44 protein-coding genes and 1 tRNA gene (2 of these 45 cut by a window edge) are annotated in these 57671 nt (G+C 39.3%); 20 read left to right on the top strand and 25 right to left on the bottom strand.

Translation table 11 applies throughout. The features are described 5' to 3' along the window. A protein-coding gene (gene topA / locus SanaruYs_RS17015; RefSeq protein WP_127123795.1) for a type I DNA topoisomerase crosses the window boundary here: on the bottom strand, nucleotides 1–178 show its beginning. 2354 nt of this gene lie to the left of the window's left edge; the window shows 178 of its 2532 coding nt (coding positions 1–178); its start codon is at nucleotides 176–178; its stop codon lies beyond the left edge, outside the window. Nucleotides 179–377: 199 nt separating this feature from the next. On the opposite strand from topA, the gene SanaruYs_RS17010 reads away from it, so the two are divergent. The 3 genes from SanaruYs_RS17010 (at nucleotide 378) to SanaruYs_RS17000 (ending at nucleotide 3473) form a co-directional block, all read left to right on the top strand. Next, entirely contained in the window at nucleotides 378–881 is a 504-nt protein-coding gene (locus SanaruYs_RS17010) for a SixA phosphatase family protein (RefSeq protein ID WP_160118701.1), read from the top strand. A 31-nt stretch (nucleotides 882–912) separates the two neighbouring features. After that, nucleotides 913–1968, top strand: coding sequence for an agmatinase family protein (locus SanaruYs_RS17005; RefSeq protein ID WP_127123793.1), 1056 nt, complete (start codon nucleotides 913–915; stop codon nucleotides 1966–1968). Nucleotides 1969–2078: 110 nt separating this feature from the next. Next, entirely contained in the window at nucleotides 2079–3473 is a 1395-nt protein-coding gene (locus SanaruYs_RS17000; RefSeq protein ID WP_127123792.1) for an alanine/glycine:cation symporter family protein, read from the top strand. A gap of 66 nt (nucleotides 3474–3539) precedes the next feature. On the opposite strand, the gene SanaruYs_RS16995 is transcribed toward SanaruYs_RS17000, so the two are convergent. The 6 genes from SanaruYs_RS16995 to SanaruYs_RS16970 all read right to left on the bottom strand — a co-directional run bounded on the left by SanaruYs_RS16995 (nucleotide 3540) and on the right by SanaruYs_RS16970 (nucleotide 15555). Further along, nucleotides 3540–5819 (bottom strand): glycoside hydrolase family 65 protein, encoded by a 2280-nt coding sequence (locus SanaruYs_RS16995; protein ID WP_127123791.1) that lies wholly within the window; start codon nucleotides 5817–5819, stop codon nucleotides 3540–3542. 102 nt (nucleotides 5820–5921) lie between these two features. Next, the gene (pgmB, locus tag SanaruYs_RS16990; RefSeq protein WP_127123790.1) at nucleotides 5922–6596 is read right to left on the bottom strand and encodes a beta-phosphoglucomutase; all 675 of its coding nucleotides are present in this window, start codon (nucleotides 6594–6596) and stop codon (nucleotides 5922–5924) included. A gap of 93 nt (nucleotides 6597–6689) precedes the next feature. Further along, on the bottom strand, nucleotides 6690–9527 hold the full coding sequence (locus SanaruYs_RS16985; protein WP_127123789.1) for an alpha-amylase family glycosyl hydrolase: 2838 nt from the start codon (nucleotides 9525–9527) through the stop codon (nucleotides 6690–6692). Between the two features lie 70 nt (nucleotides 9528–9597). After that, nucleotides 9598–10998, bottom strand: coding sequence for a SusE domain-containing protein (locus SanaruYs_RS16980; RefSeq protein WP_127123788.1), 1401 nt, complete (start codon nucleotides 10996–10998; stop codon nucleotides 9598–9600). 14 nt (nucleotides 10999–11012) lie between these two features. After that, on the bottom strand, nucleotides 11013–12524 hold the full coding sequence (locus SanaruYs_RS16975) for a RagB/SusD family nutrient uptake outer membrane protein (protein ID WP_246011933.1): 1512 nt from the start codon (nucleotides 12522–12524) through the stop codon (nucleotides 11013–11015). 58 nt (nucleotides 12525–12582) lie between these two features. Beyond that, a complete protein-coding gene (locus tag SanaruYs_RS16970; protein ID WP_127123786.1) occupies nucleotides 12583–15555 on the bottom strand; it encodes a SusC/RagA family TonB-linked outer membrane protein in 2973 nt (990 codons plus the stop codon). A gap of 505 nt (nucleotides 15556–16060) precedes the next feature. Here SanaruYs_RS16970 and SanaruYs_RS16965 point away from each other — a divergent pair. The 7 genes from SanaruYs_RS16965 to msrA all read left to right on the top strand — a co-directional run bounded on the left by SanaruYs_RS16965 (nucleotide 16061) and on the right by msrA (nucleotide 26639). Beyond that, nucleotides 16061–17095 carry a LacI family DNA-binding transcriptional regulator gene (locus SanaruYs_RS16965; protein WP_127123785.1) on the top strand — a complete coding sequence of 345 codons (1035 nt, stop codon included), beginning with the start codon at nucleotides 16061–16063 and terminating at the stop codon, nucleotides 17093–17095. A 277-nt stretch (nucleotides 17096–17372) separates the two neighbouring features. After that, entirely contained in the window at nucleotides 17373–19778 is a 2406-nt protein-coding gene (locus SanaruYs_RS16960; protein WP_127123784.1) for a glycoside hydrolase family 31 protein, read from the top strand. After that, nucleotides 19753–22107 (top strand): alpha-amylase family glycosyl hydrolase, encoded by a 2355-nt coding sequence (locus SanaruYs_RS16955; RefSeq protein ID WP_218022468.1) that lies wholly within the window; start codon nucleotides 19753–19755, stop codon nucleotides 22105–22107. Before SanaruYs_RS16960 ends, SanaruYs_RS16955 begins: the two co-directional genes overlap by 26 nt. Before the next feature lie 60 nt (nucleotides 22108–22167). Further along, nucleotides 22168–23634 (top strand): MFS transporter, encoded by a 1467-nt coding sequence (locus tag SanaruYs_RS16950; protein ID WP_246011932.1) that lies wholly within the window; start codon nucleotides 22168–22170, stop codon nucleotides 23632–23634. 2 nt (nucleotides 23635–23636) lie between these two features. After that, the gene (locus SanaruYs_RS16945; RefSeq protein WP_127123782.1) at nucleotides 23637–24821 is read left to right on the top strand and encodes an alpha/beta hydrolase; all 1185 of its coding nucleotides are present in this window, start codon (nucleotides 23637–23639) and stop codon (nucleotides 24819–24821) included. A 50-nt stretch (nucleotides 24822–24871) separates the two neighbouring features. Next, the gene (locus tag SanaruYs_RS16940; protein ID WP_127123781.1) at nucleotides 24872–25969 is read left to right on the top strand and encodes a hypothetical protein; all 1098 of its coding nucleotides are present in this window, start codon (nucleotides 24872–24874) and stop codon (nucleotides 25967–25969) included. A gap of 118 nt (nucleotides 25970–26087) precedes the next feature. Continuing rightward, nucleotides 26088–26639, top strand: a complete 552-nt coding sequence (gene msrA / locus SanaruYs_RS16935; protein WP_370684890.1) for a peptide-methionine (S)-S-oxide reductase MsrA — start codon at nucleotides 26088–26090, stop codon at nucleotides 26637–26639. 206 nt (nucleotides 26640–26845) lie between these two features. Here the strand turns inward: msrA and SanaruYs_RS16930 are convergent, their stop codons facing one another. Both SanaruYs_RS16930 and SanaruYs_RS16925 read right to left on the bottom strand, forming a co-directional pair. Then, on the bottom strand, nucleotides 26846–28489 hold the full coding sequence (locus tag SanaruYs_RS16930) for a GAF domain-containing protein (protein WP_127123779.1): 1644 nt from the start codon (nucleotides 28487–28489) through the stop codon (nucleotides 26846–26848). An 8-nt stretch (nucleotides 28490–28497) separates the two neighbouring features. Beyond that, a complete protein-coding gene (locus SanaruYs_RS16925) occupies nucleotides 28498–29001 on the bottom strand; it encodes a YfiR family protein (RefSeq protein WP_160118700.1) in 504 nt (167 codons plus the stop codon). A 178-nt stretch (nucleotides 29002–29179) separates the two neighbouring features. On the opposite strand from SanaruYs_RS16925, the gene msrB reads away from it, so the two are divergent. From msrB to lhgD, 3 genes are all read left to right on the top strand, one after another. Further along, nucleotides 29180–29674 (top strand): peptide-methionine (R)-S-oxide reductase MsrB, encoded by a 495-nt coding sequence (gene msrB / locus SanaruYs_RS16920; protein ID WP_127123777.1) that lies wholly within the window; start codon nucleotides 29180–29182, stop codon nucleotides 29672–29674. Nucleotides 29675–29764: 90 nt separating this feature from the next. After that, nucleotides 29765–30619: a class II glutamine amidotransferase gene (locus SanaruYs_RS16915; protein ID WP_127123776.1), complete on the top strand. Its 855-nt coding sequence runs from the start codon at nucleotides 29765–29767 to the stop codon at nucleotides 30617–30619. Between the two features lie 49 nt (nucleotides 30620–30668). Continuing rightward, on the top strand, nucleotides 30669–31865 hold the full coding sequence (gene lhgD, locus SanaruYs_RS16910; RefSeq protein WP_127123775.1) for an L-2-hydroxyglutarate dehydrogenase: 1197 nt from the start codon (nucleotides 30669–30671) through the stop codon (nucleotides 31863–31865). Nucleotides 31866–31949: 84 nt separating this feature from the next. Here lhgD and SanaruYs_RS16905 read toward each other — a convergent pair whose 3' ends face one another. The 10 genes from SanaruYs_RS16905 to SanaruYs_RS16860 form a co-directional block, all read right to left on the bottom strand. Then, the gene (locus SanaruYs_RS16905) at nucleotides 31950–32816 is read right to left on the bottom strand and encodes an alpha/beta fold hydrolase (RefSeq protein WP_127123774.1); all 867 of its coding nucleotides are present in this window, start codon (nucleotides 32814–32816) and stop codon (nucleotides 31950–31952) included. A 76-nt stretch (nucleotides 32817–32892) separates the two neighbouring features. Continuing rightward, nucleotides 32893–33483 (bottom strand): TetR/AcrR family transcriptional regulator, encoded by a 591-nt coding sequence (locus SanaruYs_RS16900; RefSeq protein WP_127123773.1) that lies wholly within the window; start codon nucleotides 33481–33483, stop codon nucleotides 32893–32895. Between the two features lie 37 nt (nucleotides 33484–33520). Beyond that, a complete protein-coding gene (locus SanaruYs_RS16895; RefSeq protein WP_127123772.1) occupies nucleotides 33521–33904 on the bottom strand; it encodes a RidA family protein in 384 nt (127 codons plus the stop codon). A 1-nt stretch (nucleotide 33905) separates the two neighbouring features. Next, nucleotides 33906–34625, bottom strand: coding sequence for a bacillithiol biosynthesis deacetylase BshB1 (gene bshB1, locus SanaruYs_RS16890; RefSeq protein ID WP_127123771.1), 720 nt, complete (start codon nucleotides 34623–34625; stop codon nucleotides 33906–33908). A 106-nt stretch (nucleotides 34626–34731) separates the two neighbouring features. After that, nucleotides 34732–35679, bottom strand: coding sequence for a thioredoxin-disulfide reductase (gene trxB / locus SanaruYs_RS16885; RefSeq protein WP_127123770.1), 948 nt, complete (start codon nucleotides 35677–35679; stop codon nucleotides 34732–34734). A gap of 119 nt (nucleotides 35680–35798) precedes the next feature. After that, entirely contained in the window at nucleotides 35799–36662 is an 864-nt protein-coding gene (locus SanaruYs_RS16880) for a sigma-70 family RNA polymerase sigma factor (RefSeq protein ID WP_127123769.1), read from the bottom strand. Nucleotides 36663–36792: 130 nt separating this feature from the next. Then, nucleotides 36793–38955 (bottom strand): polyribonucleotide nucleotidyltransferase, encoded by a 2163-nt coding sequence (pnp, locus tag SanaruYs_RS16875; RefSeq protein WP_127123768.1) that lies wholly within the window; start codon nucleotides 38953–38955, stop codon nucleotides 36793–36795. Nucleotides 38956–39056: 101 nt separating this feature from the next. Beyond that, complete coding sequence (rpsO, locus tag SanaruYs_RS16870) at nucleotides 39057–39332, bottom strand: 30S ribosomal protein S15 (RefSeq protein WP_127123767.1); 276 nt, start codon at nucleotides 39330–39332, stop codon at nucleotides 39057–39059. Between the two features lie 83 nt (nucleotides 39333–39415). Continuing rightward, nucleotides 39416–41095: an LptF/LptG family permease gene (locus SanaruYs_RS16865; RefSeq protein WP_127123766.1), complete on the bottom strand. Its 1680-nt coding sequence runs from the start codon at nucleotides 41093–41095 to the stop codon at nucleotides 39416–39418. 66 nt (nucleotides 41096–41161) lie between these two features. Continuing rightward, nucleotides 41162–41563, bottom strand: coding sequence for an START-like domain-containing protein (locus tag SanaruYs_RS16860; protein WP_127123765.1), 402 nt, complete (start codon nucleotides 41561–41563; stop codon nucleotides 41162–41164). A 133-nt stretch (nucleotides 41564–41696) separates the two neighbouring features. Between SanaruYs_RS16860 and SanaruYs_RS16855 the strand changes: the two genes are divergently transcribed. Next, nucleotides 41697–41770: transfer RNA gene (locus tag SanaruYs_RS16855), tRNA-Met, on the top strand. 132 nt (nucleotides 41771–41902) lie between these two features. Here SanaruYs_RS16855 and SanaruYs_RS16850 read toward each other — a convergent pair. Next, complete coding sequence (locus SanaruYs_RS16850) at nucleotides 41903–42964, bottom strand: serine hydrolase domain-containing protein (protein WP_127123764.1); 1062 nt, start codon at nucleotides 42962–42964, stop codon at nucleotides 41903–41905. 806 nt (nucleotides 42965–43770) lie between these two features. Here SanaruYs_RS16850 and SanaruYs_RS16845 point away from each other — a divergent pair. Together SanaruYs_RS16845 and SanaruYs_RS16840 are read left to right on the top strand one after the other, a co-directional pair. Next, entirely contained in the window at nucleotides 43771–44292 is a 522-nt protein-coding gene (locus SanaruYs_RS16845; protein WP_127123763.1) for a HEAT-like fold family protein, read from the top strand. 27 nt (nucleotides 44293–44319) lie between these two features. Next, on the top strand, nucleotides 44320–45174 hold the full coding sequence (locus SanaruYs_RS16840) for a DUF3667 domain-containing protein (RefSeq protein WP_160118699.1): 855 nt from the start codon (nucleotides 44320–44322) through the stop codon (nucleotides 45172–45174). Nucleotides 45175–45304: 130 nt separating this feature from the next. Here the strand turns inward: SanaruYs_RS16840 and SanaruYs_RS16835 are convergent, their stop codons facing one another. Then, nucleotides 45305–46597 (bottom strand): ABC1 kinase family protein, encoded by a 1293-nt coding sequence (locus tag SanaruYs_RS16835; RefSeq protein WP_246011931.1) that lies wholly within the window; start codon nucleotides 46595–46597, stop codon nucleotides 45305–45307. Between the two features lie 8 nt (nucleotides 46598–46605). Beyond that, nucleotides 46606–47283 (bottom strand): TetR/AcrR family transcriptional regulator, encoded by a 678-nt coding sequence (locus SanaruYs_RS16830; RefSeq protein ID WP_127123760.1) that lies wholly within the window; start codon nucleotides 47281–47283, stop codon nucleotides 46606–46608. A gap of 132 nt (nucleotides 47284–47415) precedes the next feature. Between SanaruYs_RS16830 and SanaruYs_RS16825 the strand changes: the two genes are divergently transcribed. Together SanaruYs_RS16825 and SanaruYs_RS16820 are read left to right on the top strand one after the other, a co-directional pair. Beyond that, nucleotides 47416–48519: a hypothetical protein gene (locus SanaruYs_RS16825; RefSeq protein WP_127123759.1), complete on the top strand. Its 1104-nt coding sequence runs from the start codon at nucleotides 47416–47418 to the stop codon at nucleotides 48517–48519. Between the two features lie 242 nt (nucleotides 48520–48761). Continuing rightward, nucleotides 48762–49061: a hypothetical protein gene (locus tag SanaruYs_RS16820; RefSeq protein WP_127123758.1), complete on the top strand. Its 300-nt coding sequence runs from the start codon at nucleotides 48762–48764 to the stop codon at nucleotides 49059–49061. Between the two features lie 9 nt (nucleotides 49062–49070). Here SanaruYs_RS16820 and SanaruYs_RS16815 read toward each other — a convergent pair whose 3' ends face one another. The 3 genes from SanaruYs_RS16815 to SanaruYs_RS16805 all read right to left on the bottom strand — a co-directional run bounded on the left by SanaruYs_RS16815 (nucleotide 49071) and on the right by SanaruYs_RS16805 (nucleotide 53703). Then, on the bottom strand, nucleotides 49071–49973 hold the full coding sequence (locus tag SanaruYs_RS16815; RefSeq protein ID WP_127123757.1) for a histone deacetylase family protein: 903 nt from the start codon (nucleotides 49971–49973) through the stop codon (nucleotides 49071–49073). A gap of 62 nt (nucleotides 49974–50035) precedes the next feature. Next, a complete protein-coding gene (locus SanaruYs_RS16810) occupies nucleotides 50036–50485 on the bottom strand; it encodes a hypothetical protein (RefSeq protein WP_127123756.1) in 450 nt (149 codons plus the stop codon). Nucleotides 50486–50598: 113 nt separating this feature from the next. Beyond that, nucleotides 50599–53703, bottom strand: coding sequence for an ATP-binding cassette domain-containing protein (locus SanaruYs_RS16805; RefSeq protein ID WP_127123755.1), 3105 nt, complete (start codon nucleotides 53701–53703; stop codon nucleotides 50599–50601). 168 nt (nucleotides 53704–53871) lie between these two features. Here SanaruYs_RS16805 and SanaruYs_RS16800 point away from each other — a divergent pair, with 168 nt between their 5' ends. After that, nucleotides 53872–54624 (top strand): LolA family protein, encoded by a 753-nt coding sequence (locus SanaruYs_RS16800; RefSeq protein ID WP_127123754.1) that lies wholly within the window; start codon nucleotides 53872–53874, stop codon nucleotides 54622–54624. A gap of 131 nt (nucleotides 54625–54755) precedes the next feature. Continuing rightward, nucleotides 54756–57671 carry the 5' portion of a WD40/YVTN/BNR-like repeat-containing protein gene (locus tag SanaruYs_RS16795; RefSeq protein ID WP_127123753.1) on the top strand. Its footprint extends 162 nt past the window's final position, so 2916 of the gene's 3078 nt are visible here — the first part of the coding sequence; its start codon is at nucleotides 54756–54758; its stop codon lies off the right edge, out of view.

Below are 57671 nucleotides of genomic sequence, written 5' to 3'. Positions count from 1 at the left end.
TATCAGGACTAATCTCATACGTTGGCTCGTAGCCATTTTCAATATCAATTGCGTCTCCACCCTTCGGCAAGTCGCGTATGTGTCCCATGCTGGAGGCTACTTTATAATCCTTTCCCAGATACCCTTCAATGGTTTTTGCTTTCGCAGGAGACTCAACAATAACTAAGTTTTTCGACATGCTTTTTTTATCAGAAGGGTCAAATATCTCTAATTTTTTAAAAAATCAAATTCAATTTTCTTGTTATTACATGTTTAGCACCCATCGGAAGGGGTAACATGTAACTAACTGTCAGCCTGTTAGCTCAATTAAAGATAATCTTCATGTGGATTTTTATAAGATGTTTAATTTTACAGATTCAAACCAAATCCTTCAATTCATGCAACGATCACTCTATATTATGCGGCACGCCCAGGCCGAAGAAATTCATGGCGGTTTGCATGATAAGGATCGTGAGTTAACTGGCAAGGGGCAGCAAGAGGCACTGATTATAGGAACTCAACTTTCTAAACAAGGATTTACCCCTGAATATATTTATACAAGTGTGGCAAATCGTACTAAACACACCGCAGCTTTAGTGTCTGATGTTTTGAAAGTTACCAGTGAACATGTAATTGAAGAAGAGGAACTTTACAATTCATCGATTCGATCTTACTTAAGCTTTATTAATAAAATTGATGCAAGTATCAGGTCGGTACTTTTGGTGGGGCACAATCCAACAGTATCTTATTTAGCTGAGTATTTAAGCAATGCGGAAATAGGTTCAATGCCCACAGGTGGTCTTTGTCTTTTACAAATCACTGTCCCCTCGTGGAAAGAAGTAAGTAAAGAGAGCGCCACTTTACTTGACTTTATTTACCCCGAACAATTTTCAAGATCTTAAACAGTACACTCAATATCGAAGTTATTATTCCATGACAAAAGAAGATATTATTGCCCAATTTGATCCAAATGCTCCCGGAGCTACAGGCAATCTATTTGGTCTCCCCTTTTCACCTGAAAATGCTGATCTAGTTATCGTACCAGTTCCCTGGGAGGTTACCGTTTCATACAAAGATGGTACAGCTAAAGGTCCGGAAGCAATTTTAGAAGCGAGTGCACAAGTTGATCTTTTTGTTAAAGACATACCGGATGCCTGGAAACTTGGTGTCGCTATGTTGCCAGTTCCACAGAATTTATATGAAGAGAATCGTAAGTTAAGAACACTCGCTGCACAGTACATACAATCACTAAGTGAAGGAGGTGAAACTGATGATAATCCCGTACTTGACAAAATAAATGAAGCTTGTGAAAACCTGAACATCTATGTAAAAAACACGACACTGAAACAAATAAAAGAAGGTAAGATGGTGGGTTTACTCGGTGGCGACCACAGCACACCATTGGGTTTTTTGCGTGCACTTAGTGAACGCTACGATCGCTTTGCTGTATTGCAAATAGATGCGCATGCCGATTTAAGAAAAGCCTATGAGGGTTTTACTTATTCTCATGCGAGCATTATGTACAATGCACTTAAACTTCCTGCTGTTGCTAAGTTAGTACAAGTTGGCATTCGTGATTATTGCGAAGAAGAGGTAATGGTTATGCAAAGAGCTGCTGGCAGAGTAGTAACTTTTTTTGACGAAGATATTAAGGCTCATCAGTTTGAAGGAAAATCATGGGATGCGATTTGTAACGTCATCATTAAAGAACTTCCCGAATTCGTTTATATCAGTTTTGATATTGATGGATTAGATCCCAAACTCTGTCCGAATACAGGAACACCTGTGGCAGGAGGTTTTCAATTTCACGAAGTGCTGCACCTGATTAAAAAACTTGTGAAGTCTGGTAAGAGAATTATTGGCTTCGACCTTAACGAAGTAGCACCGGCTGATAATAATGAATGGGATGCAAATGTTGGTGCGCGATTACTCTACACACTTTGTAATTGGATGGCCGTTTCTAATGGAAAATTAAAAACAAAGAACTGAAAAGAACCAGTCATCATTCTTTTATGGGTGTATTAAAGGCGTTTCACTTTTTTCGCTTAAAATTGTTGATTAAGGAATAAGTCCTATTTTAGCCCTTTAATTTTTTGGATATGAGTGAGTTTATCAGTGAATTAGCAACAAATGTCTGGACACCTGTTTTGTTCTTACTTATACTGGGGGGGCTCTTCTTTTTCTTTTATTCAGGATTCATTCAATACAAATATTTTACGCATGCTATTGCCATTCTTCGTGGTAAATACGATAATCCTAACGATCCTGGTCATATCAATGCCTATCAGGCACTCTCTACGGCACTTGCCTCAACTGTAGGCATGGGAAACATAGCGGGTGTGGCTGCAGCCATTTCCATTGGTGGCCCTGGTGCATTATTCTGGATGTGGGTTACAGCTTTTGTTGGTATGAGTACCAATTTTTTTACTAGCACACTCTCAGTTATGTACAGAGGTAAAGACAGTGAAGGTGTGATTCAAGGTGGCCCAATGTATGTAATAAAGGAAGCCATGGGCAAAGCCTGGCAACCATTAGCAGTACTCTTTTCACTTTGTGTTATGGTGGGTTGTTTGCCGATTTTTCAGGCCAACCAATTAACACAAGTGATTATTGATATTGGTATTACTTCAGAAAGTGCCAAAACTGCATCTTTCAATTTTTTAGGTTTTGATATTGGCATAGCCAAGTTTGTAATTGGTAGTGTACTAACCATCATTGCAGGTGTGGTTATTATTGGTGGGATACAACGCATCGGTAGTTGGGCGGGCAAAATGGTGCCTGTTATGATTGTTGTTTACTTTTTATCGGTTCTCACAATTATACTCTTGAATATTGGAAAAGTACCAGACTATTTGTGGTTGGTAATTACAGATGCTTTTGCTGCAGATAATTACCGTGGAGAACCGGCACTAGGTGGTATTGTAGGGGGGTTGATTGTTGCAGGTGTTCGCAGAGCATCATTCTCTAACGAAGCTGGTATAGGTACCGCCCCTATGGCATTAGGCGCTTCTAAAAGTAAAGAGCCTATCAGAGAAGGTCTCGTTTCAATGTTGAGTCCTATGATTGATACACTCATAGTTTGTACGCTTACAGCACTTGCTATTTTAGTAACAGATGTTTGGAAGACATCAGGCGCTAGTGGGGTATCACTTACTGCCAGTGCATTTGAAATGTCTTTGGGCACACCAGGTAAGCTGTTATTGCTGCTGAGTGCATTCTTCTTTGCTATTACTTCTCTATTCTCTTATAGTTATTATGGCAGCAAAGGCATGTCCTTTTTATTTGGTGCAAAGGCAGGACATTATTATAACTACTTTTACCTCTCTACTATTATAGTTGGTGCTGTTGCTTCTATGACTGACGTAATGAATGTTATTGATATCGCATACGCCTTGATGGCCTTCCCGACTATGCTCTCGGGATTTGTGCTTGCACCCAAAGTAATGGCCGAAGCCCGTAAGTACTTCGCAAAGCTTGATGCTAAGGAGTTTTAAAATATCGTTGGTGGTTGTTAGTTGTTGGTTGATCGTAATACCAACAACTAACAACTAACAACCAACTTAAGCGAGTTCTTTCTCCTCTCCCACTATTATCTCCAGCGGATCGCCTGAAATTACCTTAATATCAGTTGATGCTTTGCTAACGTTCACTAAAATAACCCTTCCTCTGAACTCAACTTTGAAAGAGTAAGACTTCCATTGATCCGGAATAAATGGATTGAAGTATAGTTTACCATCGCGCACACGCATACCGCCAAAACCTTTTACAACGCTCATCCACGTACCCGCCATACTGGTAATATGGCAACCATCTTCCGTATCATTGTTATAATCGTCCAGGTCGAGTCTTGAAGTGCGTAAGTACATCTCGTAAGCCTTCTCCTTATAGCCCAGCACAGAGGCTAGAATAACGTGTACACAAGGTGAGAGCGATGACTCATGAACAGTCATTGGTTCATAGAAGTCGAAGTTGCGTTTTAAGTCATCAAAAGAAAAACGATCTTCGAAGAAGTATATGCCCTGTAACACATCTGCCTGCTTAATGAAGCAAGAGCGTAATATCCTGTCCCATGACCATTTTTGATTAAGTGGTCTGTCTTCCTTTCTAAGCTTATCTACTGTTAATAATTCTTTATCAAGAAAGCCATCTTGTTGTAAATAGAGGCCACGCTTGCTATCTTCTGGCAAGTACATATTGGTTCTGATATCAGACCATTTTGCTGTTTCTTCTTTCTCATTAAAAGAAACCTTCTTCACCAGTTTTTCATACGCAGCCTTATCATCAATCTTTACAAAATCGATTGCTTGTTGTGTGTATTCTAAAGTCCAGGCAGCAATTAAGTTAGTGTACCAGTTGTTGTTAACGTTATTCTCATATTCATTCGGGCCGGTAACCCCTAACATTACATACTTCTTTTTATCAGCAGACCAGTTAACACGTTGTGCCCAAAATCTGGAGATACCAATTAAAACCTCCAGCCCATACTGTGTCAAGTATTTTTCTTCTCCTGTGTAACGTATGTAGTCGTAGATGCCATAAGCGATTGCACCATTACGGTGAATTTCCTCGAAAGTGATTTCCCACTCATTATGGCACTCCTCACCGTTCATGGTAACCATCGGATACAGCGCAGCACCATTGGTGAAGCCAAGCTTTGCAGCATTCTCAATAGCTTTCTGCAAGTGCTTGTATCTGTACACCAAAAGATTTCTTGCTACTTTCTCGTCTGTTGTGCCCAAGTAAAAAGGCAAACAATACGCTTCAGTATCCCAATAAGTACTTCCGCCATATTTCTCACCGGTGAAGCCCTTTGGACCAATGTTCAATCGCTCATCATCGCCCGTGTAGGTTTGCATTAACTGGAAAATATTAAACCTTATACCCTGTTGTGCCGCGATATCACCTTCGATGGTTATATCAGCACCCTGCCAGCGCTTTAACCAATTATTCTGATGTGCATCAAAGAGTCGGTCGAAGCCTTCCGTTTTAATAGATCGAAGTTTCTGTTCTGCTGCCGAAACCAATAAATCCTTTTTATGATTTTCGCTGGAAAGTACAACAGCATATTTCTCAATACTGAAAGTGATGTTCTCCTTTAAATCATAATTAAAAGTAATAGCAGCGTACTTATCGCGCGTTTCTGATTTAGCTACTACTGGTTTTACTTTATCATTTTCTTTTGTAAGAAAATTAATGCCGGTACAAACATGGAATTTTGTCTTTTTAGTTTCAGCTATTACGATTGCTCTGTCTATATCGGCTGATTTGTATATCTCCTCCCAAAATTTTTCATCATAGTTTGCATCCTTATTTTCAACATCCGCATCTACAGGAAGCACGACAGATAAATTACCTGAAAAGTTTAATGGTGTTATTGCATATCGAATCGCTCCTACTTCGCCATCAGCCATGCTGCAAAAACGTTTTGCGTCCACTGCTATTCGCTTTCCGCTGGGTAATGTTGCTATGAATGTTCTGGTTAACAGACCATTCTGCATATTTAGTTCGCGTTTAAAATTTTCAACTTTAGCTTTAGCTAAATCCAGCACCTCTCCTTCAATGGAAACATCAATATCAATCCAGCTTGGCGCATTAAGTACTTTAGCGAAATATTCCGGGTAACCATTTTTCCACCAACCAACTCTTGTTTTATCGGGATAATATACACCTGCTACATAACTACCTTGATGCGTATCTCCTGAATATTGCTCTTCGAAAGTGGCACGTTGCCCCATGCGTCCGTTTCCAATGCTAAAGACGCTTTCTGATATTCTATTGTTGGCCGGAGTAAATCCTTCTTCGATTATTTTCCAAGCATCATGCTTCAAATACTGTTTCATGTGAAATTTTTAATTAATTATTAAGGACACATGGAATGGTTAACTTCATCAATATGTTTTTTTGAAAACTTTGAAAAGGCCATTTCATATCTTCAACAATTCTTAGTGAATGGGGACAAGATTAATCATGTCCTCAATAGTAAAATTCTTTAAATCTGGAATAACAAGGTTTGCCTTGCCTAACTGTGCCGGAGAGCCTAAACCAATACAACGCATATTTGCTGCCAGGGCAGCTTCAACTCCAGCTTCAGCATCTTCAAAAACGATGCATTGATCAGGTGGAATATTTAATAATGATGCTCCTAAAAGAAATATTTCAGGATCCGGTTTACTTTTCTTAATCATGGTACCATCCACAATCACATCGAATAAGTGTGCAATTTTTAGTAAATCAAGAACAGCTTTTGCGTTCTTGCTGCTGGAGCCCAAAGCCACTTTAATACCGTTGGCCCTGCAGGATTCCAGCAAATTTTTTGCTCCAGGTAAAATCTCATCAGGTTTCATCTGGTTTACGTAGTCAACAAACCAGGTGTTCTTTTTGTCAGCCATAGCAACTTTCTCTACTTCACTAAATTGCAAGCCACCTAATGAAAGTATAATGTCCAAAGAATCCATTCGACTCACACCTTTCAAGCGTTCGTTTTCCTCAACGCTCAGGTCTGTACCAATCTCGTTCGCTAATTTCTTCCATGCCAAATAGTGGTATTTAGCTGTATCTACTATTACGCCATCTAAATCAAAAATGGCCGCTGATATTATGCTCTCTCTTGCGCTCATCAATTTCAAAATTCAAAAATACCTTATGCGATTGCCTTACTCTAGCGTAAACTGTAATAAAGTGTCGCAAACGATTGTTCATTCGTTGGCATTTTAGTACTTCATAATCTTATGTGTTACTTGTCTATTACCTTGTGTATATCGGAGTATGTACATTCCTGGTCTTGCATCAAACTCGATCTCGTTATCGGACAATTTTTTGAAAGCAAGTGTTTCACCTGTCAATGTTGTCATGCCTACTGATTCCATTTGCACAGCTTCCGGAAGCACTAATCTACCTGAGGTTGGGTTAGGATATACAGCATCTACATTATTTGTTTCGCCTTCAACTGAAGTAATTACATTAACATCAATAGCCACATCTGTATAGAGCTTATACTCACCAGGGCCGATTGTTACTGATAAATTAGGTTGCGTAATCTGAACAGACGCACCACCTGCAGTGTACTCGAACCATGTACCTGTGTGAGGAAAATCTACAAGACTGGCTCGTTCTATCAAATCAAAATTTGAAACAACCACTGCGTTCATCTCATTGGCAGTAGTAGGCGAACTGTTATATGGTGAATTCTTTAACACAACAAATTTAACCAATGAACTTGCCGTGGAAAATGTTGCATCTCCGTTAGTAAATACATTGTAAGTATTTCTCAGTCTAAGAAAATCAGCAGTTTTCTCGAACAGGATTCTTCTACCTTCATTCTCTTCAAAATCCCACAAAGTTGGCTTAGGTGATAAACGACAGTTACTATTGTTGCTGCCGTCTTCACAAAGATTGATCGATTTATCGTATCCAAACTCACCGAATTGCCAAATCATTTTAGGACCCGGTATTGTTAGAAATAGGGCGTTAGCCGCAGAAATTCTTTTCAGGGCTGTTGACAAATCTTTTGTACTGTAGCTATTATTAAGACTTCCAAAATTTAAATTCTTATACATCAATCGCTCTTCATCATGGCTCTCCATATATCCGACAAGATGGGCTGCCTCCCAACTTCTTTCAGCGTGGTATACACCTCGTATGTTAGAATTTTCAAGATAACCCATTGTGTTTTGATTGTATTGATCTGTCATTTTTGCCCAGAACATCATACCCTTCCCTTCTTGGTAGCGATATTGAGCCAACTCTCTTTCTTCTACGTTGTCCCCCAAATGTTCCATAATGATAAATGCATCGGGTGTATGAGACCATATTACGTCTGCCATTCGCTTTAATAAAGCAATACGTGAAGCATCATATGCAGACCAGGCACCAACATTATTAGGGTTATTTGTTTGCGTAAAGCCTTTAGAAAGGTCAAAACGGTAGCCATCTACTTTAAATTCGTTGAGCCAGTAATGGTTAACAGTATCCAGATATTTTTTAGTGTAGGCACTTTCATGATTCATATCATTAAAAACATTGAAAGGATGCTTCGCGTCAACATTGAACCATGGATTATCAGGTGTTGGCTTGAAAGTGTCAAAATTAAAATACATTGACGCGTAGGTATTTGGCACATCCTGGTGGTTCATTGCTATATCCAATATTACTGCAATTCCCTCTTGATGACATCTGTCTACAAATTCTTTCAACTTATTTTTTGTGCCATAATACTTATCAGGCGCAAACATGAAAGTTGGATTATAGCCCCAACCTAAATTTCCATTAAACTCCATAATAGGCATCAGCTCAATAGCATTAATACCTAAACGCTTCAAATAAGATAGGGTATCAATCAGGTTTTGATAATTTCTGTTTTCCTCATCAGCGAAGTCACGAATAAGTAATTCGTATACGACCAGTTTTTCCTTAGCAGGTTTTTGAAAATCAGTAACCACCCACTGATAGGGCTCTTGTGCTGTTTGCAAAACCGAGACACGATTTTCATACCAATTGCTACTAAATGCTTTTGATGGGTATTGCTTTAAATTAGGATATGTGCTTTCAGGAATAAACTGATCTTCAGGATCCAGGATTTTGTCGGCATATGGATCGGCTACTTTAATTGTCTCATCTACAAAATATTGAAAACCGTACTCCTCACCTGCTGTTAAACCAGTAAGTTTCAACCAAAAATGTTCGCCATCTTTTTTCATTTGATATGCTGCATCTATGGCCCAGTCATTGAAATCTCCTAAAACGTAAACTGAAGATTTTCCTGGAGCCCACAGACTTATCGTTGCTGTTGTCGGATCCGACTCGTAATTTATTCCATCAATTATACCAGCCGGTCTTACCTCATTTATAGTAGTAGAACGAAGCGTATAAATGAAAGATGTTGAAGTGGTTTCTGTACCATTATTGGCCTCACATACTACCTCTATAGAACCTTGCGTTTCTGATACAATATGCTCGTAAGTAAATGTATTAACACCAGCAGATGAGGTAGCTATACTTGCACCATTGATCTTATAAGCAATGGTTGAATTTTGATTTGTGTTTGCGGTAATGTCAATTGTCTCCCCGTTCTCTACAAAAAAAGATGAGGATGACGGACTGCTAAGTGTAATAGCAAAGTTTATAGAAAGATCAATGAACCGATCGCTATCCGTTTGCTTGTTATCATTCCAATCTCTTGTTTTTAATTTAAGTCCGATTTGTGTGATTTCCGATGCTGTCCTGTTAAAGAAAGTAGTAGGTGTAATTGTGATTTGGTAAATATCGGGATTGGTACCTATTCTAGTACACTTAGCTGCATCTTGTGCTGCAGTTGCGGGGTTTACATTTGTTGGAGCATTTATATCAGTACTACCTTTTTCCAGCCATGCCCATAACCATACCGGTGCGGTTTCGTTGTTCCAAGCATAACCAGCCAAACTAGTTCCTGCAACATTAACCGTAATGGTTAAAGGTTGATCCGGGCTTGGCACAGCAGGGTTTGTTGTAACTGTTTGTGCAGAAACAATTAATGCACCTATAAAAAGGAAAAAAAATAAGTAGTATTTCATATTAGTGCTTAATAAAAATTAAAAAATCAGGAGCAAAATGCTCCTGATTCTGTAATCATCTCAATAAAAGTTATTCAACAGTAATAACCTTTGTTGTAAGGTTAACACGGATGTTAACCGCACCAGTAGCACCAACATATTTCAAGTTATTGTCTCCATCACCCGGATTCAATTCAAAAAGTGGATCTACTGTTGTGAAGTAATTGTAATTATAGGATGTTGGATTCCAATCGGCCTGACCAAAAAACCTAAAAATTTCTCCGCTTATGAAAGTTGCGGTTGCTGTGTAAACGCCAGGGCTGACATAAGTCAATTCAACTTCCTTATCGTTCCACGGTCCCCAGCCGTTTAAGGCTCCACCCATCATGAACAATTTAGGAACAGGTTGATCTCCTATTACAACAGTTTTCTCATTCAAATTAACTGTAATCTTGTAAGCACCTGGTTCTCCAACAAACTTCAGGTTACTATCTCCATCAGCTGCATTCTCAAACTTACTATCAACGCTTTCAAAGAAAGGATAGTTGTAAGAGATTGGTTCCCAAGCGGCCTGAGCGAAAAAGCGGAATGCTTCGACTTGGAAATTAGTTGTTGTTTCAAAAACGCCAGGCTTGATGTAGGTCATTTTTACTTCTTTGTCACTCCAAGGGCCCCAACCATTAATAGCCGCGCCCATCATATATAATGCAGGCTCTTCAGTTGGTTCTGCAGTTACTGTTTTCGCAGTAAGATCAACACTAATTGAATAATAACCTGTAGCACCCACAAATTTAAAATTAGAATCTCCATCGCCTGCGTTTTCAAACAAAGGACTTACAGTTGTAAAGAATGGGTAATTATAAGAAACTGGGTTCCAGTCTAATTGCGCAAAAAAGCGAAAGGCTTCTCCGTTATTGGTTAATAGTGTAATCGTTTGGAATTTATTGAATTCTTCGCTCTGAAATTCAACTGCATTATCTGGCCAAGGGCCCCATCCTTTCAGACCTGCACCCATACCATAAATAGGCGGGAATGCTGTTGCATAGGGAGTAAGTTCTGCATTTGATGCACTGGATACTATTGGAGGTACATCACTGCCAATCGATGCCACAACTCTAAATGCTACTGATACTGCCTCCTGAGGCGTAAAACCCAAAGCTAATAGAGCCTCATTCATTTCACTTACCTTAACCGTAACTGATAATTCATTAGTTGACGCAAGATCAAATGGTGCTTCAAAGCTATTAGAAGCTCTATCCACTTGTAAGGTATAATTTACAGATGCTGGAAAACCAAAATCAACAGCTGTCCATGTAAATGTTTGAAAATCTTCAGCTTCATCATCTTTTGTCAAAACAAAATTTGATCCGTCTAGTGCACTAAGTGTATTTGCTGTTACTGATTCACTTAATGTAGCTAGTTCTCTATCCTCGCATCCGGAGATCCAAAAGGGTCCCAAGAGCATAAAAAACATTAAGAATTTATTTTTCATATTTCAGTTTTTAATTAATTACCACCAGGATAACCTGCATTTTGTGTTAGGTTTGGATTAAGCGCTCTATCATCAGCTGGTATCGGGAACAGACTTCTAAATGGCTCTGAAGCTATACCTTCGCTTACACCACCTTTCCAAGGCCATAAGTAAGTATCACCTGTGAATTGACCAAATCTTATTAAGTCTGTTCTTCTATGACCTTCCCAGTATAACTCTCTGGCTCTCTCATCTAAAATAAAATCAAGGGTTAATTGACCGGAGGTTATATTGCCAATTGCTGGATCACCTGATCTATTACGCAACTGATTGATATAACCAACAGCCGTGTTAATATCGCCACCAGTTCCACCTCGCAGCACAGCCTCTGCATACATTAAATAAGCATCTCCTAATCGGAACAAAGGGTAATCTGTATCAATGAAGTCTGTGCCATCATCAGGTATTTGTCCTGTTGATGTTACATTTCTGAATTTATTAACACCATAACCCTGCTTTGTATTGTTCACCGCTTCAATCTCTAATGATTGACCAACATCTTCTTTTAAGAAATGAGCGCGTGGATCTGTTGGTGCAAATTTACCCACCAATGCAGAGGTGGTTCTTAGACCTGAAAATCCACCATTACCAGCATTTCCTTTAATAATTGTCCATACTGCGCTGTACGATTGTGAGTATCTTCCATCACTATTAAAAGAAAATATTAATTCAGGACTAGTATTGTTATCTGCAAGGAAGTTATTCAAATAATTTGGTGCCAATGAGTAAGGACCAGTAATAACTTTGTTTAACTCAGTTATTGCTTGTGTATATCTTTCATTTCCGGCACCCAAATAAACTTCTGCGTTTAGATAAAGTTTTGCCAACAACATTGAACAAGCAGCTTTATCAGCTCTTCCATATTCAAACTTTGGTTCGCCCATCTCGTCTTGAATAGCCAATAACTCTGATTCAATGTATTCAAACAAGTCTGTTCTGATAATTTCTTCTGGTAAAAAAGCACCAGGTAAATTAGCTTCAGTTACAAATGGCATTTTCCCAAACAAGTTCAACCCGTAGAAGTATGATAGCGCACGAATAAATCTTGCTTCAGTATTATACAGTTGAAGATCAGGATCAGAAGAGCCAGCCGTAGCTCTGATATATTCATTAGCTAATACCACAGAGTTCATTATACGCGCGTAGGCAAATGCACCAATACCATCGGTTGGAAGCCAAGAATGATAATGAAGATTAAAAATAGTACCTCCAAAATCATTTGGATACGACCATACAGCTTCATCTGTTGTCAACTCTTCCATGTTCCACATTTGACGCAGAAAACTACTATTTCCTTCATCAGACGTGGTAATATCAGAGTTACCAGCAGGACCTTGCTGACCTGTTAAAATAAAAGATGCATATAACTTGGCCAAGCCTTGTTTGTAAGCCTCAGGGCTATTGTAAGCAGATCTTGAAGTTGTTACGTCTGGATCAATTGGTTGAAGATCAAGATCTCCAAGACAAGAAGTTAACAATATGCACACAGTTAGTACACAAAGTTGGATTATCTTATTTAGTTTCATATAAACGGTCTTCTAATGATTAAAAATCTAAATTAACACCAAGCAAGAAAACACGTGGTCTTGGATAAATGTTGTTATCGATACCGCCATCAACTTCAGGATCAATGCCATCGTACTTAGTAACTATGAATGCATTTTGCACTGTTAAACTAAATCTGGCTTTCAACTTGGATGCAAAAAGATCATTTAGTGTATAACCTAAACTCATGTTATCCATTTTAAAAAATGAAGCGTCCTGTACATAATAGTCAGACAACTGCTGCTGATTAACAAAATCTGTATCATAAATAGATCTTGGAACATTTCTGAAATGATCTAAACCATATATGTTATTATAGAAAGCTCGGCCTGACAAATTATTATTGTAAACATAATTACCTAAACTAAGTCTTCCTGAAAAGGCGAAGTCCCAGTTAACGTAACTAACTCTAGAATTAACACCTATTAAATAATCCGCTACAGGCTTTTGATATCTGTACTTATTTCTATTGTTACCAACTACTGCAGTTGGATCACCTGATCTATTAACAAATAAACCCTCTATCGGTTTACCCGCTGCATCATAAACTTGTTGAAAAGTGAAGAATGAAAAGGGTGCGTATCCTACCTGATGATTTTGAATATTTTGCGCTACACCAACGTTACCTCGCTCAAGGCCCAAGAAATCAGGGTTATCAACTAAAAGTAGTTTTGTGATTTCATTCGTAGCATAAGTGAAGTTAAGGCCGGCATTCCAGGTTAACTTACCATTTGAAATGGGGACTCCTTGAAGTGATACTTCAACCCCCTTACTTTCTATTGATCCAATATTAGTATCTAAGAAATTAGAGAAGTTAGAACCTGCAGGTACTTGGATGTTACTCAATAGATCATCTGTATTCTTTCTGTAAAGTTCCACAGAACCTGTTAGTCTGTTTTCAAACATTCCAAAATCTACACCCAGGTTGTACGTGGCCGTTGTTTCCCACTTAATATTAGCATCATACTCTTCTGGTCTAAGCGTAACATAGTTTACACCACCAAATTCATATGTAGCAAGGCTATCAGAGGCTGTGTACAATGCAAGTGCAGGATAATCATTAGCAATATCCTGTTGCCCTGTTATACCATAACTCGCTCTTACTTTTAAATCCGAAAGGAAATTTACATTAGCCAAAAACGCTTCATCTTTAATTCTCCATCCTACAGCAATGGAGGGGAATAAACCAGATCTATTATCTTTTGAAAATCTTGAAGAAAGGTCATTTCTTATAGTAGCAGTAATCAAATACTTATCATTAAGGGAATAGTTTAGCCTACCGAAGAAAGAACGCAAATAATTTTCTGATGGATCAGAAGCCTCTCTCAAATTTGTGCCATCAGCAAAGGCTGAACTTGAAAACCTTTCTCTAAGGAAAGTTTGCTCGCCAAAACCTGCAGTCACATCAAATTTTTGAATACCGATCTCCTTTGCATAATTTAAATAAACATCCAAAAGTGCTGACCTGTTTACGCCTGAATAAGTGTTATCACGACCTGTTGTAGTTGTTACACCCGAATTAGTCACTCTTAAAAATTCTGCAGTTATAGGAACTCTATTATAACCATCACTTTCTGAGTAATCTAATCCTGCATTAACATTAAGCTTCAACTCAGGCAGCATATGAAACTTGTACTCTATTTCAGCATTGGTCAAAATTCTATTTACGGTTCCAACATTATCCGTCTGCTCAAGTTGTGCAACAGGGTTAGAAGTTCCTCCTTGACCTGCGCCAAGATTTGCCCAGGAAAAATAACCATCAAAAGCACTATCAGGATCTCTAACCGGCTGAGTAGGGTCAAAAGTAACCGCACTTCCAATAGCACCTTGTTCTCCAAAATTATTTACAACGTTACTTCCTTTTACGTTTAGGTTAACTTTTAAATGATTATCCAAAAATAACGGAGTAACACTTAAGTTCAATGAATGTCTCTGTAAATCAGTATTCCTTAAAATACCTTGCTGAGTTGTATAACCATAAGAAGCTCTGAAAGGAATATTCTTAATTGAACCTGATGCGCTTAGATTATTATCAGAAGAAACAGCTGTTCTATAGATTTCCCTTTGCCAGTCTGTATTTGCTGTTCCAAGTTTGTCTAATGCAGTTTGGTTAATACCTGAAATGCCGTCAACAGCAAGTTCATTCACCAGAGTTCTGTATTCATCACCTGAAAGTACATCATAGTATTTGATTGGTGTGCTGAATGATAATGCTGTGTTGAAATTGAACACCGGCTTACCAGCTTTACCTCTTTTAGTAGTAATGATTATAACACCATTCGAAGCTCTGTTTCCATAAATAGCTGTGGCTGATGCATCTTTTAAAACTGTAAAAGTTTCAATGTCATTTGGATTGATCGATGCAAGAGGATTAGAAATACCTGAGATAACTGATCGCTCTACTGGAAAGCCATCGATTACGATCAATGGATCATTAGATGCGTTCAAAGAAGAACCACTACGAATCCTGATTGTTGCATTGCTTCCTGGAGCACCACTAGCTGTTGTTACTGAAACACCAGCTAGTTTTCCTACTAATAAATCTTGTGGAGAGGTAATCACTCCTCTATTAAAGTCTTTAGTTGAAATGTCAGTTACAGCACCAGTAATATCTTTCTTCTCCTGCTGGCCATAACCAACAACCACAATTTCAGACAACGCGAGTATATCTGTTTCCAAAACAATATCAATCGTTGTTCTTCCACCAATTTCAACTTCTTGTGAAGCATAACCCACAAAAGAAAAAATCAGAGTAGAACCAGATTTCACAGCAAGACCATAGTTACCGTTAGTATCTGAGATGGTACCATTGCTTGTACCTTTCTCAGCAATGTTTACGCCAGGCAAAGGACTACCGTCATCTGATGAGGTAACTCTCCCCGACACTCTTACTTCTTGTGCCCAGGCGCTTGTGCCGACCAAAAGCAAAAGAAGCAGAAGTAAGTTTTTTCGTGCTTCGTAGAATTTTAACATAGGTTTAGTTTTAGAAATGAACTTTTTATGAACTATTTAAGGAGTACTTAACATTTAATTCGTCCTGAAAATAGAGATGAAAAGCTACCATTTGTAAGTAAAACGCACATTTATTCACGGAATCGAAATCGGAAACGGAACCGCAATCGATTTCTGTTTTTTGCCATTTTTGCGAGTACATCAAAAAGTAGGTGTCCGTTGGTTAACTAACACCTCACCCTTTATTGGAAACACTATGTAATTAATATCAATAAACAGGGCTGTTCAACGGTGTATCTATTGGCATTGCCATCTTCACCTTAACATTAGTTACTTAGTAAAATCTACAACAATGATTTTTCTGTAGATGTCTATTATAAATTTTAATGTATTGTGGCATTTGCGTGACGTGCAAAACGTATTTACGAAACAATTTTTAGAATAGAAAAACAAAATAAATAGCAGAAAATCAGCTCGTTCAACCGTTTGTGCAACAAGTTGCGGTAAATTTTGTTTATTTGTCGTTATGAATTTCAATCAGGTTACCATTAAAGACATAGCCCGCGAGTTAGGCATCTCTCCTTCCACTGTTTCCCGCGCTTTAAAAGACCATCCAGACATTAGTCCTGAAACTAAAAGATTGGTTAATGAACTGGCCGAGAAACTCAATTACCAACCCAATGTTGTTGCGCTTAGCTTACGCTCAAGTAAAACCAATACCATTGGCGTTATCATTCCTGAAATTGTTCACTTCTTCTTCTCCACTATAATCAGCGGTATAGAAGATGTTGCCTATAGTGCCGGTTACAACATTATCATTACCCAGTCTAATGAATCACTTGCGCGTGAGAAAAGCGATTTAAAAGCACTTTTTAATAGCCGCGTAGATGGTATGCTTATGTCAATCAGCCGTGAAACTGTTGATTTTGAACATATCGAAAACATTCTTTCTAAAGGAATGCCCATCGTTTTCTTCGATCGTATTTATGATACCCCTGGCAGCAGTAAAGTAATTGTTGACGATAAAGTAGGTGCAAAAGAAGCTACGCTTCATTTAATCGAGCAGGGTTGCAAACGCATTGCTCACCTGGAAGGTCCACCAAACCTGCATATCAGTAAACAACGTTTGGAAGGTTACAGAGAAGCATTATCGGAAGCAGGATTACCATTTGATGAAAGTCTGGTAGCCCTATGCCCAAAAGGCACAACAGAAGAAGGGAAATTAGCTACTGAAAAACTATTGAGTCTTAAAACAAAACCTGATGCCATTTTCGCCAGTAACGATCCTGCAGCCATGGGTGCTATGCAGGCCATTCGTCAGGCTGGTTTAAAAATACCTAAAGACATAGCCATTGTTGGTTTCAGTAACTGGCAACTCAGTTCCCTTATGGAACCACCTTTGTCTTCTGTCGATCAGCCTGGTTATGAAATGGGACAAGAGGCAGCAAGAATATTGATTCGTCATATAGAATTGAAATCTAAGAAAAAGCCGGAGCCAGCTCCTGAAGTAAAGCTCTTGAAGACAAGATTGATCGTTCGGGAGTCTTCAGTGAAAAAGTAAAAATTGGTCAAGGTATTTCTATTCATTTCTACCCAAACAAACTTTGTTAGTTATGGGTGTAGTCTCTTTGCCTTAACCTAAATTACAGTCATCCAATCTGTAATTATAGGTGAAACCTGCCCGTCCAGAAGATATATCTGTTGAAAATCATTATACAAGGAGCACTTCCAAAACTCAATTCAAAAGAAACCGCAATCGATTTCTGTATTTTTTTAGCGCTTTTACTAAAGTCCTGCTACTAATCGCTCTATCTTAAAACTTTTTAAGATGAACATCCATGGCAATACTTCATTCTTCTTTAAGCAAAAGTCTGTCGCAAATTGACAGCTGGGCTTCCATACCTAATGGGATTAGTGGAAAAGCGGCTAATGGTAACTTCCGTGTGTTGTTCTATAACGATCACATTGCAAGAGTTACCGCCTCACAGCATGAGACTTTTGAAGAATTCTCTTATGCTGTAATTGCTAACCCAAAAAATACCGAATTCAGTACTAACGAAGATGCTACACACCTGCATATAAAAAGTAAGCACTTCAATATTTCCATTGATAAAGCACATACAAGATTCGCATTTACTACTAAACAAAACGCAGTTATCAATGAAGATGATACATTCGGCATTAGCTGGAATGGTGATCAGGTAACTACGTATAAGAAACTACAACAGGGCGAACGTTTTATAGGCCTTGGTGAAAAAACAGGACCGTTAGACAGACGAGGACAAGGATATCAAAATTGGAACACTGATAATTTTGCCTATCACTCCGGTGCAGATCCGTTGTATTGCTCAACTCCCTTTTATATTGGCATTCATAACGGACTAGTCTATGGTATTTTTCTGGATAATACTTTTAAATCGTTTGTAAACTTCGGTGCATCAAACAATCGCTTCTCAAGCTTCTCAGCTGACAAAGGCGACATGAATTACTATTTTATTCATGGTGAAAGTGTGGCCGAAGTAATCCAACACTATACACACCTTACAGGACGAATGCCATTGCCTCCACTGTGGAGTATTGGTTACCAACAATGTCGCTATAGTTATTTCCCTGATACAGAAGTCCAAAGTATTGCTGATACTTTTCATGAAAAAGATATTCCTGCCGATGTAATTGTATTCGATATACACTACATGGAAGCTTATAAAATATTTACCTGGCATAAAGAACACTTCCGTGATCCTAAAAAACTAATTGCCGATTTACAAGCTAAAGGCTTCGAAGTAGTAGTAATGTGTGATCCAGGTATTAAAGTAGAAGACGGTTACCATACTTATGAAGATGGGGTGAAGCAAAATGTATTCATCAAATATCCGGATGGTAGCAACTTTACCGCACAAGTGTGGCCCGGCTGGTGTCACTTTCCCGATTTTACTAAACCTGCTACTCGCGTCTGGTGGAAAGAACAGTTTAAAGAATACGTTTCTCTTGGTGTAAAGGGATTTTGGAATGACATGAATGAGATTGCTACCTGGGGCAATCAACTTCCTGAAAACATTGAACTAGATTTTGAAGGAAATCCTGACAGCATGCGCAGAGGTAGAAATATCTACGGCATGCAAATGGCCCGCTCTACCTATGAAGGCACTAAAGCTTTAATGAAAGGCAAAAGACCTTTCAACTTAACCAGAGCAGGTTTCTCCGGCATACAACGTTATGCAGCCGTATGGACGGGAGATAACGTAGCAACAGATGAACACATGATGCTGGGTACGCGCATGTTGAATAGCATGGGCTTGGCTGGTATTGCTTTTTGTGGATACGATGTAGGTGGTTTTGTTGGCGATGCTAATCCAAAATTATTTGCAAGATGGATTGCATTAGGTGCCTTCTCTCCTTTCTTCAGAGGACATTCCATGGTTAACAGCCGTGACTCAGAACCGTGGTCATTTGGAGAAGAGGTGGAAGAGATATCACGCAACTACATCAAGTTACGCTATCGCTTAATGCCTTATATCTATTCAGCTTTTTACGAGGCTGCACAATCCGGAATGCCAGTCAATCGCTCTTTAGCCATCTATCATCCACATGATGCTAAGATTTATCAAGGTCAATATCAGCATCAATATTTATTTGGAGCGAATCTGTTAGTAGCCCCTATTGAAAGCTATAAAGAATTAATGAAAGTTTACTTACCAGAGAGTAACTGGTTTGGTTTGTATGATGATGCGCTATATTCATCCGGAGAAACTATCGTTGAATGTCCGCCTGATAAATTACCTGTCTTCGTAAAAGCATCTGCTGTATTGGTCATGAATCAAGAAGTTGGAAACAATACAAAGCACAAACAGGAGTTGTTGGAAATACATGTGTATAAAGGTGAAAACGAAACTTCATTTACACGCTATGAAGATGATGGCGATAGTTTTGATTACGAACAAGGTAATTTTTGTACACAGCAATTTGTACACAATGGGCAAAAGCAACAACTTATCATAGAGAAAGTAAAAGGCAAAAGAAATAGCCAGTATAAAAAATACGTTGTTTATTTCCACGGATTTGGTGCCCTTGAAAATGTAAGCGTTAATGGCAATAATAAACAATTGCTTTCTAAAGACTATCGCTATCTGCAGCCTCTTCGCAGCTTCGATCCTGTAGGCACAGTAAATGAAGGTTATAAAATTAATGATCTACCCTATATTGAAATACCAGCATCTGATGAAGACATTAAAATGCAACTTTAGCCTATTACTAATTGCTTGTTTACTTATTGTTTCCTGCAAGCCTGAGCAAAAAGATTATACAGACCGACAAGTAATTTTTGGTCTCGCTAGTGTGGTTATACTATCGCAAGACACCACCAACATTAATCTTGAAGATTATGTGTTAGAACCAAATAGTATCGATTCAATCTCAGTTCCAGCCTCGCTTCAATTTAAACGTGAGGGCAATAACCTTATCTTGATTGGCTCCATACCTGAACTTATTGGTTCTGTTTCGTTATGGGTAAAAAATCAAGCCTATGAGATTCCGTTACAACAGTCTGGTTCTTTCAAGCAAAATTTTACCTACAATGGTATTGCGAATGAAGTTAAAATTAAAGGTGAGTTTAATGGATGGAATGCCAATCAAACTGTTCTTGATAAAAGGGCGGAGGTCTTCTCTGGCACTGTCTCATTAAGGCCGGGGCGTTATCAATATCTATTTGTTGTAGATGGTAAAGAAATAAGAGATCCCAATAACAAAGACTCGGTTGACAATGGCATGGGTGGATGGAATTCAGTAATCCAGTTACCAAAACCTGATCCCGCCAAACTCCCACTATTAAGTACCGAATCATTTAATGAGACAAGTATTACACTTCAACTTTTAAATCCAGCGGAAGAGGTAAAAGTTTATTGGCAAAATTTTGAAATAGACGAGATCAGTAAAAGCAACGAACACATTACTTTACAAATACCAAGCGTTGCAAAAGATATTGCACGCAGTTTTATCAGGGTTTGGTCTGCCAATGGTGAAGGTATTTCTAACGATGTGCTAATTCCATTAGAAAATGGAAAAGTAATTAGCCAGGCTACACAACTTAAGCGAAGCGATAAGGAAGCACAGGTATTGTACTTCATGATGGTGGATCGTTTTAACAATGGGAACAGCAATAACGATGAACCCCTGAAGGATAAAAGTGTACATCCTAAAGCCAATTATTTTGGTGGCGACTTACAAGGTATTACAGCAAAAATTAAAGATGGTTATTTTGCTGATCTGGGTATTAACACGCTTTGGCTCTCTCCCATTACACAAAATCCAAAAGGAGCTTATGGTAAGTACCCCACTCCACCCACTACCTTCTCTGCTTATCATGGCTATTGGCCTATTTCTCTTAAGCAAATTGACTATCGTTTTGGTAATGCTGCAGCATTTAACGAATTACTTGCTACAGCGCATGACAATAACATCAACGTGATTCTCGACTACGTAGCCCATCATATACACCAAGAGCATCCCCTGTACAAAGAGAAACCGGAATGGTTCACGTCTTTGTATTTACCTGATGGCAGCATCAATACAGAAAGATGGGATGATGAAAGACTTACGACCTGGTTTGATGTTTTCTTACCAACATTAGACCTGCGTAAACCAGAAGTAGTAGGCCCAATGACAGATACTGCCATGTATTGGTTACAAAATTATGCCCTTGATGGATTCCGTCATGATGCATCTAAACACATTGATTTATTGTTTTGGCGTGAGCTTACCAAAAAAATAAAGAAACACGCTATCGCCAACAACAATCAAAACATTTATCAGATTGGTGAAACTTATGGTAGTCGCGAATTAGTAAGCAGCTATGTTAATAGTGGTATGTTAGATGGTCAATTTGATTTTAATGTCTACGATGACGCTGTTGCCACCTTCGCCAGAGATGAAGTACCTTTTTCTCGCCTTGTCAATTCCGTACAGGAAAGTCTTGATTATTTTGGTGATCATCACCTCATGGGTAATGTTACCGGTAATCAGGATCGTGCCAGATTTATTTCTTATGCGGATGGCTCCGTTAGATTTGATGAAGACGCAAAGTTGGCTGGCTGGACAAGAGAGATTAATGTGAAAGATTCATTAGCCTATAATAAACTTCAATCCCTCATCGGTTTTATGATGACCATACCAGGGGTACCAGTTATTTATTATGGTGATGAGATTGGTGATCCGGGTGGAAACGATCCGGATAATAGAAGGATGATGCGCTTCAATAATTTATCTGCACAAGAAGAAAAAACAAAAATACTTACACAACATTTAGTGAAGTTACGTAGAAATAATCTCGCCTTAGTATATGGCGACTGGCAGGTGATTCATCAAAACGATCAACAACTACTTATTAAGCGTAAATACTTTGCTGATGAGGTATGGATTGCTTTTAATAAAAGTAATGCATCAACATCAATAGAAATTGACAACTTGCCAGCCCAGACAACAAGTGTTCTAGGTAGCGAACTTGTTACCAATGAAGAATCAGCAACCCTTACTTTAGCACCACATTCATTTGAAATAATAACCGCAAAGAATAAATAAGTTATGTCTTTATCCTCATCTTCAACCAAACCGCGTTTAAGTTTTTGGCAAATCTGGAATATGAGTTTCGGATTTTTGGGAATCCAATTTGGATTTGCCTTACAGAATGCAAACACCAGCCGCATCTTCGAAACCCTAGGTGCAGACACTTCTAACCTCGCGCTTTACTGGCTGGCAGCACCCATTACTGGTTTAATTGTTCAACCCATCATAGGCTTTTATAGCGATCGTACCTGGCATAAAAAATGGGGCCGCAGAAGGCCTTTCTTTGCTATTGGAGCAATATTAGCTTCTATCGCGCTTTGTCTAATGCCAAATTCAACTATGCTTTGGATGGCGGTTGGCGTTCTCTGGATTATGGATGCATCCATCAACATTAGCATGGAACCTTTTCGCGCTTTTGTAGGTGACATGTTGCCCCCTGAGCAGCGAACAACAGGATTTGCCATGCAGAGTTTTTTCATTGGCATTGGGGCTATTGTTGCGTCATTCTTACCCTGGATATTCACCAACTGGTTAGATATTTCCAACACTGCCTCTGAAGCAGGTGTTATTCCAGATTCTGTAAAGTATTCATTTTACCTGGGTGCCTTCATGCTTTTCCTTACGGTAATGTGGACAGTATTTAGTACTAAAGAATATCCGCCTGATGCAGAAACAGAAAATAAATTATCGAACAGAGAAAAGAGAAAAATTGATAATGAACAATTCTACCGTAAGAAATTTTTTGACATCGGTATTTTACTCTTATCAATCAGTTTAGTTTTTACAGCAATTATTTATTTCCTCACATTGGAAAAGGAGTTGTACGTATTGACTTTCGGATTTGCTGTCTTCGGTATAGTCCACATTCTTGGTGCTATTTATATTAGTCAGGGAAGATCTTATCTAGGTTTAGTAAGCATTGTTAAAGATTTTAACACTATGCCTAAAACCATGATACAGCTTGCCTATGTGCAATTCTTTTCTTGGTTTGCCCTTTTCGCGATGTGGATCTACACTACACCTGCAGTAACCAGTTATATTTTTAAATCATCAGATACTACCACAGCGGCTTACAACGATGGTGCTGATCTTGTTGGTTTACTCTTTGGTGTTTACAATGGTATTGCAGCCTTAGCTGCTTTATTATTACCTGTACTGGCCAGATATACCAGCAGACGCATAACACACCTTATTGCATTAACCTGCGGTGGTATAGGCTTAATCTCTTTTTACTTTATTTCTGATCCGCAAATGCTATGGTTCTCTATGATTGGTGTTGGTATTGCATGGGCCAGTATTTTGTCGGTTCCGTACGCCATGCTCTCTGGGTCTCTCCCATCTGAAAAAATGGGCTATTATATGGGTGTATTCAATTTCTTCATTGTAATACCACAAATTATTGCAGGTACTGTTTTGGGATTAATACTTAATCATTTCTTTAATGGCGAATCAATTTATATCTTAGTCACTGGTGGTGTTTCTATGATTATTGCAGGTTTACTATGCCTAAGGGTAGATGACCGCGATGAAGTAACTGTGTAACTATGCGCATTTCCATTTGCCTGCTTTTCTTATGTGGTCTAACTGCTCAGGCACAGCCTGAAGAGCGTATTCATTCCATACTGAAAGCACTTAAGGATCCAGCAACACAGGAAGCGAATTATAACTTTCTCACTTCACAACATAAGATTCCTTACGTAGTCGATGACTCAGCTCTATTCTTATTTCAAGGCAAAGCCAATGAGGTAAAATGGATGGGAGATTTTAATGCCTGGGGTTACACGAAATCATTTCCGAATACCGGCATAAGAATACCCAACACTGACATCTGGTTTTTGAAAGCCAGCTTTCCAAAAGACGCCAGACTTGATTACAAAATTGTTATCGATAACAATCAATGGATCCTCGATCCGGTAAATCCTAATCATCAGTGGTCAGGGGTGGGTGGCGGTAGTCCTAATTCGGAATTACGAATGCCCGATTGGAAAGCTGATGATATTACCCTTATGCGTGATGAAGTACCTCAAGGTAAAATGATCAGAGATGTTTTAGTCAACAGCAAACAACTCTCCTATCAATTGATGTACTCCGTTTATTTACCACCCAATTTTTCCAGCACTAAAAGTTATCCAGTTTTATATGTGACTGATGGTTTTGAATACCTGCATGAAAACATGGGCAATATCATTACAACACTTAATAACCTGCTCCATCAGAAAAAGATCGAGCCTATTATAGCTGTTTTCATTGATCACCGCGAACCGGCCAACAGACTTAACAACAGGAGAATGACTGAATTAGCCATGAATGAAAACTACCTTAATTTTTTCGTTGATGAATTCCTGCCAATTATTGAAGGTAATTATCCGGTGAGTAAAAAACCTGAGGAGCGTGGCATTCTGGGGACTTCAATGGGTGGATTAACTGCTGCTTACTTTTCATTTTCCCGTCCTGATGTATTTGGACTTGCCGGTATACAATCACCTGCCTTTTGGTTTAAGCCTGCCATCTATACCACCTGCGATAATCCGGAAAAGCCCCCTGTAAAAGTATTTATGACAACAGGTACTGTTAACGATGCTCAGGAAGGTGCACTGAAAATGAAAGCCATTCTGGATAAAAATACCTGTAACTACCAGTATAAGGAAGTTAGTGAAGGCCACTCCTGGGGTAACTGGCGTAACCTTTTAGATGATATTTTAATTTATTTCTATCCCGCTAAAGGTTAATTTCAGGCATTGAATTTGCAAAAGCTCACCTAACCCTATCTTTTTGCGTTATGAAATACTTTTCCCTGCTTATTTACCCGTTTTTAGCGATTCTTTCCCTCTCTTGTAGCTCTGGCAAAAAAGCCTACGAGAAAGGTGATTACTATGCGGCTGTAATCAAATCTGTAGAACGTTTACGCCAAAAGCCCGACCACACCAAATCCCAGGAGGCGCTTAAACTGTCATATCCTTTGGCTATTGACTTCCTTGAAACGCAAGCTCAAAGCACTATCGCCTCTGATGCTCCTTTTAAGTGGAAACAAGCAATAGGTTACTATTCACAGATAAATGTACTGCACGACCAGATTAAAACTTCTCCGGCAGCCTTAAGTGTTATAAAAAGCCCGGTAAGCAAGTTCAATGAAATAGCTGACCTAAAGAAAAAAGCTGCTGACGAAAGCTATGAAGCCGGAATTCAGGCTATGATGAAAAACTCCAGAGCCGGAGCCATTGAGGCCTTTTACCTCTTTCAGGAAGCTAACAATTTTGATCCCGGAATAAAAGATGTAGTGGAGTTACAGCACAAAGCTGAATATGATGCAACCCTACGCATAGTGTATGCACAGCAAGTCTATCGCAATAACTGGGTAGCTGTAGAGCCATTAATTAACAACCTTAGACTGCCCTTTACCAAGTTTTACACGACAGAACAGGCAGAAGCTGAAGAGGCTCCTATACACCATACTCTGCTCATTGAGGTTTTGGGTTATAATGAAGGAAGGCCTTCAACTACTAAAACCGAAACTAACCACACAGACAGTGTACAAGTAGAACGTACCATGGGTGGCAAAAAAGTAAAGGTTTATGAAAAAGTAACTGGCAGAAGCACCCTTTATGAAAAGAGAGTTGCTTCGCAGGGTGGAGTAAGACTAACAATAAAGGAAAAAGAGACTGCCAAACAGTTAATGAACAATGAATATACAGGAACAGGTAACTGGAGCGATACTTGGGCAAGATGCTCAGGTGATAATAGGGCCATTCCTGAACGAATTCGTAAAATATGCTCTAAATCTGAGCCAGAGCCTAACAACGAGATTATGCTAAGGCAGGCAAGAGAGGATTTACTAAAGCAAGTAGAAAGTTCACTTTCGTCTTTCTACCGACTTTAAAGCAGATTCTTTAAACTTTTAGGTCTCCTGCTTAGTTTACAGTACTATGAAAACACTCAGTTTATTCATAGTACTGATGCCACTATTGGCCATCAGTCAAACTAAACAAAATACAAGTATGACAAGTACAGATGGCAATGTAGAGATAGCAACTTTTGGCAACGGCTGCTTTTGGTGTACCGAAGCAATTTTTCAACGTGTAGAAGGAGTTGAGAAAGTTGTTTCCGGTTACACTGGTGGCGCTGTAAAAAACCCTACCTATAAAGAGGTATGCACTGGCCTTACTGGTCATGCAGAGGCCATTCAAATTACTTTTGATCCACGTAAAATCAGTTTTACGGAGTTACTGGAAATATTTTGGCAAACACACGACCCCACTACACTTAACAGACAAGGTGCTGATGTGGGTACTCAGTACAGGTCTGCAATATTCTATCACAATGAGACACAAAAGAAACTGGCTGAAGAGTATAAACAAAAGTTAAATGCAGCTGGCGCATTTGATAAGCCTATTGTAACGGAAATAACCCAGGCTGTAGTATTTTATACAGCGGAAAATTATCATCAGAACTATTATAATCTGAACGGCAAAGCACCTTATTGCTCCTATGTAATTGAACCTAAATTGGAAAAATTTGAAAAGGTCTTTAGTAAAAAATTAAAAAGATAGATTCAATTTCTTCCTGCAAACGTTAGCATATTCCGTTCATCATAAACCAAAGCGTTTGAAAGACTTTTTAAGATTTCGCTGCAACCAAACACTGGCACCTACGTTAAAATTGATTGAGTAGAGAAATTCTTCTCATAGGTTTAGGTTTAGGTAACAAAAAAGCTCCGGGACGCGGAGCTTTTTTGCATTGAGGCCATTCTTAATTTCTATCTTTTTACTTGCGACTGAAGTTCGTTCAGCTGCTTAAGCATATCCTTCTCTTTGCGTGCCATTTCTTCCTGTGTGGCTTGCAATTCTTCCATGTTCTGGCGCATCTCCTCTTCCTGCGCACGCATCTGTTCTGTCATTTCTTGCGACTCCTCAAGTAAACGTTGCGTTCTTGCATTTACTTTAACTGAAGAAATAGTAGAGGCAATGCTCTCAGCCATTTTCTTCACAAAATCTATCTCGAAATCCTGGAAAACACTGAAAGAAGCAACTTCAACAACACCAAAAACCTGATCATTTAGCTTCAATGGCGTTATTAACACACTTGAAGGATTGGCATCCCCCAAACCTGAAGTAATGCGAATATAATTCTGAGGCACCTCAGTCAGGTAAATTGAATCTCCCTCTTGCCAGGCTTGCCCTGAAAGGCCTTCACCCTTGAAAATCTTCTGATTAAGATACTTCTTTTTATCCCAGGCATAACATGCCTTCATAGACATAGTCTGCTCTCCATCAGTTTCCTCATCATCAATGATATAGATAGCGCCTTGATTACCTTTGATATATTTTACAAGATTGGCAATAATCTCTTCAGAGAGCTTCTGAACATCGTTATTATTGGTTCTAAGCAACTCACCGAACTTGGCAAGACCTTCGGTGGCCCAGTTACGTTTTTTATCATCCTCAGCTACCTTCTCCAGGTTATTACGCATGTTAATCAGGGCGTTACCTAACACATCGTGTTCACTGAGTGGGTTAAAGTCTGACTTATAATTACCATTACCAATATTCTCTGCAAAAGTTGTGGTGGCACGTAAGCCATTCACCAAATTATCCATGGCCCTGGACATCTCACCGATTTCATCATTGCTAACCTTAGCCTGCTTATCTTCTACCAACTCTCCCCTTCCGAGTTTAACCACTACATTTTTTAAGAAGTTAATTGGTACTGTAATATTTCTCATCAGGAAGAAAGCACTCACCAAACCCAGTATTACAGTCACTACGGCCAACAAAATGGTTACGTTGGTAAGGTTACCCACCGAACTGATCACTTCCTTGTCTGCCGCATCACTAATAATTGTTTGCTGGGTAGCAACTTTATTAAGCATACTAATAATGTTATTAGTACGTGGAATTACCTGGCTCTCAATGGCATCTTCAGCCAAAAGCTTGGTAAGCATATCCTCATAATTTTCAAAAGTCTGAAGGTTAGCCATAATGGTTTCCTTCTGAATGGATAGTAGCGTATCAAATTCATGGAATATGGTGTCCATCATCATACGCTGACTGTCGCTCTCCCAATTCACCATCAATTTCTGGATCTTATCCTTAAGCGCAGGGTAATCGAAATCCTGTAATTGTCTGAGCGCTTGCTTATCGTCCTGGTTAGTTTGGAGATATACCCAGTTAGTTACCAACATTTTGGATTTGGTAACCGTTAATATAAATTCATTAAGTGCGTCTTTGGAAGGGCGATAAGTATCTGCTGATTTAGTGGCCACACCACTAATTACATTACCAACCGAAAAAATGATAGCTGCATTGATCACAAACAATACAATGAGGATAATAAAGCCTCCTAGTATTTTTTGCCCAATACCAATTCTGATCCCTTTCTTTTTTGACTCTTGATTTTCCATGCTCATAGTTAAATCTGGATTGCTAAGCGCGACAATTCCGTTGACGCCTTTAAATTTTGTTTAGTCATGCTGCCCTGATTAAGTTCGAAAAACAGCTTTCCTTCTCTAATTACAAAATTGATATTAGAACCTTTAGCACCAAGTCCTTCCTCCTCAGTAATGATGAGTATAGATTGCGACCCCACTTTGTTTAGCACATCACCAAGTGCTTTAGATTTGCCTGCGGGAACGAAAAGGACATTACATTTTTTTATATCGGTTGGTGACTCAATCTTAGTCACTACAATTTTCCGGTTATCTGGTGTTCTTTTTGCATTTGCCATGGCGTTCAACTCCTTTACAATGGGCGAGTCACCGAGCACTAATATTTCAAAATCACCTTCTTTATAAGCATCAGGCCAAACAATGTATTTGGTGAAGCTAAAAATATAGACAGGGTGAAGCTTATAGTCCTGCGAAAAAGCAGTACTCGCTATCATGATTAAAGCCAAAAGAAAGATTCCACGTTTCATAGGAAAGGTAATTATACACTTTCTTTCAAAAGCTACCAAAATTAAGCCAGTATTGGGGATTTTTATCAACATTTTTTGATCTGCGGGGTTAGATGTAGGGAAAAGGGGTAAATGTTATGCAATTGACAATCTATTCCCTTGTTTTTATCGTATTTGAATCAGCAAACAACCAGATTTTATGACAACATCAAGAATATTACTCGCTTTATCTTTAATGCTTCCGGCTATGATCGCCTGCTCTCAAAAGAACAAAGAAGAAGTAAAAAAAGAACAGCAACACTATACAGTGGTTAAGACAGACCAAGAATGGAAGAAAATTCTCACCCCGGAACAATTCCATATTTTACGTGAAAAAGGAACAGAAACAGCATTCACGGGTAAATATTGGGATAATCACAAGAAGGGTATCTATACTTGTGCAGCTTGTGAACTTCCACTTTTTAGTTCGGAAACAAAGTTTGAGTCTGGAACTGGTTGGCCTAGTTTTTACCAACCTCTGGATAAACAAAAAGTATCCATAGTTATTGACAAAAGCTACGGCATGACACGTGAAGAAGTGGTTTGTAGCCGCTGTGGGGGCCACCTTGGGCATGTATTTACAGATGGACCTAAACCAACAGGATTACGCTATTGTCTTAATTCAGCATCATTAGCGTTTTCCGAAAAGAAATAAACCAGTTGGGAGGCACAACGCGATGCCTATTGTATAATTTGCTTTGATTATAAGGGTATCTGTCCTAATTTTCTTGCCTTACTTTGTTATATGTGCAGATTATTAGCCTATAAAGGCACACCCATTATTTTCGATGAGTTATTGTACAAACCTCATAACTCACTCATACAACAAAGCACTAAAGCCAGAGAGATGGAAGAGCCCCTCAATGGCGATGGATTCGGACTAGGTTGGTATGCTCCGGAAATTTCAAAAGAACCAGCTACCTTCATATCATTAAATCCTGCCTGGAGTAATAGAAACCTGCGTAGTCTCTCAGCTAAAATTAAAACGGATTGTTTGTTGGCGCACATCAGGGCTGCGAGTGTTGGTGGTGTTTCTGAAGCAAACTGTCACCCCTTTCAGTATGGCTCTCTGCTAATGGCACACAATGGTAATGTTCATAGCTTCTCAAAAATAAAACGCGAATTAAGAAATGAGTTGAATGACGAAATGTATCACTGGATAAAAGGGCAGACAGACTCGGAGCATTTGTTCGCATTTTTGATCAATCATATTCTTACGGGAAAAGGCTCATTTACTATTGAAAATCTTATTGAAAGTTATGAATTCACCTTTGCTCATGTTAAAGCACTCATGGCAAAACATGGTATTGAAGAGCCAGCTTTCCTGAATCTTGTGATAACGAATGGAGAATTTATTATTGCTTCACGATATGTAACAGATACCCAACATGAACCACGCACGCTCTACCATTCAGAAGGTGCCCGTTATATTGTTGAAGATGGTGTGTCTTACCTGGCGGCACCGGAAGATGATGATCAGGCAGTGCTGATAGTATCTGAAAAACTTACTGACGATGATCATTGGTCTATGATCCCAAAAAACCATTTTGTAATTGTCGAACCTTCTTTGAACGTGAGAATCCGCCCCATTAAGGCCTAGCGTTTGTAAGCTCGCTTGCCAAAAACTACCTTTGCTAAAATTCAGCACTGTGAAATTCGATTGTATAATTGTAGGTGGCGGCATAGTAGGCTTGGCCACAGCACTTCGCTTATCTGCAGCACCGCATCATAAGAAGGTATTGGTTATTGAAAAAGAAGTTGAAGTAGCCAAACACCAAACGGGTAATAACAGCGGTGTAATACACTCTGGGATCTATTACAAACCAGGAAGCCTTAAAGCCACCAATTGTATAACTGGTTACCACCAGCTTATAAACTTTTGTCGCAACAATGATGTGCCATTTGATTTATGCGGTAAAATCATAGTGGCGACTGAAGAAAAAGAATTGCAAGCACTTAAAAATATTGGTGAGCGTGGAGAACAGAACGGACTTACCGGTCTTAAGCATTTAAGTAAAGAAGAACTGAAAGAATACGAACCACATGTAGTGGGGATAGCTGGTATTCTGGTTCCTCAAACAGGCATTGTTGATTATGCTGTGGTTGCCAGAAAATATGCACAAGTTCTTCAGCAGCAGGGAGGAGAAATTCGTTTTGGCGAAAAGGTAATCGAGATACAAGACAACCAAGGCACGCAGGTAGTTATTACACAAAAAGGATCGTACAACGCTTCACTCGTTATTAACTGCGCAGGGTTGTATTCCGACAAAGTAGCTCGACTTACTTCTAAAAAAGTAGATGTCAAAATTATCCCATTTCGAGGGGAATATTTTAAATTAAGAAAAGAGAAGGAGTATTTAGTAAAGAACCTGATCTATCCTGTACCTGATCCTAACTTCCCTTTTCTGGGCGTACACTTCACCCGCATGATGAAAGGTGGTGTAGAAGCAGGCCCTAATGCCGTATTGGCCTTTCAACGAGAAGGCTATAAAAAGTCAGATATTAATTTGAGTGAGTTGGCTGAATCGTTAGCATGGCCCGGTTTTCAAAAAGTAATGGCTAAATACTGGCGAACAGGTTTAGGCGAAATGTATCGTTCATTTTCTAAAGCAGCCTTTACCAAAGCACTGCAAAAACTAATTCCGGAAATTGAAGAGCATGACTTAGTAGAAGGTGGAGCGGGTGTGCGTGCACAGGCCTGCGACCGCACCGGTGGTTTGGTGGATGACTTTATGATTTTAGAAGAAGCACATGCCATCAATGTTTGCAATGCGCCCTCTCCTGCCGCCACATCATCACTGGCCATTGGCGAGACGGTAGCAAATCTTGCTTTAAAAAGATTTTGATCCCCTACCTCGGTCTGTGTCCTCATAGACCGAAACAATATAAAATAAACTCCAATGCTGGTCTGTGGGGACACAGACCAGGGATTAGGGATTTGCTATTAGCGCTGATTTCCTTTGAGTTGATTCCTCCACAAAGTCAATCACTTGTCGGATAACATGCTCTGAACGAAGATTATGCCCATACCCTTTGGTAATAAGCAAAGAAGAGTTCTTCCATTGACTGTGTATTCGTTTTGAGTTTTCGACCGAAGTATCGGTATCTTCTTCATCGTGTATAAGCAAACCATTACTGGTAAGTGTTGCTGCGAACTTATGTGCTGAAAAATAAGAAGGTGCCTTTTTGATTTGTGCTTCGAAATAATCAACCACCAGCTTTACCGTTTTATTACTTAGACCTAATTCTTTTGTGTAGAAGTTAAAGAAATCCTCAGCTTCACCGGGAGGTGCTAATGCAATAAGGTTGGCTGGTGAGAGATGAGAAAGTCTGTGGAAAGTATAGATGGCCGTGAAGCTTCCTATCGAGTGTGAAACCACGGTATCAACCTTGCTGACACTATTCAAAAATAACTCTACAACCTCGCTATAAAGAGGTACCGTCATAAATTTCCCGGTGCTCAATCCATGACCCGGTGCATCCAACGAGTAAATGGTGTACCTGTCTGTATCTAACGATTCAACGTAATTCTTCCATCGGAATGTATGGCTCTGCCAACCATGCAACATCAGTACAACGTGTTCCCCTGTACCCCACTTGTACACCTGAATCGCCTCACCGCCATGGGCAAGTGTGGATCTTTCCGCTGAAAACAAAAAAGCCTTGTGCTTATTGGTAAGCTTGGCACGAAAAGGATAACAAAAAAGATTAAAACCCATACGTGCTGCTTTGCGCGGAGCAATGTTTGCAAGTGTGTTCAGTGAGAAACCAATCGATTTGCTGATAAGTTTTTTCATTTTATCAATCTGTTTTAAGGTTAACGGAAGTTCTTACTATTAAGATACCAATCGGTATCTTTTGATTCAAAAAATTTTACAAGGCTATTGCATCTAATTGCTTTTGAAGATGTTTGGTTATTCTGCAGATGTCAGTGTTGTTACCTTCAAGCTTACTCATCATAATCCCCCCTTCTAAAGCCCCAATAATTAGTGTTGCAAAGAATGCTTTATCGGTATCTGCTTTTATCTGTTTGTTATCGATACCGTTCTGTAGAATCGTGATGAGGGAAGTTCTTAATATTGTTAAAATTTTGAGTGCTTCTTTTCTTAATACCGGATGAGCATCATCAGATTCGATAGCTGCATTCAATAATGGGCAACCACCCTTTAATGGTGGATTTGTAATATAAGACTCAAAGAATTTAAAAATAGCCGTAAGCTTTTTAACAGCATGCTTTTCTGAACTTACTATGGCACGAAGCTTTAAAAAAAGCTTCTCAGACATGAAGGCAAGCGTCTCTTTCTCTAAATCGTCTTTACTGGCAAAGTGCCTGTAAATAGCCCCCTTGGTAAGTCCGGTGGCATCGGTAATGTCGCTAATAGAAGTTGCCTTATACCCGTTGGTGTTAAAGAGTATACCCGATTTTTTTAAGATGTTCTCTTTGGTGGCTTCCGGGTTGCGCATATACAAAGATACCAATCGGTATCTAATTTACAAATGCCTAAGGCCGAATAGCGGTAGCCTCGATTTCGATCAAATAATCAGGTTCTATGAGTTTGCTTACCTCAAGCATGGTAGTACAAGGCTTAATTACCCTGAAAAACTCTGCATGAGCCTTTCCAGCCTCTTCCCATTTACTGATATCGGTAACAAAGAGGCGTGTACGTACTATATCTTCCATGCTAAAGCCGGCTTCCTTCACCACCTTTTCAATTTTTTGCAAAGCAAATTTTGTCTGCGCGTACATATCGCCTTTGCCGACCACACCGTTTTCATCGGCAGCAACGGTTCCTGTTACTTCTAAAGTATTACCTACTTGTACTGCACGTGAATAGCCAACGATGTCTTCCCATTTGGCGCCACTCGAAAAATTCTTTCTTGCCATATTAATAAAGATCAGTCAGTTTGTTCACTACCGGATAACGCTGGGTTGTAAATCCTTCGGCATACTTAATACCGGCAATGTTACCCAACTCACTCGCCCTGCCTTCTAAAAAATTAATAAACTCTGGTCGCGAAATAAAAGTTTGTGGCTCTGTGCTGTCACTACTAAAGAACTGTGTTTTATATGCTTTAATAGAAGCCATTTTTGTATCCCACACCTCAGTAACGTCAATAATAAAATCAGGTTGTATGTACTGACTTTGTATGTAGTGATACACATTCTTAGGTCTCCAGGCTTTCTGTAAATTACCAGCAGCGTCTTTAGTTTCTATTTTTGCCAAACCTGCAAGGAAGCAAGCATCTGCTGCCAGGTCTGCACCTTTTCCATGGTCGGGATGACGATCACGGATGGCATTAGCCAAAATAATATCGGGTTGGTACTGACGAATTTTTTGAACGACCGCTAACTGACTTACTTTATCATTCTGAAAGAAGCCATCTGCAAGACTCAAATTTTCTCTTACCTGAATACCTAAAATAGCGGAAGCATCTTTAGCCTCTTGCTCACGGGTTTGTGCTGTACCGCGTGTTCCCAGCTCTCCTCTAGTGAGGTCGAGTATGCCAACACTTAAACCGGACTTGGTATGTTTGGCAATGGTGCCACCACAACCAAGTTCAGCATCATCAGGATGAGCAGCTATGACGAGTATGTCTAGTTTCATTTTGAATATCGTTGATCGTTGATCGTTGTTGGTTGATCGTTGGTAGTTAACAGGTACACCTAAAATTCACGAACAACGAATAACCATCAACCAACAACCTTTTTTACTAAGCGTGTACCGCTTCTTTTGCCTGTAAAAACTTCTCGGCATCCAAAGCACCCATACAACCTGTACCAGCGGCTGTAATAGCCTGACGATATATTTTATCTGCCGCATCGCCAACTGCAAATACACCTTCTACGTTTGTTTTAGTAGAACCTGGTTTAACTTTGATGTAACCAGTCTCATCCATGTCTATAAAGCCCTTAAAGATGTCTGTGTTAGGCTTGTGACCTATAGCCAGGAAGAAACCCTGAACAGAAAGGTTTTTCTTTTCACCTGTCTTGCTATTGACAATACGAGCACCTGTTACACCAGTATCATCGCCTAGAATTTCTTCTGTTTCGCTGTTCCAATGTATTTCAATATTAGGTGTATTGATTACACGTTGCTGCATAATTTTAGAAGCACGCATCTCATCTCTGCGCACAATTAAATGTACTTTAGTACAGAGCTTGGCAAGGTAAGTTGCCTCCTCTGCTGCTGAATCACCAGCACCTACTACGGCTACTTCTTTACCTCTGTAGAAATAACCATCACACACAGCACAAGCGGATACGCCTTTATTCGCATAAGTCTCCTCAGAAGGAATACCCAAATATTTAGCTGTAGCACCGGTTGAAATAATAACAGTATCCGCTACTACTTCTGTATTTTCATCGATTGTCAATTTATGCGGATAGCCCGCGAAATCAACAGCCGTAACTAAACCATAACGTACCTGTGTGCCAAAGCGCTCTGCTTGCTTTTGTAAATCCATCATCATCTGTGGGCCATTAATGCCCTCAGGATAACCAGGAAAATTTTCAACATCGTTAGTTGTAGTTAACTGACCACCAGGTTGACCACCTGTGTAAAGCACTGGCTTCAAACCTGCTCTTGCCGCATAAATAGCTGCTGTGTAACCCGCAGGGCCTGAACCAATAATGAGTACTTGAATGTGTTCGCGTTCCATAATCTTTTGAACTTAATTGATTTGTTTTAAAACAAACCGGGGTAATAAATCTATAATTTCCACAAAAAGGAAAGGCCTCTTGCGAGACCCTTCTAAATCATTTTAATATTTCAACAACATTATCCAAGATAAGGTTTCAATGCCTTGCTTCTTGATGTGTGTCTTAATCTGCGAATCGCTTTTTCTTTAATCTGACGCACACGCTCGCGTGTCAAATTAAATTTTTCACCAATTTCTTCGAGTGTCATGGCGTGTTCGCCATTCAATCCGAAGTAAAGGGTAATTACATCAGCCTCACGTTGTGTTAAGGTAGAGAGTGCACGTTGTACTTCTTTACGCAGTGAATCATTCATCAAACCTGAGTCTGGCGTTTCTTCGCTGTCGTTCTCCAACACATCTAACAAACTATTTTCCTCACCTTGCACAAATGGTGCGTCCATCGATACGTGACGACCAGAGATCTTCATCGTATCTACTACTTCAGCAGTCGAAACATCCAATACTTCTGCTAATTCTTCAGGTGAAGGTTCGCGTTCGTACTTCTGCTCCAATTCAGAAAAAGTTTTTGAAATTTTATTCAAAGAACCTACACGGTTAAGCGGTAAGCGAACAATACGAGATTGTTCTGCTAATGCTTGTAAGATGGATTGACGAATCCACCATACTGCGTAGGAGATGAATTTAAAACCACGTGTTTCATCAAAACGCTGAGCAGCTTTAATCAAACCCAGGTTCCCTTCGTTGATCAAATCACCTAAAGAAAGTCCCTGATTTTGATATTGTTTAGCTACTGACACCACGAAACGCAAATTGGCTTTGGTTAGTTTTTCCAAAGCAATCTGATCGCCTTCTTTGATGCGTTTGGCAAGTTCTACTTCTTCATCAGGTGTAAGCAAGTCCACCTTTCCGATTTCCTGTAGGTACTTATCCAGCGATTGGCTTTCGCGGTTAGTAATCTGTTTGCTGATCTTAAGCTGTCTCATTCAATTCTTGCGTGCTACTGTTCAACAATATAAAATTTCTCGATAGTTCCGTAAAAAATCTGAAAATTTCAAATTCAACGTTGCTTTCAGATCAATTACGGATTTCAGATTTCAAATTTAGTTTTTAACGTTAGTTTGGTGTAGAAGTTGGAGCCGGAGCGCCATCTTTCTTTTCAGGTTTTGGCAAAAGAACTTTTCTAGATAGACGGTATTTACCGGTTTTCTTGTCTATTTCTACCAATTTAACCTGCAATTCTTCTCCTACTTCAAGCACACCGTCCATTGTTTCAAGACGATCCCACTTAATTTCAGAGATATGCAGTAATCCATCCTTGCCAGGCATGAATTCCACGAATGCACCAAATTGCACAATTGATTTAACTTTTCCAGTATAAACTTCGCCTACTTCAGGAATAGCCACGATGCCCTTAATACGGCCCACAGCCTTATCCATAGACTCCTTGCTTGTAGCAAATACGCTTACAACGCCTTTGTTACCAACTTCTTCAATTACTACAGTTGCGCCAGAAGTCGCCTGAATATCCTGTACAACTTTACCACCTGGGCCTATTACCGCACCAATCTGATCTTTGTCAATAGTTATGGTTACAGCACGTGGTGCATGTGGCTTAAGATCTGTATTTGGTTTAGTAAGTGTTTTCTTCATCTCATTTAAGATATGAAGACGACCTTCTTTGGCTTGTAAAAGGGCCTCACGAAGTGTTTCGTAAGTAAGACCATCTACTTTCAAGTCCATCTGGCAGGCAGTAATACCTTTTTCAGTACCGGTAACTTTAAAGTCCATGTCACCCAAGTGATCTTCATCACCAAGGATATCAGACAAGATTGCATACTTACCGGTGGTGCTATCTGAGATCATACCCATTGCAATACCTGAAACAGGACCGCTAATCGGAACACCGGCATCCATCAGAGCCAAGGTACCGGCACAAACAGTTGCCATAGAAGACGAACCGTTGGACTCGAGAATATCAGATACAACACGAATGGTGTAAGGGTTTTCGGCATCAGCCGGAATTACCTGCTTTAATGCACGTAAGGCCAAGTTACCATGACCGACTTCACGTCTGCCTGGGCCACGATTTGGCTTCACTTCTCCGGTAGAGAAACCAGGGAAATTATAATGCAAGATAAATTTGTTAGAGCCTTCAAACATAGCACCATCAATCATTTGCTGATCGAGCTTAGTACCGAGGGTAACCGTTGTTAAAGATTGTGTTTCGCCACGCGTAAAAATAGCCGAACCGTGTGCTGAAGGAAGATAATCTACCTCACTCCAGATATCGCGGATCTGATTGGTTTTACGTCCATCTAAACGCAAACCTTTTTCTAACGTAAGGTTACGTGATGCCTTGTTTTGAATCTCGTGGTAATATTTTTTAACTAATGATTTATCGATTGTAGAATCTTCAGGCAATGAGGCCAGGTATTCTTCTTCTACTTTATGGAAAGCATCTGAACGCTCGCTTTTGTTAGCGGTTAGTTTACAGGCTACTTCATAAGCCTTAGGATATAAAAGATCCCAAAGTTGTTTTTTCAAATCTTCATCATTCTTCTCGTGGTTGTAAGTACGCTTGGTTTCCTTACCAAGCTCCTTTGTCAACTCCACTTGAAGTTTGCATTGTTCTTTGATAGCTTCATGGGCTACGCGAAGGGCTTCCACCATATCTTCTTCGCTTACTTCTTTCATTTCGCCTTCAACCATCAACAATTTATCCATTGAAGCAGCTACAATCAGGTCGATGTCCGCAGTTTCTTTGTCTTTTAAAGTCGGGTTAATTACAAATTTGCCGTTGATACGTGCAACACGTACTTCAGAAATAGGACCATCAAAAGGTATATCCGTTACAGATAAAGCTGATGAAGCTGCAAAAGCAGCTAATCCATCAGGTAAAGCGTTTTCATCACCAGAAATTAACGACAATGCAATTTGCACATCTGCGTGGTAATCGCTTGGAAAAAGAGGACGTATAGCACGGTCTACTAAACGACTAATCAGGATTTCATAATCAGAAAGCTTGCTTTCGCGCTTTAAAAAACCACCGGGAATTTTACCGGTTGCTGCAAATTTCTCTTGATAATCAACAGAAAGCGGAAGGAAGTCTATGCCTTCTTTTGCTTCATGGTTGGCTACTACGGTAGCTAAAATCATGGTGTTACCCATGCGTAGTACAACAGCACCGTCAGCCTGACGGGCTAGTTTACCTGTTTCGATAGAAATCTCACGTCCATCGGGCAGCTTGCAGGTTTTTGTTATTACAGTTGGTTTCATACAATTTAGGATAATTTAGCTGTTTTAAGTATAAAAACAGCATTGTTTAAAAACACAAAAAGGGAACCTTGAAGGGGTTCCCTTAATGGGTTTTGTTTTTATTACTTGCGGAGGTTTAGTTCGGCAAGAATCGCTCTGTAGCGATCGATATTGGTGCTCATTAGGTAGCTAAGCAATCTTTTACGCTTACCTACTAACTTTATAAGACCTTGCTGTGAAGCGAAATCTTTCTTGTTTTCTTTCAAATGTGCTGTGATGTGGTTAATGCGGTCTGTAAATAACGCAACCTGAGACTCAGGAGAACCTGTATCTTTTTCAGATTTGCTAAAACCGTGCTTCTTGAAAATTTCCTTTTTGCTGGCAGATGTCAAAATCATTGCTTTTTCACTTTATTCAGGCTGCAAAAGTAGTGAAAAACATTATTTCTACAAGCAATTTACCTGAAGGATAGCCTTTTAAGTCAATTTTTCTTTGAAAATTTTGTTTTTAGCTTGTCTAAAACCACCATATAAAAGTCATTTTCAAATAATCGGGCATCTACCCTTGCCTGTCGCAAGAAAAACAGACCTATCCATAAGAGTATAAAATCAGCTGCCCAAACCCCACTCCAGGCACTAATAGCCCCATTTTTTGCCCATTTCTCACCTTGCATGGTAAGCAGGTAAAAAACGATGAAGAAGAGGATAGAGACCAAAAATGGCACGCCCAACCCTCCTCTTTTAATAATAGCCCCCAAAGGAGCGCCAATCAAAAACATAACAATACAGGCCAATGAATTAGATAAGATTTTGTGCCACTGCACTTCAAACACCGTTCTGCCTTTTACATAATTATCTTCATAATCTTTGCTGCTGGTGATCTGATTCTTGGTTTGCCGTGCATAGTTGGCGGCAGCTTGTACGTGATCACGTGTAAGGGGTATATTCAAGAGACTATCAATATTAAGTTTCGTAGAATCATTGCTAGCCAGCGGCTGCACTACTTTTGGTTTGAATGTTCTGTTTTTCCTGGCACTACTTACAGCCTTAGGGTTGCTTTTGAATTTATTAAAAGTTAACTGATTCTTTTTGGCTTTAATTTCCAAAGCAGAAGCACTGTCGGTAGTTGCTGCAATAGCAGTAGCCTCTAGTTTAGCATTTTCAATTTTTGCTAATGAGTCTTTATACAGATCGAATAAAACTAACTCTTCCGGTAATGCAATGGTGTCGTGACGCTGATAATAAACAAAAAAAGTTGGCCTGGATTTATAGTAACTGAGGCGTTGCCCTAATACCAAACCATTAACAGAGTCAATATCACTCTGCAACTCACCCATGTTCCTCATCATTCTGTCGCTTTGGAACCATCGCTGATCTGTTCTGCTTAAAGCAAAAGACGACAAGTCAAAAACTACCTGCAATCTTGAAAATTTTGTGCGGCTAAGGGTTTCCTGAGGTGCCTCATTTTTTTTGCTTTGACCAGTCATGTCACGCTCTGTGGACGATCCTTCATCATAAAAATATCCGTTAAACAATTCAAGCTTTAGATATTGTTCATTATTAAACGTTGACATTCTTCCAGAATCAGCAACCGTAACTTGCTTATTACCATCATTCTTTCGGTGATCATAAATAATAACACCTTTTAAAGCGTCATCATCTTCAGTAAATTTCTCATTAACCTTAATACTTACATCAGGGATACCGTTGTAAAAGATGCCCTCTCTGATTTCCAATGCTGGTTTTTTTTGTTTGATGTCATACATTAAACTATAAGCTTCCAGTGCTGCATTGGGCACCAAATAATTGTTGGTATAAAAAGCTATGCTGGTTAAAAAGAGTACAAAAAAGAATATAGGTCTGAGTATTCTGGTTAATGAAACGCCTGAAGCCTTAATAGCTGTTAGTTCGAAATGTTCACCCAGGTTACCAAAGGTTATGAGAGATGCCAACAGTACGGCCAAAGGCATGGCAATGGGCATCATAAAAATACCAAAGTAAAAAAGCAATTGTCCAATAGTTGCCCAATCAAGTCCTTTACCAATAATATCATCAAAATACTTAAGCATGTGTTGCATTAGTAAAATGAATACCACCACTAAAAATGTGAGGATAAAAGGACCTATAAATGATTGGAGAATGAACTTATCGAGTCTTTTCATGCGCAGCTATGAGCAAGCTTTACGCCAAAGATACAGGATTGTAAAAGAATCGGATATTAAAGGATGCTATCCACCCACAATTTTTTTAAGATCGCCCACTAAATCATCCCACAAATCGTGCAATTCCTTTTGGTCATCAAAGTCAGAATAGTCGGCTATATGCAGGTAAACTGTCTGGGTAAGGTCGTTGGTTTCCACTTTGAACTCTAAGTATGCAGGATCATTTTCATCCCCATCATCTTCAGGCAGGAATTGAAATTTAACTGAGTGGTTAACGCGGTGTGCAACCTGCATGGCTTTATGCTCCTCATTATCCCACAAAAAAGTAAGCGTCTTATTCTCGTTGTTTATTTTTACATCATCACAGAACCATTCAGCCAGACCACTGGCAGTCTGCAGATATGGATAGAGCATCTTCGCTGACGCGTGAAATTCGTAATCGGTCGAAAAAAGTCTTTTTGCTCCCATATCTTAGGCGATGTGCTGAAATTAAGACTTTTTGCTTAACACCCAAAATATAAATCACATAGTATCTGAAAGTATTAAGATAGGTTTGCGTATTAAAAATCCTTCTGCTAAGTTTGCGCTCCCAAAAACGAATGGCGCGGTAGCTCAGGTGGTTAGAGCGTTGGATTCATAACCCAAAGGTCGGGAGTTCAACTCTCCCCCGCGCTACAAGTATTAAAAAGCCTGAAATCAAAATGATTTCAGGCTTTTTTTGGTTTGAATAGTCCCCTCCAGTTCTATTAGTATAGCAGTAGTTTGTCAATCCAGTTTTCGTAATATCGGTGCTTTTGTATTTACTACTTATTTTTGTAGTTCTTGCTCAGCTTTTTCTTTTCTCAGAATCTTTATAATGCGGTTGTAGATTGATTCTGAAACAGTCCACTTGTTTCCACCACTTGTATTTACAAACTGAATAACCACCGCGTCAATGTCTTTATGGTAGCGTGCGATACTCTGGTAGCCTGGTAGCAGGCCGGTGTGACCATATTCATAAATTGATGAATATATTTTTTGTTCATCACCGCTCAAGAGCGAACCATCGTTCAATGTTCTCACGAATATTCCGACATCCTCAGCTGTCGCTATCATCGATCCTCCAGGCGATACAAAATCAAGTCTCTTTACATCACCTTTGAAATGGGAGTCGTATCCACTGACAACCATGCTGGTGTCAACTTCGCTCATTCGTGCAAAAGTATGCGTTAACTCAAGCGGATCTAAAATTTCCTTTTTGATATATTGTTGATGATCATATCCAAGTTTCCTATCAAGAATCTCTCCGATCAAAAGATAATTTGTGTTAGAATAATCATGCCGTTTGTCGGGTTTAAATTTTGCGGGCTCGTCCAAAACCAGATTAAGGACTTGACTGACATCCGAAGGCGGCTTGCCCCAGGGGAACTCCTTATCATCAATCCAATCGGGGATGCCGCTACGGTGTTGCAGTAACATCCGCAGCGTAATCTTGTCGGCATTTTCAATTCTTCCTGTAAGTTCAGGTACGAGATTGGAGAGAGTGTCATTCAGGAATAGCTGGTGGTTAGCGATTAATTTGGCAGTAGCCGCAGCAATGTACAACTTGCTGATGCTGGCGATCTTGAACAGTGCATATGGATTCGCTGGTACTTTCTTCTCTTTATTCATCCAACCGGCTGCATAAAACGCAGGCGCTTTACCTTGCTGATTTACATAAACGATGATTCCATCCAATTCATGATGTCTAACGTCATTCACTTGCTCCTGAACAGTATCGGGGAGAGGTTCCGCCCAGGTCCAGACGATTTCCCAGGGTATAAAAATTAAAGTACAGATTATGGCTATAATAGGCATAATCATTTTTAGTAATCTTTTTGAGGATTTCATCCTGTAAAGTGATCCATTGGGTGAATAACTTAAAAATGTCGTTTGCTTGCTTGAACAAAATTAGCAATCATACTGTATGTTCAAAATCCAAAAATAGGAATCGAAATCATCCTGTATCTTTGCATGGACTTGATAATCTTTGTATTTGAAGAATGTCGGACATGAAAAGGTTCGAAATGGATACCCTCCAGTCTACAAAGGCCCTGATGTAAAAATCAGGGCTTTTTTATTTCCTCATATTCCGTTTTAATCAACAAATACCAAAGGTTGACAACTCAAAAATCATCCTTGAGCGTTCTATTCAGCCAGTAAGGTGATATGTTAAGCTGCCAACACACAAAGTAAATTCTCTCAATTATTAAATATTTTATGGCAGCGGCCGGGCTCATCCGCTGCAATCTTTTTGCCCAGCGCTGAATACCCTGCTGCAAAAAGGATTTTCGCTGCGATCCCTGCTGTGGCAGTAGTGAAGAATTGACATAACTGTTCATTAGGAGAAGCAGAGATATATAAACGAGTTTAAATCACAGAGCACACAGAGGTTCGCAAAGATTAAGTAATACGCTCCTCCAAATTTGTAATTCGGAAGCTCTATACATTGGGTCTGCGACCCAAACCCCATTTGCAGCTTTTAGATTCATAAACCCTTGATACCAACTAATATCGGATTAAAAATCCTTATATAAGGTTTCCGAATTACAAATTCGGAAGAGCAAGAGCCACAAAGAGCAAAAAGAGCAAAGCCCCAAAAGAATTTTATCAAGCGTCTATGTAAACCTCAAGCATTTTCGTTTCTTCAATCTATTATGAATCTTGAAAAAGCACTCACCGCTCCCTATTCTCAGTCAGGTGTTCGCAAAATTGCGAACTATATCGGTGAGGATACAGTAAAATTTAAATTACTGGTTGATCAGGTGCTAAGCATGGACAATAAAAAGATGCAGTTAGCTGCAGGCAGCATGAGTATCTGCGTTGAGCATAATCCACTTCTACTTAAAGGCTATGTCAAAAAATTAATCAAGGCTGCTTCTGCTAGTTCGGCTACTGATAGTCTGAAAAGAAATGTGCTACGTGCATTGCAATTTGTTCAAGTACCTGCCAAGGATCAGGGAATTGTTGCTGACTATTGTTTTGATGCACTTGCCAACAGAAAAGAGGCCATTGCCATACGGGTTTTTGCCATGACGGTACTTGGTAACATAGCCCACGAGCATCCGGATTTAAAACAAGAGCTGAGATTACTACTGGAAAGTGAGCTTTCTATTGGCAGTGCCGGATATGTGTCTCGCGCTAAAAAAGTATTAAAGCAACTCAACCACAGTAAATAAACACTGGAAAGATTTGTAATTTGGCACGTGGATCAAGCATTAACCGAAAAGCATACTTGTAAAAATTGTGGCCATGAATTTACAGGACTTTACTGCAACTTATGCGGTGAAAAAGTACTGCAAGTAAAAGATAGGAAATTTAAAAGTTTTCTTGGCAGCGTTATCATTGCTATAACCTTTGCTGATAATAAAGTGATTCAAACACTTTGGCTTGTTATCCGTAATCCGGGATTTCTTTCTAAGGAATATATTAACGGTGTAAGGGTTAAATACATAAAACCATTACAACTCTTTTTTATTCTTAACCTGGTTTATTTTTTATTTCCGGTTTTCCAGCTATTTAACTCTTCACTGTATACCCAGATGTACTTGTTGCCGCACCGGCATATGGTGAGAGAGATGGTGCTTCATAAATTGGCTAATTCAAATTTCAGTTTACAGGCCTACACATTAATGTACGATGCCAAATCTCAAAGCCTGGCAAAATTGCTAATTGTGATGTTTATCGTTTTTGCCTCTCTCCCATTATCTCTCATTTTTAGAAAGAAGAAGATTTATTTCACCGACCATACAACCCTCGCTGTCGAGTTGGCTATTTTCAATATCGCTATCAACGCCATTTTGCTTAATCTGATTTTCTGGTTACTCAATTCACTATTGAATTGGTCTGGTTCGGGCTGGATAAAATACCTGGACGACTTCGCTATTACTGCCATTTTTATTGGAAGTAATCTTTATTTTTTGTGGCGTGCATCACGCACTTTCTATGGAGATCGTAAGCGCATGCTCTCTTTTAAAGTACCGCTGGCTTTAATCGGGCTTTATGCAGCATTAGAAATGTATAGACTAATGCTTTTCTTTATTACCTACTGGCGTACGTGATTATCAAACAATTTCATTTAGTTAAGCCTGGCCCTGCCTTTGCCGAAACGGCTACGTGAAGGCAGGCTCACATCCGATCCTATCCAAAGGAGAGGATGAATAAGGAAACTTAACCAAGCGAATTAGATTATCAATAGGCAGTATTTACAGTCGCCTTCAAGTCGTGCAAAATGTTGTACAAACCAAAGTAGGTTCTATTAATGTAAAGGGCATCCTTTACCCCTCTCGCTTTTTTGGATTTTCTTAATTCCTTCATTCCTGATATTTCTTCTCCAAAGGCAAAGATGGTATCGAAGTAAGCTTTATCAGCAAAATCGAAAGTGGATGAACGGAAAGGTTTACTCAATAACACCACCAACTTTGTAAAGATATCCATGAAGAATTCTTTTTCTTTATCAGTGTCATCAGGATAGATGAAACGTAAATCATAAAAAGCTTTTTCTAAACGCTTAGTATCATCTATCAATGTCGGATCAAGCAACTGAAAATATTTAGCATGAAAATCTTCAGTCATCACTTTCACACAACCAAAGTCAATAATGCCTAATTTATAATCAGGTGTTACTAAAAAATTACCTGGATGCGGATCGGCATGCACTGCTTTAAGCGTATGCATCTGGAAGTGGTAAAAATCCCACATGGCCTGACCTAATACATTTCTTTGCTCCTGAGGAATTTCATGTTTCAACGTTTCTCCCAAAGGTTTTCCGTCTATCCAATCCATGGTCAGGATTTTTGGACCAGAAAATTCTGGATAATAGTTGGGGAAGATTACGTTTTTAATTTTTCCTGATTTAACAGAAAGGTCGAGCGATCTTTTTAACTCAAGATCGTAATCAGTCTCTTCCAACATGCGTGCCTCGACTTCTTGAATATAGTCGTCATACTCAGAAGCATTAAGCTCAAACATGCGCAAAGCAATCGGCTTCACCATGGCCAGGTCTGATTTTACACTGTCCCCAACCCCAGGGTATTGAATTTTAACGGCCAGGTTCTTACCATTTTTTACAGCTTTATGCACCTGACCAATAGAGGCTGCGTTGGCTGCAGATTTTGAGAAACTGTCGAATAGTTGATCAGGATTTTTACCAAACTGCCTTTGAAAAGTTTTAACTACCAATGGATAAGAAAGCGGTGGCGCTGAATATTGTGCCATGGCAAATTGTTGCTGGTATGCAGACGGCAAGATGTTTTTATCCATACTCAACATCTGTGCAACCTTAAGGGCACTGCCTTTAAGCTCGCTTAACGATTTATAAATGTCTCTTGCATTATTCTGATGCAGGTCATCTTTGTTTGATTCGCCTGTTACCAGTTGCTTTCCATAATGCTTTAAATAGTTGGCACCAATTTTTGCACCTGTTCCTATAAATTTCCCTGCGCGCTGTACCTTGCTAGTAGGTATACTCTCCTGCTCCTTCATGTTGTGGTTTATGCGTATGCTTTGGCCTGGTATAAAAATTTTAGAAAATCAATGGCGGAGTCGATGGCACCTTTACCAATTAAATCGAAGGCCAGGTTAATAGATTTTTCAACAAAGGCATCTGTTTTTTCAAAACCTTTACTGTTATCATCCTTCCAAAACATTAAGAAGAAAGTCATGTGAATCCAAAACAGATTGGGATAGCGTTTGTCGACAAAAGGACGTTTGGCCACTTCTTCGCGGCTAATCCCCTCACCTATTATCTGCTCCACAAAACTTTCAAAAGATGTTTTAAAGTCTTTTATGTAAGCTGGGTTGAATTCCGGGAATTTATGATGCTTCGTTACAAGCAGAATATAGCTTCTGTTTGATTTAAGTACTTCCGCCAAGGCAAAGTAGAAGGTGAGCAACTTTTCTCTGGCACTAAACTCAGCGAAAGCAGCATCTGCATTCAATTTTTGTAAGGTAGAAGTGGCAAATGCCTTCCAAATAGCCTTGTCAATGGCATCAAAAGATCCAAAATGATCATAGAACACTTCTTCTTTAATGTCCAGGGCTGCGCAAAAAGAGTAAATTGAAGCTGGCTGCTTACCCTCTTTTAATAGATGGTGCTTATAGGCTTCTAATATGGCCTGGTCATCGATGGCCTTGCTGGTTTTTTTCTTAGACGACTTTGTGGATTCCATGCTTTTTTAACAATATTGGAGCATCAATGTTTTGACCCCGCAAAAATAATGCGCTGCTTAAGCCTTCTCCTACTGCTCGTTGCTCACATCAACCTTTCTGGTCAAAACCGAAAACCTGTCGTCAGACCAATCGTGGTTAACACATGTGAAACTGTTAGCAACGAAGCCATACAACTTATACCCTACTATCTGGAAGTAAATAATCTGGATTCCGCGGCTTACTACACGAAGATTTGGGAAGAAAAATGCGGTAGAAATAAGTTTAATGAACGTATCAAACTTTTGCTTTCTATTGAAGACGATTCATTTACACAATTTATGATTGACTATTCTGCGTATGTATTCCTACTGGATGACCTTGCAGACCATCAAATCAACCAATTGATCGATACTGTTTATCAAAATCCGAACAATTTTTATAATCAGTACTACAATCCGGCAGATCTTATTCTCTCATTTGATGAAGCTAGTCGGACTTTTTCCAAAAAATTGTTGCAAAAGCTCACAAACGATGGAATGAGTTTATGCGATTTGAGATACCAACTTCTGACACTATATGCCGGTGAGGTCGAAGCTTTTCAACAAAGTATAAATTCACCCCAATGCAGTGACGGTCGTTTACCACAATTGATTAATCAACTTATAGATAACATTAAAAGCAAAAAACTTGTTCATGTAGCCCTCAGCACTGGTGTTTGGATTCCAACAGGAAACGTATCAGTTCTGGGTGCTCATCCTAGCATAGGTTTCTTATTTGGTGGAGGAACTGAAAAGTACACCTTCGATTTAAGCGCTGAGTTCAGGTTTATCAATTCAAAGAATAACTACACAACTCGCTACCAAGGAAACCTAATCACTACAGATTATTTCTTTGGTGGCTTTGCCGGCCTTAACGTAACCAGAACTATGCTTAGCATTGGCAAATCAAATCTTCACGTTGGTATTGGGGCAGGTATAGATGGTATTGATGTTGTGGAGAGTGATACTGACAACGATATCGATGGAAAATCTATACTATCATTTAATGCTAATGCAGGTGTAGGATATCGTTATATTAATGACAAAGGATCATACTCAGGAATTGATGTTCGTTATAATTTTGTTCAATATGATAATTATCCGGGCACCTCATTTTCAGGAAATACAATTTCAGTCAGACTCACTTTTGGCCTGATTGCCAATGACAAAAGAAGAAGGCAATTAAGTGACATTAACCGCTTATTCGGGAATCTATGACAAACAGCATTAAGAAAACTGTCTTCTTCTTTTTTATAGTACTTCTATTTTCTCAATGTGGCATTTTTGGGTCTCGGAAAACAATATCTTCAAAAGCCTCGCGGCCAGTTAAGAAAGTTGCGCTTCTTCTTGTAGCCGAAAATGATCCCTTTCTACAAAACTCGAGCGATGCATATAGGACTATTTTTATAAAATCACTAGCAGAATCGTTTGTGTCACAAAAAGAGTTTGACTTTATGATCATGGACAAGGAATATGTAATTCCGGAAAACGATGATATGGAAAAATCATTGATTGGAGTGGAGATGAAAGATTATGATGCCTATATCTTATGTTACCACAAAATGCAATCCGGATACAATCACAAAGTTTGGTTTGAGGTTTTTGAAACAAATCCTGTTAAACATCTTATTACTACTTCTCATTCTACCCGGTTGGGAAATTCTTACTTTATGCCACCCGGCCCATATGAAACTTTGATGGATGCTACTAAAGGAGCTTTTGATATTCTAATGAATAATTGGCATAAAATAAGTAGTTAGTCGTTTCTTTCAGAAGAAAATCTCCTGTGCTAATCGGTAAGTATTGGCGTGTGCTTCAATAATATCTCTGAAATCCGGGGAGTAACCACCGCCCATACTTACTACAATTGGAGTTTTTGTTTGCCTTGCTATGTTTAATACAAACTTATCACGCTTTTTACAGCCTTCTCTGGTTAACGCTAATCTCCCAAGTTTATCTGTAGCCAATACATCTACACCCGACTGATAGAAAATAAAATCAGGACGTTCATTATTCATTAATTCCTTAAGGTGTCTGTCAAGCAATATCAAATAACTTTTATCATCCGTATGATCAGGCAGGGCGATATCTAAATCTGATTTTTCTTTATGCAAAGGATAATTATTCGCACCATGCATACTAAAGGTAAATACTCGGGGATCGTGTTGAAAAATTTGTGCTGTACCGTTTCCCTGATGTACATCCAAATCAATAATCAATATCTTTTTAACTAGCTGATTGTTTAAAAGATAATTAGCAGCCAATGCCATGTCATTCAATAAACAAAACCCTTCACCCCTATCAGTAAATGCGTGGTGGGTGCCACCGGCAATATTCAAGGCTATCCCATGTTGCAAACTAAACTTCGTACAATCAATGGTACCCTGCGCGATAATAATCTCACGATCTACTAACTCACGCGTTAAAGGGAAACCCGTGCGCCTGATTTCCTGATTACTTAATTCAAGATTTTTAAGTCTGTGCCAGTAATCTGCGTCATGCGTTTTTAAGATTTCTTTTTCATCAGCGGGTGCAGGTGCGAAAAAATTATCACCACTAAGTGTCCCCTCATGTATAAGCTGTTGAGGTAAAACCTCATACTTACTCATGGGAAACCGATGATTAGGTGGTAAAGGAAGAATGTATTTTTCGGACCACGCAACTTTTAGCATAAGGCAAATAAAAAGACCTGTGGTATATTAACTCCACAGGTCTCTTTTAGTTTTAAAAACTATTAATGATTGTGCTGATGACCGCCACCGCCATACCAGGCTTCTTGTAATTCATGAAACTTGTCATGAAGTGCAGTTAGAGAAGTGCCAATCTCTTCATCCGTGCCTGTTGTTACCAATTGAGCAAGTGCATCACTGCCTGATTTTAACTCCTGTAACTTGGCCTTTATTTCGTCATTGTTTACTTTTTCGGGAAGAGGAGCGTTAACCCAGGTTTCCGCTGCTTTTACTAAATCAGCAGCCTGAGCCTTAACAGGTGCAAGGTTGGCAGAATCTTTAAACGGGTGGAATGCTTCTGCCATTGCAAAGTGATAAGCATCCATTTCAGGCCACTCATCTGCAGCTGCAGTTTCGGTTTCTTCAGCAGCAGAAGCTGTCTCTTCTTTTTTACCTGAGCAAGCGGCTACAAATACAGCAGCTAATACAAATAGAATTAATGTTAGTTTTTTCATGTGCAAATAGTTGGTTTTTAATTGTAAAATGGAGTACACCAAGCTAACATTTTGTTGCGCTAACCAAGTGTAAACATTGGTAATTGGTTATGAAACAAAAATACAAAACACTTTTAATCCCTAACACGTCTTTTGCCATATTTTAGCCAATTCTCGACACGAATTATGAGACGGTGCAGCAGGTCAAAATATAGGGTTAGGAACAAAAAGCAGGTCATAGACCAAATCACAAGGATATTGAACACAAAAGTATCGTGTGTGGCTCCTGCGAAGTACTTTGTGGGCTGATAAAGATTCGCGGAGAAATCGAGGTAATGTTTCGGCTTATGTTCATCTGCATATATCGGATATATTTTTTGGTGTAACTGACCGCGAAATTCTACGATTCTGTCTGGTGTTGATATATTTTTTACGGCATCCATCACTGTCTGATTTTGATAATGCAACTTCGTCTCTTCAAAAAGTGCAGCCTTTTCGGGTGTACTTGTCAGTGCCATCACCATTTGTTCTTTTTGATCTTGAGCCTTGTCTTTTTTATTACTGTAATACCGTTTCAAAGCGCTTAAGAAATTAACAGTATTGCGGTGTAACAATGAATCAAATGAGCCTATAGCTATTTTATCAGCTTCAGCGAATTTATCTTCACCGATCCAACGGAGTTCATTTTTAATTTCATCGCGCAACAAGTTCATGGCAGCTGCCACATCCGTTCTGTTTTCGTTGTACCAACCTTCTCTGTGATTTAGAATAAATGAAAGTCTTGATTCCAATTCTGGAATGAGGTAAATGCGTTTGTACTCGGATAAGGCCGCTTCTTTATCCAATTCATAGAATTGCGCTTCAAACGGATTATCCCTGAACTGTGTCACCATCATCGCTTCGAAAGCCCAACGAGAAGCCATCATTTCACCGATTACCGGCACACCTACTGGCTTTCCAACGCGAGGATTAAATTTATCGAAGTTGATTACCACACCACTTAATAACAATTGTGGAATAACCAATAATGGAATTAAAATATAAATGGTTACTGCAGAATTGAATGAAGCCGAAATGTTTAAGCCTAACATATTGGCAAAGCAAGAACAGGCAAAAAGCACAAACCAATAACGCAATTCTGTAAAAGGAATTTCTAACACCAGATTACCAACCACTATGAAAAGAAATGTTTGAACAGCCGATATGAAAAACATAATCAATACCTTAGACGAGAGATAGCTGCTTCTGCTGAGATGCAGAAACTTTTCACGTTTCAGAATTTTGCGGTCACGGAAAATTTCTTCCGCACTCATGGTTAGACCAAAGAAGAGTGCAACAACAACACTCATGAAAAAGTATACCGGAATATTCTGGTTCTCGTAAAAGCTATAAACAGCCTCCTCGCCTTTTAAAACATTGTAATACTTCACCATATAACTGATGAACAATGCTAATAAAGGTGCTTCCAACAGGTTGATAAAAAAGTATTGTTTATCAGAAAGCTTCGACAGGACATCACGCTTAACAAATACCTTTAACTGTATGAACCAATTGGGTATTTTCTGAACAACCGGTAAGCTCTCCGTTGTATGAATTACCTTAGGAATTTTCGTCTTTTGCTTAAAGTACTGATACCACTGGCCCGGTGAAACTTTTCTGGTAGTGGTTAATCTACCATACTCATTTACCACCTTAGTTTCAATAATGGAGAATATCTGCTCCGGGTTAATATTACCACATTCAGGGCAGGCACCCTGATCGCGATTGGTGGCATTTACGATATTTCTAAAGTACAAAACTGCCTCAACCGGATTGCCATAGTAAATCTGAAACCCTCCCACATCCAAAATCAGCAATGAATCAAAGAGTTTGAAAATATCTGATGAGGGTTGGTGGATTACAACAAAGATCATTTTCCCTCTCAGGGATAATTCTTTGAGCAAGTCCATGATGTTTTCAGAATCGCGTGATGATAAGCCCGAGGTTGGTTCATCAACAAACAGCATAGCGGGTTCCCGTAATAATTCCAAACCGATATTAACGCGTTTACGCTGCCCGCCACTGATGGTTTTATCCATTGGCGAGCCTACTTTCAAGTCGCGAATTTCTAAAAGACCTAACTGAACAATTGTCTTATTAACTATTTCTTCAATTTGCTCATCTTTATAAGCACCAAAGCAAAGCTTCGCTGCATAAAATAAGTTTTGATAAACACTCAGCTCTTCATGCAACAGGTCGTCTTGCGGAACGTAACCAATAATCCCCTGCACCTTTTCCGGATGCGTGTGTATATCTATGCCATTAACAAGTACTTGTCCGCTGGAAGGCCGTTCAGTGCCATTAAGTACATTAAGTAAGGTTGATTTACCTGAACCACTGGCTCCCATAATGCCAATGAGTTTACCTTCACGTTCGGCAAGGTTAATATTTTGTATAGCGGCTCTTCCGCTTTTAAAATGATAGAATAGGTGGTCTGCTGTAAAAGTGATGGAGGTTTGTGTTTGTCCAACCCTAAAGCGACCAACAACGTCACTATAGTAAATTGTTTCTATTTTATCACCGCGTATAGTGCTACCAGCGGGAAACACTTCAATTTTTCTACTCTTTAATAATATACTATTCAGGTAAAGTCCTGAAATACCTAAATACTTAATCAGATACGTCTCAACATCAGTCAGATACAAAACAGCCACCATACCGTTAATATTCTTTTCGGTAATGCGTGGGCCCGGATAAGGTTTTTCATCAAGACCTTCATCAATAATCAAAACATTTTTAGAGGCCAGTTCATCAATATCCTGACCGGTTACAAAATCCTGCAAGGCTGTAACATCACTTTGCTGTATTTTAAGTGCTTGCCCAATATAAAAAATGAGATTACCCTGCCTTTCAGAAATTTCGAAGTCAACATAAACAAGTTCTATTATCTTGACGATTAATACTAGCTTCTGCTGAACGGTTAATGCCTGATTAACCTTTTTGGCAATCTCCATTATTTTAGCCCAGTCGCCAACAAACTCTTGCGTGGCTTCATCCATGGGAATAGCCTCACCTGCAATAGCCTTTAACTCATGCTGTGCACAATAATTATCGAATAGGTCAAGATAGTATTGAACAGCCTCCCTGTTGAGATGCTGTCCCAGGAATTCCTTTACTTTAATACGTTCATCATCGGTAATCCTCTCGCGCGCAACAATGGCAAAAAGTTGTATCACCGCTTTGAGCAGTTCTTCACTCATGTTTGGAAAATCTCCTTAAATTCTTCCAAAATAGGGAATTATGCCGAAACCTTAGGTAGAATTAAAAGTTAAAATTTCAAATTGTTTTCAGTGCTTAATGCATCTTATCTTAATACCCTGTAATTTTCTAGTCGATAAACCGACTTACTAAACACTAAAACCCAAATTATGAAACACAAACTACTCACAGCTATTGTTTTAGGCTTTTTCGCCTTTACAGCCAATGCCCAAACTGCAGATGAGATCATCGCAAATTATTTTGAAAATACTGGTGGTCTTGAAAAATGGAAAACTATTGAAGGCATGAAGATGTCGGCAAAATTAAATCAAGGGGGTATGGAAATACCGTTAGAGATCATTCAATTGAAAGATGGCCGTCAGGCAACCATTATTAACTTACAGGGAAGGGTTATCAAACAAGGTGTATTTGATGGCACAGATTTATGGTCTGATAATTTTATGACCCAGAAGGCAGAGAAAAGCGATGCTGAAACAACAGAGAATTTCAAATTATCTATTGGTGATTTCCCTGATGTGTTTTTGAACTATAAAGCAAAAGGCTATACAGTAGAGTTAGCAGGTAAAGAAACAATTGAGGGTACTGAAACCTTTAAAGTGAAATTAACCAAAAAGCAAATTAAGGTTGACGGACAATTAACTGATGATGTAAGCTTCTATTATTTTGACACGGAAAACTTTGTACCCCTTGTTGTTGAAGCCGAGGTAAAGTCAGGTCCGGCAAAAGGTCAGGTATCTCAGATTAAATTCAGCGATTATCAAGAAGTTAGCAATGGCGTGCTTATGGCTTTCTCTTTAGCGCAAGGTGTAAAAGGCGGTCCAAGTCAGCCAATAGCGGTAACAGCTATCGAAGTCAACCCAGCTGTTGACGCAGCTACCTTCAAATATCCAGAGGGACAATAAACTTTAAAAACTGCAGAATATACCTGCAGTTTTTTTTTGCTTCTACATTTGATGATTCCACTTAATAATTAATAAGTGACATCATTTATACGTTTGCTTCTAACTGAATTAATCACAAACCTCAAAGAATCATGAAAAAAATTTATTTGCCTTTTCTGGTTTTCCTGGTGAGTAGCACTGCTTTCGCGCAGGATGCTGTCACTAAAGGAAAAGAACTCTTCGGAGATATGCGCGCCAGACATATAGGCCCAGCGTTAATGAGTGGGCGTATTTCAGATCTTGAATTACACCCAACAAATGATCGTGTTGTTTATGTAGGTGCGGCAGGTGGTGGTGTATGGAAAAGTACTAATGGTGGCGCCACCTTCAATCCCATTTTTGATGAATATTGTCAATCTATTGGAGCGGTTGAAGTGGATCCATCTAACCCTGATAATATTGTGTGGGTAGGAACAGGTGAAACCTGGACAAGAAATAGCGTTACTGTTGGAGATGGTCTTTACAAAACCATTGATGGCGGTAGCAACTGGCAAAAAATGGGCTTCGAAAAATCTGAGCGCATTGCCGGCATCCAAGTTAATCCACAAAACTCCAATGAAGTATATGTTGCCGTAATGGGTGCTCTGTGGAGCGATAGTGAAGAAAGAGGTCTCTATAAAACAACTGATGGAGGTAAAACATGGAATAAGATTTTATATGTTGATAAAACAACCGGTTGCAGCGATTTACTGCTTGATCCTAAAAACCCTAATATCATATATGCATCTTTCTGGGAATTCAGACGTTCGCCATGGAGCTTTAACTCCGGTGGTTTAAGCAGTGCCCTATACAAATCTATAGATGGTGGCGTAACCTGGAATAAAATTCACAACGGTTTCCCTAAAGGTAAATTAGGAAGAATTGCTGTAGCTGTTGCTCCTTCTAATTCAAACATACTATATGCAGTAATCGAATCTGAACAGGATAAAGATAAAGGACTTTACCGCAGTGATGATGCCGGGGCAACCTGGAAACAAACCAATGGAGATTTCGGACTGGTTGTAAGACCTTTTTATTTTTCAAGAATTACTATTGACCCCCGCAACCCTGAAGTAGTTGTTAAAGCAGGCTTGTATGGTTCCATTTCACGTGATGGTGGCAAAACTTTTAAGAACCTCGGACCAATGCATGCCGATATACACGATATAGTGTTTGACATTAATAACTCTGATCGTATGTATGTCGGTACTGATGGTGGTGTGTATCGTAGCTGGGATGGTGGAACAACGATGGAGATCATTGAGAACCTTCCGCTATCACAATTCTATCAAATCAGTGTTGACAACGAAGAACCTTATAATGTATATGGCGGTTTACAGGATAATGGTTCATGGTACGGCCCATCTAGTTCACCTGGTGGTGTAGAGGCAAGAGACTGGCATGTAGTAGGTGTAGGCGATGGCTATCGTGTATTACCACATCCTACCAAGAAAATCCTTTACTCAGAAATGCAGGGTGCAGAAAATGTATGGCGGTACGATAGAACTAAAGAACAGGTAAAAACAATTCAACCGTTGGCGATGAAAGGGGATCCTAAACTTCGCTTCAACTGGAATTCACCCATGGCTACAAGTGCTTTTAAAGAAGATCGTTTCTATATGGGCAGTCAATTTGTACACCGCTCTGAAGATATGGGTGAAACCTGGGTGAAAATTTCTCCTGATTTAACTACAAATGATCCGCTAAAAACAGAGCAAGGAAAATCAGGTGGTTTATCGCGCGATAATTCTGGTGCTGAAAATCATTGTACCATTTTCACTATTGCTGAATCTCCCCTTGACGAAAATATTGTTTGGGCAGGTACTGATGATGGTAATGTGCAGGTAACCAAAGATGGTGGTAAAACATGGACGAATGTAGTAGCCAACATTGCTGGCTTACCTAAGAATACATCATGCTGGCACATTGAAGCCAGTAAGTTTGGTAAAGGGACTGCTTATGCGGTGTTTACAGGCTATCAACAAGGAGATCAGAAACCATATACTTATAAAACAACAGACTTTGGTGCAACATGGAAATCTGTTATTTCAAATGATGTTGTTGGTTTTGTGCGAAACATCCAAGAAGATTATGTAAATGAAAATTTACTTTTCTTAGGTACTGAATTTGGTTTGTATATTACTATTGATGGAGGAACATCGTGGTTGAAGTTTACTAACAACATGCCTGCAGTTGCTGTACACTTTATTGATCTACAAAAAAGAACCAATGATTTAGTGATGGGTACACACGGCCGCGGTGTTATTATTATTGATGACATTAGTCCTTTACGTGAACTCACTACTGAAAACCTGGCGAAAGAATTTCATTTCTTCCCTATCAAGCCTGCAACAATGGACGAATCGAATGGTTTTGGTGGTACAGCTTCTGAAACACAATTCGTTGGCGCCAATGCCAGTACGAATGCTAAGATTACATACTACTTGAAGAAACGTCATACGCTTGGCAAGATGACTGCAGAACTTCAGGATATGAGTGGTAACAAAATTGCTGACCTAGATGCAGGTAAATCAAAAGGTATCAATGTGATTGAATGGGGCTTTACAACCAAAGCACCTAAAATAGCAACTGGTAAAACTTTTGCCTTCGGTGGCTTTACAAGCCCGCGTGTTCCTGCAGGTACTTATAAAGTAGTAATTCAAAAAGGAAAAGAAACCTTTACCAATGAATTGGTTGTTCAATACGATCCGAAGTCTACTATTGCTATAGCAGATCGTAAAGAAAATGAAGTAGTTACTAGAAAGCTTTTTGATATGACGCAGGAACTTGCATATATGGTTTATGAAATCGATGAGACCATTAAAGCAGCTGAAGAACAAAAAGCAAAAAGCCCTGCTGCTTCAAAGGCGGTAACCCCTTTGTTAACTGAGCTGAATAAACTAAAGGAAACACTGGTTATTACCACTGGCGATAATTACGTAGGTGCAGGAGAGCCTCAGCTTCGCGAAGACTTATCGGAATTATATAGTAAGGTGGCATCAACCTTCTTTAAACCATCTAATGCTGAA

This window comes from Chryseotalea sanaruensis (genome assembly GCF_003990915.1).
Taxonomy (GTDB): Bacteria; Bacteroidota; Bacteroidia; order Cytophagales; family Cyclobacteriaceae; genus Chryseotalea; species Chryseotalea sanaruensis.
This window is presented reverse-complemented; position numbering and strand designations above follow the sequence as displayed.

Excerpts from the sequence above, each read along its gene's own strand:
- SanaruYs_RS17010 (WP_160118701.1), top strand. The coding sequence starts at position 378 with ATGCAACGATCACTCTATATTATGCGGCACGCCCAGGCCGAAGAAATT.
- SanaruYs_RS17005 (WP_127123793.1), top strand. The coding sequence starts at position 913 with ATGACAAAAGAAGATATTATTGCCCAATTTGATCCAAATGCTCCCGGA.
- SanaruYs_RS17000 (WP_127123792.1), top strand. The coding sequence starts at position 2,079 with ATGAGTGAGTTTATCAGTGAATTAGCAACAAATGTCTGGACACCTGTT.
- SanaruYs_RS16995 (WP_127123791.1), bottom strand. The coding sequence starts at position 5,819 with ATGAAACAGTATTTGAAGCATGATGCTTGGAAAATAATCGAAGAAGGA.
- pgmB (WP_127123790.1), bottom strand. The coding sequence starts at position 6,596 with ATGAGCGCAAGAGAGAGCATAATATCAGCGGCCATTTTTGATTTAGAT.
- SanaruYs_RS16985 (WP_127123789.1), bottom strand. The coding sequence starts at position 9,527 with ATGAAATACTACTTATTTTTTTTCCTTTTTATAGGTGCATTAATTGTT.
- SanaruYs_RS16980 (WP_127123788.1), bottom strand. The coding sequence starts at position 10,998 with ATGAAAAATAAATTCTTAATGTTTTTTATGCTCTTGGGACCCTTTTGG.
- SanaruYs_RS16970 (WP_127123786.1), bottom strand. The coding sequence starts at position 15,555 with ATGTTAAAATTCTACGAAGCACGAAAAAACTTACTTCTGCTTCTTTTG.
- SanaruYs_RS16965 (WP_127123785.1), top strand. The coding sequence starts at position 16,061 with ATGAATTTCAATCAGGTTACCATTAAAGACATAGCCCGCGAGTTAGGC.
- SanaruYs_RS16960 (WP_127123784.1), top strand. The coding sequence starts at position 17,373 with ATGGCAATACTTCATTCTTCTTTAAGCAAAAGTCTGTCGCAAATTGAC.
- SanaruYs_RS16955 (WP_218022468.1), top strand. The coding sequence starts at position 19,753 with ATGAAGACATTAAAATGCAACTTTAGCCTATTACTAATTGCTTGTTTA.
- SanaruYs_RS16950 (WP_246011932.1), top strand. The coding sequence starts at position 22,168 with ATGAGTTTCGGATTTTTGGGAATCCAATTTGGATTTGCCTTACAGAAT.
- SanaruYs_RS16945 (WP_127123782.1), top strand. The coding sequence starts at position 23,637 with ATGCGCATTTCCATTTGCCTGCTTTTCTTATGTGGTCTAACTGCTCAG.
- SanaruYs_RS16940 (WP_127123781.1), top strand. The coding sequence starts at position 24,872 with ATGAAATACTTTTCCCTGCTTATTTACCCGTTTTTAGCGATTCTTTCC.
- msrA (WP_370684890.1), top strand. The coding sequence starts at position 26,088 with ATGACAAGTACAGATGGCAATGTAGAGATAGCAACTTTTGGCAACGGC.
- SanaruYs_RS16930 (WP_127123779.1), bottom strand. The coding sequence starts at position 28,489 with ATGGAAAATCAAGAGTCAAAAAAGAAAGGGATCAGAATTGGTATTGGG.
- SanaruYs_RS16925 (WP_160118700.1), bottom strand. The coding sequence starts at position 29,001 with ATGAAACGTGGAATCTTTCTTTTGGCTTTAATCATGATAGCGAGTACT.
- msrB (WP_127123777.1), top strand. The coding sequence starts at position 29,180 with ATGACAACATCAAGAATATTACTCGCTTTATCTTTAATGCTTCCGGCT.
- SanaruYs_RS16915 (WP_127123776.1), top strand. The coding sequence starts at position 29,765 with ATGTGCAGATTATTAGCCTATAAAGGCACACCCATTATTTTCGATGAG.
- SanaruYs_RS16905 (WP_127123774.1), bottom strand. The coding sequence starts at position 32,816 with ATGAAAAAACTTATCAGCAAATCGATTGGTTTCTCACTGAACACACTT.
- SanaruYs_RS16900 (WP_127123773.1), bottom strand. The coding sequence starts at position 33,483 with ATGCGCAACCCGGAAGCCACCAAAGAGAACATCTTAAAAAAATCGGGT.
- SanaruYs_RS16895 (WP_127123772.1), bottom strand. The coding sequence starts at position 33,904 with ATGGCAAGAAAGAATTTTTCGAGTGGCGCCAAATGGGAAGACATCGTT.
- bshB1 (WP_127123771.1), bottom strand. The coding sequence starts at position 34,625 with ATGAAACTAGACATACTCGTCATAGCTGCTCATCCTGATGATGCTGAA.
- trxB (WP_127123770.1), bottom strand. The coding sequence starts at position 35,679 with ATGGAACGCGAACACATTCAAGTACTCATTATTGGTTCAGGCCCTGCG.
- SanaruYs_RS16880 (WP_127123769.1), bottom strand. The coding sequence starts at position 36,662 with ATGAGACAGCTTAAGATCAGCAAACAGATTACTAACCGCGAAAGCCAA.
- pnp (WP_127123768.1), bottom strand. The coding sequence starts at position 38,955 with ATGAAACCAACTGTAATAACAAAAACCTGCAAGCTGCCCGATGGACGT.
- rpsO (WP_127123767.1), bottom strand. The coding sequence starts at position 39,332 with ATGATTTTGACATCTGCCAGCAAAAAGGAAATTTTCAAGAAGCACGGT.
- SanaruYs_RS16865 (WP_127123766.1), bottom strand. The coding sequence starts at position 41,095 with ATGAAAAGACTCGATAAGTTCATTCTCCAATCATTTATAGGTCCTTTT.
- SanaruYs_RS16860 (WP_127123765.1), bottom strand. The coding sequence starts at position 41,563 with ATGGGAGCAAAAAGACTTTTTTCGACCGATTACGAATTTCACGCGTCA.
- SanaruYs_RS16850 (WP_127123764.1), bottom strand. The coding sequence starts at position 42,964 with ATGAAATCCTCAAAAAGATTACTAAAAATGATTATGCCTATTATAGCC.
- SanaruYs_RS16845 (WP_127123763.1), top strand. The coding sequence starts at position 43,771 with ATGAATCTTGAAAAAGCACTCACCGCTCCCTATTCTCAGTCAGGTGTT.
- SanaruYs_RS16835 (WP_246011931.1), bottom strand. The coding sequence starts at position 46,597 with ATGAAGGAGCAGGAGAGTATACCTACTAGCAAGGTACAGCGCGCAGGG.
- SanaruYs_RS16830 (WP_127123760.1), bottom strand. The coding sequence starts at position 47,283 with ATGGAATCCACAAAGTCGTCTAAGAAAAAAACCAGCAAGGCCATCGAT.
- SanaruYs_RS16820 (WP_127123758.1), top strand. The coding sequence starts at position 48,762 with ATGGACAAGGAATATGTAATTCCGGAAAACGATGATATGGAAAAATCA.
- SanaruYs_RS16815 (WP_127123757.1), bottom strand. The coding sequence starts at position 49,973 with ATGCTAAAAGTTGCGTGGTCCGAAAAATACATTCTTCCTTTACCACCT.
- SanaruYs_RS16810 (WP_127123756.1), bottom strand. The coding sequence starts at position 50,485 with ATGAAAAAACTAACATTAATTCTATTTGTATTAGCTGCTGTATTTGTA.
- SanaruYs_RS16805 (WP_127123755.1), bottom strand. The coding sequence starts at position 53,703 with ATGAGTGAAGAACTGCTCAAAGCGGTGATACAACTTTTTGCCATTGTT.
- SanaruYs_RS16800 (WP_127123754.1), top strand. The coding sequence starts at position 53,872 with ATGAAACACAAACTACTCACAGCTATTGTTTTAGGCTTTTTCGCCTTT.